We start from the raw sequence: 42,472 nt of genomic DNA on the forward strand, positions 1-42,472 counted from the left end.
CCAACGTCCGGAAAGGTCAAAAAGTCCTTATCCATGCCGCTTCAGGAGGAGTGGGTCACATCGCGGTCCAAATTGCCAAGTATTTAGGGGCCACGGTGGTCGGAACATCTTCTGCAAAAAACAGGGATTTTGTATTGGGGCTTGGGGCTGATGCACACATCGATTACCAGGGCTACGACTGGGCTGCCCACCCAAGGGAATTTGATTTTGTCCTCGATACCATCGGAGGCGACAACATAGACCTCTCTCTCGAAGTGACCAGGGAAGGCGGAAGTATCATCAGTATTCCTACTGGATTGAACGAGGAAGTCACCTCCAAGGCCGCTTCCAAAGGGGTAAAAGGCTATTTTATTCTGGTACAGTCCAATGGTGCGGATATGGAACAGGTGGCATCACTTTTGGAAAAAGAGATCCTAAAACCACATATTTTTGAAACTTATGGTTTCGATCAGATACAAGAAGCCCATTTACAGCAGGAGACCGGCAGAACAGTTGGGAAACTGATCATTACCACATAATACCGGATCCCCAGCAAGCCTGTAAGTAATCCGATGGACACGTCACTTACAAGGTTCCAGGACCAGACAAAAAAAGCTTGCCTTATACAGGGCGAGCTTTTTTCAATTTCAATGCTTCTTTTACGACTGTTCAATCTACCCATATAGATTTAATATTAACAAATTCCCGTATACCGTAACCAGAAAGTTCCCTCCCGTACCCGCTATTTTTAATACCCCCGAAAGGCAACCTGGGATCTGAAGCTACTAATTTATTCACAAAGCTACTCCCGGCTTCAAGTTGTAACGCCACTTTTTCTCCGCGTTCTTTATCTGATGTGATAACTCCCGATCCCAAGCCAAATCGGGAATTATTCGCCAGTGCAATGGCTTCACTTTCGTCCCTGGCCCGGATAACCGAAGCTACCGGACCAAAAAGTTCATTGTCAAAAGCTTCCATCCCTGGTTTTACATCTGCAAGTATTGTCGCAGGATAATAGGCTCCATTCCCTTCGGGCATTTCTCCCCCTATGACTAACCGCGCCCCTTGCGAAACGGTTGTGAGAACTTGTTGATGTAGTTCATCACGTAGATCAAATCTTGCCATAGGACCATAAAAGGTGATCTCATCCATGGGGTCTCCCATTTTGGCATTTCGCATCTTATTTGTGAAAATTTCCAAAAACTTATCGTAAACCGGTTCGGGAACAATAAAACGTTTGGCTGCTATACAGGTCTGTCCATTGTTCTGTAATCTTCCCAACATAGCAAGCTCTGCAGCAGTATCGAGGTCTGCATCATCCAGTATAATATAAGCATCACTGCCCCCGAGTTCCAATACAGTTTTTTTTAAATTGGCTCCTGCTATAGCTGCTACTGATCTTCCTGCGGGGTCGCTCCCTGTAAGGGTCACCGCCACGATATTTTTATCTTCTATAAGATCTTTAACCTTGCCGGCACTTATATTCAGATTGGTAAATACCCCTTCCGGAAATCCTGCTTTCACAAAAGCATCTTCCAGGGCAAAAGCGCTTCCCTGTACATTGGATGCATGTTTCAGCACACTGGTATTCCCTGCCATTATTGCCGGGGCTGCAAAACGGATCACCTGATAAAACGGAAAATTCCAGGGCATCACGGCTAAAATGACTCCCATCGGCTGAAAAGTAACATAACTCCTGGTTGCCTCGGTGTTTACTATCTCTTTTGCCAAAAAACTTTCTGAGTTATCAGCATAGAAGCGACATATCCAGGCACATTTTTCAATTTCCTTTCTCGCCTGTACAATGGTTTTTCCCATTTCTATCGTAGCCAGCCGAGCGTATTCTTCTTTATCGGCATCGAACAGGTCGGCAAGGGCATACATTAATTTCGAACGTTCGGCAAAGCTTGTTTGCTTCCAGGAAGTATACACTTCGCCAGCCAAAGCTGTTTTTTCTTTAGCTTCTAAAATATCTATCCTTTCGTATACGTTTTCAGTTTCCCCGTTAGCAGGGTTAATCGTTATGGCTTTACTCATAATCTAATTTTTAAGTTGACTGGAATATTTTTTTATCAATAAGTTCAAAATCTTATGGCTAAGAGAATAGTCAATAGCTAAATCTATAAGATGAACTCCTTTGGAATTCATTACTTTTTCTAAGGTTTGATTAAATTCGTCTATCGAAGCCGGGCGGTAGCCTTTCGCTCCAAAACTTTCAGCATATCTAACAAAGTCAGGGTTACCGTATTCCAAACCATATTTCTCAAATCCTAAATCCTCCTGCTTCCATTGAATCATGCCATATGCATTATCATTTAAAATAATCACTACCAAATCTAACTTCAGGCGTATGGCGGTCTCCAATTCTTGGGAATTCATCATAAATCCTCCGTCCCCGTTTATGGATATTACCTTTTTATCCGGATTTAGTTTTTTTGCAATCATAGCCGATGGTAAACCTGCTCCCATTGTTGCCAATGCATTATCGAGAATTAAGCTATTTTGTAAATAAGCCGGGAAATTTCTGGAAAACCATATTTTATACATTCCATTGTCCAGGGCAACTATACCATCATCTGGAAGAATATCCCTTACAATCTTTACCAAACGCTGTGGTAAAATGGGAAAGCGATTGTCCTTTTCATATTTTGTCAGACGGCTGGTAACATTCTTTTTTATATTGAGAAAGAAATCAATGTTCCAGCTATTGGCCAAGGGTTTTAGCTTAACAGTCAATTGAGAAACACTATGGGCTATATCTCCGATTACATTTAACTGAGGGAAGTAGACTTCATCTATCTCTGCGGGAAAAAAGTTGAGGTGAATTACTTTGCGTTTGTCTTCAGCATGCATGAAAAAAGGAGGTTTTTCAATGGTGTCGTGCCCAACGTTAATAATAAGGTCTGCTTCCTTAATTGCCTCGTGTAAAAAGTCGTGATCAGATAAAGCGGCGGTACCCAGATATAAAGGATGACGTTCGTCGATAATTCCTTTTCCCATTTGGGTATTAAAAAAAGGAATACCTATGGAATCGACAAAACTTGTAAGAGCGATACACGCCCTCTTTCTATTGGCTCCGGCACCTATAAGCAGCATTGGTTTCCCGGCTTTCGCAATCATATCTGCAGCCTTTTGAATAGTCTTTTCCCTGGCATAGGGAATGTTGTAATCCACCACTTCAAACATCCTGTGATTTTCCACTTCCTCTACTGCAATGTCCTCTGGAAGCTCAATATGAACCGCTCCGGGTCTTTCTTCCTGGGCTAATCGAAATGCTTCCCTAACCATAGAAGGAATATGTGCACTTTGTGTAACCTGTTTGGTATATTTGATAATTGGTTTCATCATTTTAGTGACATCCAGAATCTGGAACTTTCCCTGCTTACTTTTTTTTATCGGCTTTTGCCCGGTAATCATTACCAGGGGCATTGCTCCCAATTGGGCAAAAGCTGCAGGGGTCACTAAATTAGTAGCACCGGGGCCCAAAGTAGAAAAACAAACCCCGGGTTTACCAGTTAACCTTCCATAAGTTGCGGCCATAAAACCGGCACTCTGCTCGTGCCTGGTAAGAACGAATTCAATTTTTTCTGATTTCCTGACAGATTCCAAGAAGTCTAAATTTTCCTCTCCCGGAAGCCCAAATATATATTCAACGCCTTCATTTTCCAAAGCTTTAATAAATAAGTCTGATGCCTTCATAGTGTTTCAATGATTAATTGATGGTTGATGTAGCGGATGTGTAAAAAATTGTTCTTACCAAAAGTGAGCTTTTCCTGTTCCTTTAATTTTAAAGTTAATAATAGAGTCAGTTTTCGAATAATGTACATTACCTTACGTTAGAGATCAAGCATTTAATATTCCACTTCTATTGCAATTTTACCATAGAAATTATCATCGCCAGCTTTGGTTTCCGATATCGGAAAGCTGGATAATGAAAAAATGTCCAAATTTTATTCTTCGATTTCTTTAAATATTTTATTCGGTAAACAAGGCTTCTCGCAATACGGCCGAAGCCTGGGTCAGTGCTTCCTGTACCCCTGGAATATCTGACAGGGGGTTCAACATTCCGAAATCGTGTATCATTCCCTTGTACACGGTAATCGTAGTAGGAACACCGGCCTCATCCAATTTGCGGCCGTAGGCCACTCCTTCATCATAAAGGATGTCGTTTTCGGCCACCTGGATCAAGGCGGGGGGCAAACCTTGCAAGTCTTCAAGAGTGGCATTGACCGGGGAAACATATTTTTGCATACGTTCCTCGGGATTGGGGAGATACATGTCCCACATCCATTCCATAATTGGAGTGGTCAGGAACCGTCCCTGCGCATACTTCTTGTAGGATGGACGGCTGGTATCGGAATCCACCAGTGGCCATAACAATAGTTGGAACGCCAGTTTTGGGCCCTTGTTTTCCTTCGCCGTTAAGGCGACCACCGTAGACATGTTTCCACCCACACTGTTTCCGGCAACGGCCAACCGGGAACCATCTACTCCTATTTCTTTGCCGTGTTCGGCAACCCATTGAGTTGCAGCATAAGCTTGATTAACAGCCACGGGAAATTGTGCATCAGGTGTCGGGGTGTAATCCGGAAAGACAGCCACAGCGCCGCTTTTGACCACCAGGTCTCTGACCAAGCGTTTATGGGTCGGGTAATCGCCCAGCACCCATCCTCCACCATGAAAGAACATAAATACGGGCAGGTTGTCCTTGGCACCTTTGGGTTTTACGATATGAATAGTGATGGTCTGCCCATCCTGGGTTATTTCTCTTTCCGACTCTTCGATATCGCTATAGTCATAGGATACCGAATTCTGAGCATCCACAAGCACCTGACGGGCATCCTCAGGAGATAATTCTTCCAGTGGCGGTCCGTCACTACTGTTCAGAACCGCCAGGAATGCACGGGTATCTTTTGAAATGTTCGGGTCTTTCTCCCCGGGAATAGTCTGTGCCATAAGATCTGAATTTAAATGGGTTAAAATGAAAAAAATCGATATTACTGTCAATCTCATCTGTTTCATAGGTTTTCTTTTTTTGGTTTATTTATATTGCTGTTATTCGATTGTTTTAATAACCTCTTGACCTTATCTACATAACACCAGGCAAATTTCGACCAGGGTTTGGGTAAGATAGAAGTGACCACAGGATGGCCTGTCGCTTCAAAATGTTTTTGTGCATGCCGGTTTGGGGAAGCGTTGCAGCACAAAACAGTTCCGCATGTCTGGCAGAGTCGCAGGTGGTTCCATGTACTCCCTGTCTTTACACATTCTTCACACACTTTTGTCCGGGTGGTCTTGAATTGATCCCCGGCCAAATGCTCACAGTATGTATTCTTATCTTCCATACCTATAGCTGTTCTGATTGTTGATTTTTAAGGTCCGCCAAAAACTGATGGACCTGGCTAATAGCCATAGAGCCTTCACCCACTGCCGAGGCCACCCTTTTTACAGAACCTTTTCTGACGTCACCGACAGCAAAAAAGCCCGGTATGCTCGACTCCAGAGATTGTGGTTTTCGCTGCTCGAAGATGGAACATTTGGTAAGCGCGGCTTCGATTACATCCTGGCCTGTATGAATAAAGCCCTTATCGTCCATGGCAACAATGTTATTCAACCACCCGGTACATGGTTTTGCCCCTATAAAGGTGAACAGATTGGATATACCTATGATTTGTTCACTGCCTTCCGTATCCAGTACCAGGGACTCTAAGTGATGCGTTCCATGGAGTTGGACTACGTTACTGTTCTTTTGCACGATAATATTAGGAGTGGCGTAGATTCGCTGTACGAGATAGTCACTCATCTTGGATCCGAGATCATTGCCCCGAATAATTACGTGTACTTCCCGGGCATGATCTGCCAGAAACAAAGCGGCCTGCCCTGCCGAGTTTCCGCCGCCTACCACACCGACCAGCTCGTCTTTACAGGCTGAGGCATTCATTCCGGTAGCCGAATAGAAAACCCCGCTGCCTTCAAATTTATCAAGACCTGGGACAGGCAGGCTTCTGTATTCCGCCCCTGTGGCGGCGATAACAGATTTTGCTTTGATATTCCTGTCGTTGGAAGCGCATAAGGTAAAGTAAGACCCGTTGTATGCTATCTTCTCCGCCTGGTGCGGAATGGATATGTGGCAACCGAATTTCTGTGCCTGTATATAGGCCTTATTGGCGAGGTCTGTTCCGGAAATTCCGGCTGGAAAACCCAGATAATTTTCTATTTTCGAACTTTTTCCTGCCTGCCCTCCGGGAGAATTACCATCTATAGTTACTACATGTAACCCTTCTGATGCCGCATAAACACTTGCGGCCAGCCCTGACGGACCTGCCCCGACGACGAGCACATCGTATATTTCGTCTCCGAATTCTGTGAGTACACCTGTTTGCCTGGCGAGTTCGGCCACCGTCGGTTTCCTGAATAGTTCTCCGGTAATATTTATCAGAATAGGCAGATCCTCCTGGGTCAGGCAGAAGTTTTCCAGCAGTTGCTGAGCTTCTTCAGATATATCCGTGTTCAGAAAGGTATGCCAGATATGATTTTTCTCCATAAAATCGCGCAGGCCATAGGTTTCTTTGGAATTTTCGGAACCGAGAACTTTTATGCCCCCTACGAATTCTCTGAGCATGGTTTCCTGTCTTTGGACAAAGGCCTTTAGGAGAACGTCGCTAATATCGCTATACCTGGCAATTATTCCTTTTAATATTTCCGGTTTTATACGTAATACCGTAGCCCCCTGAGAAGCATAACCGTTAAAAGGAATCCCCCTGCCGGACAACATACTGTTATCTCCGGTAAATTCATGAATACCATGGGTTACAACCTGGTCTTTGTTATGCTCATCTTTCACACGTATTTCCCCGTCCAGGACAACGTAAAAATCGTAATCGCTGTCGCCGACTTTAAAAATTGTGGTCTCCTCCTCAAAGGTGATAATATCCCCGAATTCTTGGAGCGTATAGATCTGTTTCTGGGTTAGTACTGGAAATCTCGGATCAGTCATTTTTATAATCTTATTTAATTTGGAATCATAGTTTCGTATCGCAGAACTCTGATCTTCATGGTATGTTTTTAAATATGTATTGCGGAGAGTGGGGATTAGAATATACACTCAGACCTCCAGAAAACTTTCCCGGTCATTTTTTAAAAGCGTTTTAATACGCTGCGTATCTCCCACAAGCCATAAAATATCATCTGCTAACAAGATTTCGGAAGAAACAGGATTAAATATCCGTTCACCGCTCCTCTCAATACCGACAACATGGCTACGTAAATCTTTCCTTATTCGCGAATTTTTTATCGTTTTTCCGGAATGAGCATTGGCTCCGGTAATTTGTAGTTTAACAAGTTGGATATCATCGATATTAATATCTTCTTCACTGTCCTCCTGCAGATTTACCTGGTCGAATAGCTGTTTTAACCGTATTATCTGTTCGTCCGTACCCAGTATGCCTACTTTATCAAAGGGTAATATCCGTTCTTTCCCGTCCGGCAAATGAATAGTTTTGTCGCTTCTGCGTATATAGACGATGTTTATGCCAAATTTCTCTTTCCAGTTGAGTTCATACAAGGTCATCCCGGCAAATGAAATGGTATCTGCTGCTTCCAGTTCTGTTACATAGGCATTCCACTCTTGTAATTGCTTTTTAGCTACCTCGTTTTTATGATGAAGCTCTATACCCGCTTTATTCCTGATATATTCAAGCCGTTCCCTTTCATTAAGATTGGAAATGAACCGCTGCTCGATGCGCTGGTAAACTTTCTGGACCCTACCCGAGAAAAACCAGAGCAAAGCCACGATTACGGGAATAGCAATGATAAGTGCATATCTTGTTGTTGTGATCTGATCGATAAAAAACCCTATCAGAAATACTCCGAGGAGATAGCGCATGGCGTGGAGTGAAAGCCCCGCTATCGAATAATTGACTTGATAGGCATTAACGTTATTGCCTTCTCCGTCCAGGTGAATTTTTTTGATTAGAATAGCCCATAAAAAAGGGGAAGCAAGTAATGCCGCAGTACTGATAAGGATTATATTGCGCCAGAGTACACTGTCTATCTGCGTATTTAAAAATGGTATTACCGCATACTTGAATATCAGGGATATGGCCATAAGCAATATACTGTTTACAAGAAGTATCCTGCCGTATTGGCGCAACATTTTTCGCCACAGGGGATTGTCCTTGATTTTCTGTGTTTCTGTGGTGTACTCCTCCAAACGTGCAATCCACTTTTCCGGAAAAATTTTGATCAGACCATTATAAATGGGTTCAGAAAATTTTATAAAGTACGGTGTGGTGAAGGTCGTTATCGCCGATACGCCCACGGCAACAGGAAATAGAAATTCGGAAATTACTCCCAATGACAGTCCCAAAGCGGCCACTATAAAAGCAAACTCCCCGATCTGGGCCATACTGGCACCAATTTGTACCGCCTGTTTAAGAGGCTGTCCGGAAGCCAGAGCCCCCAATGCGCTAAAGAAAAATTTCCCGGTCACGGTAAGTACGGTAACAAAAAAGATGGGAACGGCATAAGTGTACATGGCCTGAGGGTCGATCATCATCCCTACGGAAACAAAAAAGATGGTTCCAAAAAGCTGTTTTATGGGTTGTGTAAGATGTTCGATCTTTTCTGCCAATACGGTTTCTGCTATTAAAGATCCCATGACAAACGCTCCCAACTCTGCAGAAAACCCAACCTGCGTAGCAAACAATACCATCCCGAAACAAAGCCCTATGGAAAGAATAAGTACCGTTTCTTCGTCCATCCACTTTTGGGTCTTGTGTATAAACAGAGGAAGCAAATAGATCCCTACCAGAAACCAGAGTGCCAGAAAGAAGCCGAGTTTAAGAACGACAAAAAGAATTTCAAGCCCCTGGAAATTTTGAGCTACGGCAACCGTAGAGAGTAGTACCATAAGAAGGATTACGATAATATCTTCTACGACCAATACCCCAAAAACCACCTTGGCAAATTGCCTGGTCTTGAGCCCCAGTTCATCAAAAGCGCGTAAAATAATGGTCGTTGAAGAACTTGCAAGCATCCCTGCAAGAAACAAGCTGTCCATCGGGTTCCAGCCCAACATGTATCCCGTAAGATACCCCCCCAGACCGACAAAGATAATTTCTGTAACTGCCGTGATGGATGCCGGGCCGCCTACCTTTATCAGCTTTTTAAAACTGAACTCCAATCCCAGACTGAACAATAACATGATAACACCGATCTCGGCAAAAGTCTCAATGTTGTCATGATCTGCAATAGTTGGCAGGTAGTGAAAATGCGGTCCTACCAAAAACCCGGCTATGATATATCCCAAAACCAGGGGTTGCCTGATTCGCTTGAATAGAATCGTAACTAATGCACCCACCAGGAGAATTAGTGCTATATCTTGTATTAATTCGGGTAAATGAGCCATGGTTGTTATATGCTGTTTTTTTATGGATTGAATAATTATGGGTATCAATCGGTTATTGGTGCCTTGAACACCCGGGAAATAGACTATTTAATGTTACGGGTTTTTAGAAATCTGAAAACAGATACTTTATGCCTATGATTCCCGATAGCTCAGCGCTCCGGAGGGGCAATGATCTATCTGATGCTTTATAGCTTCCTTCGAGGCGTGCTCCGGAGTTATCCAGGGCTTTGCTTTTGGGTCATAAACCTTGGGCAGGGTTTTGACACAGACACCGGCGTGAATGCATTTTTTGGGATTCCACAGCACCGTTAAATCCTCTTTCTGATATTCTTTGACAGTTTCCATAAGTGTGTTGTTTTATGATTTTAATACATCCCTGATCTCTTCTGTTTTACCAAATACGGCAGCCGCAAAAGGACACAGGGGAATGATTTTTATATTTTTACTTCTTGCCATTTCTACAATTTTGTACAGCATCTGTTTGCCTACCCCTTTGCCGTTATATGCCGGTTCTACATCGGTATGATCTATGATGATCAATTCGGGCCCGGCAATGGAATAGGTCATCATCCCTGCCCGCTTTTCATTATCCCGCGCCATGGCATATCCTTTGGCGTCGCTTTGTTTTAGTTGTATTTCCACAGTCTATGGTTTTAAGATTGTATTCAGAGATCCGTACAAACCCAGCTGTTTCCCGCCTGATGGAAAGCCACGGAATTTGTTTGCCGGTTCTGTTCCGCTTTTTATTTTTCTTTGATGAATTGCAGGAATGCCGTCAGTTTTACCGTGTCACTCACCACAATGCTTCCGGCTTCGGTAATGGCACTCCATGCCAGGTTAAAATCCTTCCTGTTGATACTTCCCGATATTTCAAAACCGGCTTTGGTTTGCCCGTAAAGATCCACGGCAATGCCATTGAAATCGACATTCAGGCGGATTTCCCGGGTAACATCCCTGATCGTCAGCTTGCCCGCCATTGTATTTCCGTCAAAAGATCCGGAGATAAACAATATTTCGGGAAATAATGCCGCACTGAAAAAATCGTCCGATCGCAGATGCTTGTCCCTGTCCCTGTTATTGGTATTGACGGAAGCTGCTTTCGCCGTGAATTGAAAAGCTGCTCCTATGAAATCCTCACGATCCGTCTCAGCCGTAGCAGTGAAATCCCCAAAGTGACCGCTCACCGTAGAAATCATCATGTGTTTTACTTTAAAGCTGATTTCGGAGTGAGCAGTATCAATATTCCATTTTGTTTTTTGCACTATACTCATTATACCATTATTAATAATTACTATTTATTATGATCAGGAAGCTGTCATCGATTGTATCCGCAATATGGTTAACTATGAACTAATTCCATGCCACAAACCTATTCAACTGATTAGCAATAAAATAAAAGGTAAAAAACAAAAATTATCATTCTAACTATTGATACATTTCGAAAATATCAGAATTTCAAGAATATTTATAAGATGGATATCTCGCTCATCAGACCGTATTTTATCTGTGAAATTTTTAGAGATCATAAAGTAATTATCAAATGAAACACGTTAAACATTCGTGAATGGTTAAAAGTCTCCTTGCCGTCATGTGCAGGCTCTACATCGATATGATCTATCACGATCAATTCGGGATCGGCAAAAGGAATAGACTATTAGTCCTACCCTTTCCTCATTGCATATCCTTTGGCACGGTTTAATTCTATTTCAAGAATTGTTATTCTTTTTTTATCAATGGGGTTAGAACAGGGTATAAAACCTCAAAACAAGTGCTGTCTTTTTGATCTTTTTAAAACCTGAATTCTGTTGTCAATACAAAATGATAAAGTGTATCCGGCAGGCTACTCTCTTTTAAAAAAGCACCCGGGAATACAATATTGGACTCCAGTTGTATGTTTATAAAACTGCTGGGTTCAAACGAGATATTGGCTCCCATTTGATGGGCTATAAACCTTTTGTTGTTTGTACTCGGATAATCCAGGGTCATGGGTGCGCCATATACACCGTCTTCTGTCGAATAGCGCCAAAAGACGTCATAATCTATTTCTGCCTGCCATTTGTTGAAGGTTGTGTTTATATAGGGATGAACATCGATGAGGTTGGAAGGGCCAAACCGGGCAACCCGCCCGAAATATGCTCCTCTGGGGTACAAAGCATCAAAGGTGTTCATTTTGTTGTCTGTAGCATCCCTGTCACCGCTTATCGCTTCCGTCTTTATGCCTAATCCGAAATCTCTTCCCATTATAGTAGTTTGTCTTTCTATATGCAGGGAAAGCGTCCATGCGGAAATATGCTGGTCCCCGAATGTCCCGAACTGGTACACCGCTTCATTGTTATAGGTCAGCTTTTTATAGTTGCCAAAGTGCCTGATTCCGACAGATGTTCTTCGCTCATTTTCTGTCCCGCTGTTATATAGGGCATTATCATCTTTCTGATAGAAGATATATACATCCACACCGGTCGTTCCAGAAAGTTGTGTTGTCGTGTATATACCGGAAAAGGTTTCGTCAAACTTTAAATAATCATTGTCGAATACACCGGAAAAAGGTTGTACGGGAACCGAGAAAAATCCCTTTACCTTAAAATTCCGGTTTTGATAGTTTAGCTCTGTAAAATCAAATGATCTCCTAACATTAGGACCTTCCCGGATATCGACCAGCCTTCCCGAGCCCAGGCGCATGTTGTGCCTACCCGCGGCAATATCCCAGCTTGATGTGAATTGGTATTTGACAAACAACTGGTTTATATAAAGCTCGTCTTTGTCTACCGGACTAATATCATCTTTATTTGTTGGCAAACTACTGCCCAGTTCTGTAAATAGTTCAAAATTCCTGCCTGCTTTTAAATGGGCATGCGCTAAAAATCTATTTAAATACCAGCTATTATCCTGGCTTGCATAGCGGTCAAATTCACCATTAATAAATGATTCTGTTTGAAATCGCCAACTCCCCCCGAAGGAAAGTGTAGTATGGTGTGATATGTCAACAATTTTTAAATTTTGATACAGGGTTTTATCCTCTATAGAATCTATTGATCTCAAATTATCTTGCTGGCGTAAAAGGGCAAACTCCTGACCATACATGGAACAATGAAAAGCAATCAACAATATCATACAATTTTTAAGTCTCATAACTAAACCCAGGTTGGCAATACTACTCACGAATTGAAGGAAAGATTGCAATAATCTTTAGCCGATTTTTTACATATTGATTTTAAGACAATTACCCCCCTGATTATTCTTTTGTAAATTGCAGGTCAATACTCAATTTTACAGTATCACTTACCGCAATACTACCTGTTTCCGTTATGACACTCCAAGACAGGTTGAAATCCTTTCTGTTAATGGCACCGGACATTTCAAAACCAGCTTAGGTTTGCCCATAAGGGCCCACGGCCATTCTATTGAAATCAACATCCAAGTCAATTTCCTTGGTGGTATCCCTAATTGTTAAATCTCCTACCAAAGTGCTTCCGTCAAATGATTTGGACTTAAATATGATCTCAGGATTGGGGTCTGCATCGAAAAAATCATCTGATTTCAAGTGTTTATCCCTATCACCATTTTTTGTGTTGATAGAACCGGTTTTTGCCGTGAAGTGAAAATCCGCATCAATGAAGTCCTTATTACCGGTCTCGGTTGTTGTATTAAAATCTTCAAAGTGACCGGCTACTGTAGAAATCATCATGTGCTTCACTTTTAGCAGATTTCAGAATGTACAGTGTCAATTATCCATCTTGTTTTTTCTGTTGTACTCATGCTTTTTACGATCTAAAAATCAGTACTCATTTATTTGCTTTGATAACCTCCGTAATATTTTACCGGGGACCAGTCGGGGATTACTTCCGGTAGTTTTGGGTTCATATTTTGATATTCACCTGAAGCAAATACTACGTTGCCTCCCACTATGGTTAAAACTGATTTTAAATTATTGATTTCTTTTTCCGGAACGGTGAAGTAATCACCGGATAATAGTGCTAAGTCTGCATACATACCGTTTTCTAAAGTCCCTTTAACGGTTTCTTCATCGGAAATCCAGGCACTGCCTTTGGTGTATAAATGCAAAGCTTCTTCTCTTGACAATTGGTTAGCCGGTTCGGATAGTTGAAGATCTCCTACGGTTTTACCTGTAATCAACCAATATAATGCGGGCCATGGATTGTAGCTTGCCACCCGTGTACCATCGGTTCCGGCTCCTACAGGAAGCCCCATATCCATCATTTTGCGAACGGGTGGTGCCTGTTTTGCCTTATCGGCTCCATAACGTTCAACGAAGTACTCCCCGGCATAGGCCATACGCGCCTGAATGGCAATCCCTCCGTTTAAAGTCTTTATTCGTTGCAGATCTTCTTCCTTTACTGTTTCTGCATGGTCAAACAACCACCTTTTGGACGCCAATTTTCCATTGGTTTCCTCGTTCACCTCTTCGATCACATCCAACATGTTAGCTATGGTTTCTCCGTAAGTAGCGTGTATCCTGAATGGCCAGCCGTTATCTACATGAAGCCGTATGATTCTTTTGAGATCTTCCCGCCAGGTAGGTCTGTCTTCCAGCATAGGCTGAGGGGCCAGAAAATTTTCAAAATCACCGGCGCTCCAGGCCAGAAATTCTCCGCCGCCTTCCAGCTCATATCCGTGGTCCAGATGTATCTCCCCATTATGTCCAACCTCATTGTTGGCTATCCATTCCTGAAATTCTGCGTATTCCTCACCCTTGTTTTGCGGGAACAGATAATAGGAAAGACGAATGGGCATTTCACCCGCTTCAGCCAGAAGTTTTGTACCCGCATAGTCCTTTGGAAATTTATGGCCTCCCCCACCGGCATCGATACCGCTGGTAATCCCAAAGCTGTTTAGTTCCCGGTAGAATTGTCTGGTAGAGTTTACCATTTCTTCCTCTGATAAAGAAGGTAATGCCCCGATGCGGGCATATAAGATCCCCGGATTGGGTTCTGCCAAAAGCACACCGGTCAATTTACCGTCGGCGCCTTTTTCAAAACTACTGCCTTCCGGGGCCTTCGTATTTTCGTCAATCGCCAAAGCATCGAGTCCCGCCTGATTGAGCCAAGCCCTGCTGTACAAAAAAAGCACATAAGCAGGTACATCTCCGGTAGCCTCGTTGATCTCCTGTGGGGTCGGAAAACGCTTTTCTTCGAATTGAAAAGGGCTCCACCCGCCTATTACCCGGACCCATTGTCCTTTAGGGGTTCTCTCTGCCTGTTCTTTTAACATCCGTAAGGCTTTCTTCAGGGACTTCACACCATCCCAACGGAGTTCGGCATTAAAAAAACGCCCGCCTCTTGTCAGGTGCAGATGCGAATCGTTGAGACCGGGGATTATGGTTTTGCCATGGGCATCAATGATTTTGGTCCCTTCGTTTTTCAGCTTTAAGATCTCTTCATTAGCTCCCGTCTCCAATACTTTTCCATCCTTTATAGCAATAGCTTCTGTAATTGTTCTGTCCGTATCCATAACAGCAACTTTTGCATTATGAACAATCAGGTCGGCAAACGCGATGTTTTTGCTCTCCTTTTCTTTACAGGAGACAAATGCCAGGACAATAGTTAAAACTAATATAAATCGTTTCATCATTACTGTGAATAAGAACGCTCTGCTCCATGGAAGCAGAGCGTTTTGTATGGATTAATGTTTAAGCATTTCTCTTGCGTACTGCACCCCTATGCCATAAGCGCCCCCGTATTTAACAACGAGGTCATTTACCGGCTTATAGGTTTCCTGCCTGGCCCAATCGCGTTGTAATTCCAACAGGTATTGCAGGGAGGTAATGGGTTTTGCACCGGCCTGAACCATACGCGTTACCGCCTGGTCATGCGCTTCTTTGGAAACGTCTCCGGAGGCATCGGTTATCACATACACATCATAACCTTCACTAATGGCAGATAAAACAGGTCCTACAATGCAGACACTGGTCCACAAACCGGCCATAACGATTTTCTTTTTCCCTTTACCGGTAATCGCTTTATGCGCATTTTTATCCTCCCAGGTATTCATCGTAGTTCTATCTACGTAACCGGAAGTTGATTCGGGATAAAATTCCTGGATTTCAGGAAAGACAGGACCGCTGAATGATTTTTCTGCAACCGTAGTAACAACCGTCGGAATTTTAAAGATTTTAGAAGCTCCTGCCACGAGCCCTGTGTTGTTCCTTAATTCCGTCGTAGAAATACTATGTGTGGCAAATGCCATTTGCCCTTCATGATCTATCAATAGTAAAGAATGGTTTGTCGGATTTAATAATTCCGGACTGGGTTCTTGTGCAAATCCTAACAAACCGGAGATTCCGAATGCAATAAATAAAATTGTCTTTTTCATTGTTGATTTAATTTGTGTCATTGTTGACGGTTATACATACTTTGATTCTTATTTACATCCGCATAGGAACTTCCATTAGGAGTAGCTCGGTGTCGGAATCAGCTTTTATCGCCAATTCCCGTACATCCCAGACCCCAAGTCCGTCCCTGTGGTTCATGGATTGGTTGTTTACGGTAACATTACCGCTAAGGACAAATACATAGACCCCGTTGTTTTCCGGGTTCTTCAGGCTATAGGAGAGCTCTCTTCCCTTTTCGAGGCGGGTCATATTAAACCAGGCATCCTGGTGTATCCAAACCCCTGCGTCATCCGGGTTGGGTGATAATACCTGCTGAAAACGGTTGTTGCGGTCTTCTGCCTTTAACGTTATCTGATCGTAACGGGGGGTGACATTCTGCTTGTTCGGAAAGACCCAGATCTGAAGGAACTTCACCTCTTTGTCCTTGTTTTTGTTATACTCGGAATGTGTTATCCCGGTTCCGGCACTTAACACCTGGATGTCCCCGGATTTTATAACGGCTACATTCCCCATGCTATCCTTATGTTCCAGATCACCTTCGAGGGGAATGGAAATGATTTCCATATTTTGATGCGGATGGGTACCGAAACCCATCCCGGCAGAAACCCTGTCATCATTTAATACGCGGAGCACCCCGAAGTGCATACGCTCCGGGTCGTGGTAACTGGCAAAACTAAAGGTGTGCCGGGAGTGTAACCAGCCGTGATTGGCGTCTCCTCTTGTTTCTGCTTTGTGAAGTACAGTGTGCATAGTTTTAAATTCGTTATTTGATATATGATTATAGCTGTTTCTTTCGCTCTATCCCGATCTATGTTTTACCGGGATTTATTTACTCCCCGCGGGAATTGCGCTATTTGTAATGGTTTGCGCCAAAAACGCTTTATGTGTCATTTTCCTTTTTAGTCGTGAACTGTTGGTACCTCCATTGTTTTTTCTGAAATATTTGCGATCCGGAATTTGTATGACGGATTGGATTCTTAATAGACTAATTTTATGCCATAATTATAACAACCTGAATAACAATATATTGAAAACAAGCTGCGTGTTTTTTATTTCCTTTTTTTAGTACTATTCTCTTATATTAGAATTTTAAGGGGTTTTCAGTTTATTACAGGATTTATTCAGCGGTGAAGAGACTGATTACCCTTTATCCGTTCGATAACCCCGGAACATTGCGTTGGGTTCTTTATGCATCTTTATGGTACATCAGAAACATCTATTTTGCCCTTAAAAACTTTTTTAAAACATACCAAAAGGAGCGGCTTTAACGGCATGCCCTGCAATCTCCAATGTTTTATAGGATTGGAATTCAACAATTTGTGTTTTTGAAATATTATCTTTAACTTAAGGGTTCGTCTAAACTTTATCCTTTGGTTCCTGTATGTGTATATCCGGATTTCCGGTATGGGTTGGCGTACAACAGATGCTTTTGCACTACAGCGGTCCCGGATAGATTGAAATATAAAGTATCAGAATTATTTTGTTTTCCCCAACTCTTGAACGATGACAATTATCAGGCTTCGGACTTAAGAAAAACCTGATATATATTTACGGTGATTTATTTAATTTCGCCAGAAATGCCATTTTTAAAGTTCATGAGAGTTATACTATTCATCTTATTCATATTTGCTGCCTGCAATAAAGAACAGTACCACACTGCTGAAAATGTTGCGGGTGATACTTCGATTAGCCCCTGGAATCATGATACTACACTACCGGCGGATAGTCTTAGGATTTCTACCGTGGAAAAGGTTAGTCAAATGGAAGCAGAAGCAAACAGGTTACTGCAATCAGGAAAACGTTTGTTGCAGGAGAATAAGGCAGAAAAAAATTACGCTGAAATCATAAGCCTTTTAAACAGATCTTTACACATTTATACAGAATTGGGTGATAAGAACAGGCAGGCTGATGTGCTAAACTATTTGTCGGAATGCTATCTTAATGAAGATAAATTGATAACGGCAGATAACCATTTGCAGAAGGCATTACTATTATTCAAATCTACGGGGCATGAACATATACACGAGACCTACCACCTATTACAACTGGTACATAACATCCGGGGTAACCTGGAAAAAAGCCTGCATTATTCTCTTGAGAATGTTAAAAGCATGGTACAGACCAAAGACACTGTTCACGCCGGGCTGTATTATCATTTTGTAGGAGAAAACTACAGTGCTTTGGGCGATCGTCAAAAAAGCCTGGAATGGTATGATAAAGCGTTAAACATAAAAAACAGCCTGGATACAAAATTATTGTATCACATTGTGAATGTGACCAGTAAAGAATTACTTCTTCTGAATAAAAACCAGGAGGCCCTGGATTTAATCCTGGAGGTAGCTCCATTTGAGAAATCTTCAGGTATAGCGGAGCTGGAAGAAGCCAAGGGGTATGCGTATAGTGCATTGGGTAAACAGGATATGGCAAACAGGCATTTTGCCGAGATGTTGAGGTTATATGACAACGAATCCAGAAGCCATGAATTAATTCGAAAAAAATCGTTGGCGTATCTTAAGCTGGGTAGTTACTATGTAGACCGGGAACAGTATAGCAAAGCTAAAGGTTATTTGTTGCATTCTTTCCCGTTTTCCAGTGTATCCAATATGGCCAAGGCAAACCTGATGTTATTTAAAGCAGACTCGGCTACAGGCAATTACAGAGATGCCATATCATACTACCAGACTTATAAAAAACTTAACGATTCTATCTTTAATACGGAGAAAAGCAGACAGATACAAGAAATAAAAATCCGGTATGAAACGGTTAAGAAAGAAAATAAGATCAGCGATCTGCAAAATGAAAACGTAGTTAAAAGCATGGAACTGGACCGGGCTAACCTGATAAAAAAATTAATCTTGGGAGGGCTTGTTCTCCTTTTTACCGCCAGCCTTTTTCTGTATAAAGGGCATGTGGATAAAAAGCGGATTAATAGGGTGTTATTAAGCCAAAAGGAGGAAATTGCACAGCAGAATAATACGCTACAGGAACTTTTGTCTGAAAAAGAATGGTTGATTAAGGAAATCCATCATCGGGTGAAGAACAATCTGCAAATAGTAATGAGTTTACTTAATACCCAATCCAGGTATATTAAAAACCCTGAAATATATGCTGCTATAAAAAAGAGCCAGTCCCGTTTATTTGCAATTTCCCTGATCCATCAAAAACTATATAAGTCGGACAATTCCAATTTAATAGATATAAATTCGTACATAGAAAATCTGCTTCGGTATTTAAGGGAAAGTCTGGATGAAGGTTCACACATTAAATATGAACTGGATGTAGACCGGATCATGCTTCAGGAAGACCAGGCCATTCCCGTAGGTTTAATTTTAAATGAAGCCATCACCAATGCAATCAAATATGCTTTTCCGGAACAGGACAAAGGGGTAATTAAAGTCACTATGAAGAGTGAAAAAGATTATTATGTATTAAGCATACAGGATAATGGGACAGGAATACAGAAGGATCATTCGAAGGATGTTCTTCCTTCTATGGGAATGACCTTAATAAAAGGGCTAAGCAAACAATTAAACGGATCTTTGAAGATTGAAAATAATAATGGTACTTTAATCCGGGTTATGTTCAGGCACATCACCATTTCGGATATATACGCTCAACACACTTAATATCAAGAAGATGAAGAAACACATTCTTATTGTAGAAGATGAATTTATCGTAGCCAATGATTTGTCTTGCTATCTTGAAGAGCAGAACTTTGTTGTTTCAGGTATCGCTTCTACTGTTGAGGAAGCACTTCTGTTTATAGATAAACAGCCCCCCTATATCGTATTGCTGGATATTCATTTAAAGGGAAAATTGTCCGGTATTGATCTGGCTAAAAGGCTTCAACAGTTGAACATCCCTTTTATTTATCTTTCTGCTTACTCCAACAAACTGATCCTGGAGCAGGCGAAAAAGACAAATCCTTATGGTTTCCTGGTAAAACCTTTCAGGGAGAAAGACTTATACATTGCTTTGGAAATTGCCACATACCATATAGAGCATCATGCGGATACCAACACCCAGTCGGAACAACAGCTTTTTGAAAAATTAAGCAGTATTCCGACGGGTGATAAAGGAGAAGAATGTTTTGAAGAAATAGCAAAGGTCTTACAGCCGGGTATTCCTTTTGATTTCCTGTTCTGTAATTTGGTCCGTGATACATATACGTTGAGATTGGGAATCCACAGGGTCGGAATCAGGAAATACCAGATCATAGGAGTCAACGAGTTTTCCAATATCCTGGGATTGTCCATCAGTGAGGTAGAAGGGATTATTGCGGAAAGAAGCCTGCTAAAAGTGCAGGGCATATACGAGGATACGGAATTTGACCGGTTGAAGGACCTTTCCCGGTTCGAAAAAATGGTGAGCACCCCGTTCAAACTACAATCCTGTATGGCCCTTAGCATAGATCAGGGACATGAAAAAAGGCTTAGTTTTTCATTTTATGCCAAGCATAAGGGAGTATTTAACAGGACGAGAGCAGATCTTATACAAAGCCTGGGTATTGTTTTTTCTGATATATTAGAAAATAAGGTCGGTCTGAAAAAATCTGGTGGCACTTCGGTAAAAGGACATGCTACAAGTCATAAAAACACGGGAACGTTTAAAGAGATTATAGGGAAAAGTCCGAAACTTTTAAATGTTTTACACGACATTGAGCGTGTAGCCCCTATGAAAACTTCGGTTTTGATTATGGGAGAGAGTGGTACGGGAAAGGAATTATTTGCCAAATGCATTCACCGGCTTTCACCACGTTCCGAAGCTCCGTTTGTGGTTATCAATTGTGGTGCCATCCCTGAAAACCTTATAGAATCGACCTTATTCGGACATGTAAAGGGAGCTTTTACCGGGGCTTCAACCCATAGTACAGGAAAATTTGAACAGGCCAACGGGGGAACCATATTTTTAGATGAAATAGGTGAAATGCCCCTTGAAATGCAGGTACGGCTCTTGAGGGTACTACAGGAGAATGAAATAGAACGCATCGGGGATACCAAGACCATACCCCTGGATGTAAGGGTCATTGCAGCAACAAATAAAAACCTCGAACACGAGGTTGAAACGGGTAATTTCCGATTGGACCTGTATTACAGGTTACATGTTTTTCCTGTTTACGCTCCCCCGTTACGAGAGCGTAAGGAGGATATACCTCTTCTTGCCCAATATTTTTTAGATAAATATATGAGCCTGACAGGGAAATTCTTTGAAGGTTTATCTGAAAAAACTCTGGAAGCACTTTTGCGATACGATTTTCCGGGAAATATCCGGGAACTGGAGAATTTAATGGAACGGGCGGTGATCGTAGAAAACGGTAAAACATTGACTCCTGGTAACTGGATTCCTGAAAATGAATTAATTACCTCTAATAACGACTTTAAAACATTCGAAACCAAACAGAAAGAATATATTGTAGAAGTTCTCGATCATACCAACTGGCGCGTAAGCGGCCCTAAAGGCGCCGCAAAAATTTTGGGGATGAAAGAAAAAACACTTTTTGCCAAAATAAAGCGTTTGGGCATTGAGAAACGGGTAGGTTTAAAGTCGTAAGACGATTGTGGCTTTTCTAAAAAAATCAGATCATTCCCATTAATCATAAAATCTCTGAATACCATTATGAGCGTGTAAATTAAACGCTGTCCGATACCAGAGTTTCCAAAACATTTACCTGCAGCAAGGATCATTCAAATGAAAATGGTATTAAACCACAGCCAAAGCCCCCCCGTCAACCTGGTATACGGCCCCGGTAATGTACTTTGCTTCCGGTGAAACAAGGAATTTAACCATATCGGCTATTTCTTCGGGTTCGGCAGCTCTTCCCAAAGGAATATATCCTACTTTATCCATCAAAGATTTCATGGCTTCTTCCTCTGTGACAGGAGAAGATTCCACCATTTTATGAATATATTTTTCCATTTGTGGGGTTTTAACCAGACCCGGAGAAACGGTGTTGACCCGGATCCCCTTACTACCCACTTCCGTTGCCAGGGCTTTGCCATAGGCATTCAGTGCTGCTTTCGCTGCAGAGTAAGCCATAGTCGTATCCCAAATGGGTTGTTTTGCCGGGTTCATGGAAATATTAATAATCACGCCATTCTCCTGTTCGATCATAAACGGCAGCAATGCCCTATTGATGCGAACTGCTGCCATCAGATTCAACTGTAATTCATTGTCCCAATCCTTATCGGAAAGGACACTATATCCCCCTTTTGGGGTCAGGTTGGCCCCGGCATTATTGACTATGATATCAATCTTACCATAAGTATCGATGATTTCCTTTGCTATAATTCCCGCACTTTCTGCCTGTGCCAAATCTGCCGGAATAAAATAATGTTTATTAATGTTATCCTTTGGTTTTGTGCGTGCGACCACAATTACTTCTACCCCACAATTGCCCAATTTATCTGCAATGGCTTTTCCTATACCTTTCGTTCCGCCTGTTACCAAAGCAACTTTTCCTTTTAATGATTGATTCATAAGCTTATAATTTTAATCTGAGTTGCAATATTAGGGACATTACTTTACTTTTGAAAGAAGTTACACTTTTGTAAAGTAATGATCAATAGTAAAGCTTTGTTGAACATCAAATCATTATGGACGAAAAAAAAATAAAGAAAAATGAGGGACCTTGTTCCCTCATCGAAATTTTAAAAGTTATCGGCGGAAAATGGTCCATATCCATTATTTACGTTTTGATTTCCGGGACAAAGCGCTTTAGCGAAATAGAACGAAGCATTCCCAATATCAACACCAGAATGTTGGCCAAAGAATTAAAGAACCTGGCAGATCACGAAATTGTGATAAGAAAGGTCTATGCCACGGTGCCTCCTACGGTAGAATATAACCTGACCACGAAAGGTAAAAAACTGGAGCCCGTTATCAATGAAATCTATAAATGGGGCCTTGAGTACGTTTATTAAAGCAAACTAAAAATTACAATTATGAAACTATGAAAAGTTCTACACGTGCCCCAATATCTGCATTCCTGAAAATAAGGAGCCTGTAGAGGTTTAATATTTTTGATTTCCTAATAAAAACACCTGAAATGTTTCAAAACATAGTGATCGGAGTCTATTGTATAACAGATGAAATTTTAAATAAATGAACCTCAGAGAACATATCAAATTGTGTTCAATAACCTAAACTGTATTTAGACAAACTCTTAATTCTACTCTGATCAATAATGAGCGATAACACTCCATACACGTAATTTTCGAAACATGTAAGGAGAGGTAAAAGAGATGTTTTGGAGCTAAATTACATATGAAAAGAAAATAGTGTAAAAGGTATTCATTTCATAAAATTTCGTTAAACACAGCATAGGTATTTAGGTAATTCCCTAAATTTGTGCCATGGAATTATTAGAGATCATAAAGTCATTATCAAACGAAACGCGTTTAAACATCCTGGAATGGTTAAAGGACCCCTTTGCCCATTTTCCGGAAGAGGAACTGAGCCAGGACACCCCGGAGTTGGGTGTATGTGTGTCCGATATTGCCAAAAAGGCCGGAATGTCCGTTCCTACTGTTTCCGATTATTTAAAGACCATGTCATCGGCGAATATTCTGATCGCTACACGAAAGGGGCAGTGGACTTATTATAAAAGAAACGAAAAATCCATTCAGGATCTGGCAACGCATATTAAAGATAAACTATAAATTTTTTTCGTTTAACTTTTAGGCTTTTGCCTAATTATACAAATATATAAATATGAAAGCAGCAGTGTTAAAAGAGTTCGGCTCTATTGAAAATTTTGAAATCGCAGATATCCCTACGCCCAAACCCGGATTCCAGGAAGTTTTGGTCAAGGTCTATGCTACTTCTGTAAACCCTTTGGATTACCAGGTACGCCGGGGGGATTATAAAAATGAACTGGAACTCCCCGTTATTACAGGTCACGATATCTCCGGTGAGATCGTAGCGCTCGGACCCGGGGTAAAAAACTTTAAGGTCGGTGATGAAGTGTATTATACCCCGGAGATCTTTAATGGCCCCGGGAGTTACGTTCAATACCACGTTGCCCACGAGTCCATCATGGGTTTAAAACCAAAAAACCTGAGCCACCTGGAAGCAGCAACACTTCCCTTGGCCGCAGGAACAGCCTGGGAGATGTTAGTTTCCAGGGCACAACTCAAAATCAACCAATCCATCCTGGTTCATGGCGGCGCCGGTGGTGTAGGGATACCGACCATTCAAATCGCCAAGGCTATGGGAGCTATTGTGTATACCACAGCGAGAAAAGCCCATCATGAATTTCTCCTGGAACTGGGTGCTGACCATGTCATCGATTATGAAAATGAAGACTACCTTCAGGTGATCGATCAATTGACAAACCATAAAGGCGTAGATGTTATCATTGATACTATCGGTGGTAACACCCTTTCCGATAGCGGAAAGATCCTCAGCCAGCTGGGGCAGGTAGTGACATTGGTGGACATAGAGAAACCTCAGAACCTTATTGAGGCCTGGGGGAAAAATGCGACCTATCACTTTGTCTTTACCCGGCAGAATAGAAATAAACTGGATGAATTAACCAAACTGGTAGAAAGCAACAAGCTAAAACCGGTTTTAAATAAGGTATTTCCGTTGTCGGAGATTGGTAAGGCCCATAGCTTATTGGAATACAGAACAGGTGATAAAAACTTCTATGGCAAAATAGGTATAGAAGTTGAAAAAGAAGCATAACAAGTTTTTCAAGACATAACAATGACCTCCTCGAGCCATGATAGGTACTTAAAAAAACAGGAGGTCAGATGTTTACCTTGATATCTCAAATAAAAAAATATAACAATGAAACACCCATGACAAAGTTTTCTTTAACACAAACAAGCATGAATATGGGTGTTCCATGTGACCGTTGAAAAACAAATAAAAATATACACATGAAAGCAATTGTATTACAGGCACCGGGAGGTGTAGAAAACTTAGTCATTCAGGATATGGACAAACCGGCCATTAAGTCCGGGGAAGTATTAATACAGGTCAAAGCGATAAGCATCAATCCTGTCGATATAAAAACCCGTAATGGAAAAGGAATATATGGACGGATAAAGGATGAAAATCCTCTTGTTTTGGGATGGGATATCTCGGGTGCGGTTGTTGAAAGCCACGATACTAAATTTCAAATTGGCGACGAGGTATTCGGGATGGTTAACTTTCCCGGTCATGGAAGAGCGTATGCGGAATACGTAGCAGCCCCGGCATCGCAACTGGCCCTTAAACCTCAGAACATTACCCATGAAGAGGCAGCCGCAGCAACTCTGGTTGCCCTGACCGCCTGGCAGGCCCTGGTCACAAACGCCAACGTCCGGAAAGGTCAGAAAGTCCTGATCCATGCGGCCTCAGGTGGCGTTGGCCACATGGCGGTCCAGATTGCCAAATATTCAGGGGCTACCGTGGTCGGAACATCCTCTTCGAAAAACAGGGATTTTGTATTGGGCCTCGGAGCTGATGCACACATTGATTACCACGACTATGACTGGACCGCTCACCCCAGGGAATTTGATTTTGTCCTCGATACTATCGGGGGCGACAACATCGATCACTCTCTTGAAGTGACCAGGGAAGGCGGAAGTATCATCAGTATTCCTACCAGCCTGAATGAGGAAGTCACCTCAAAGGCTGCTTCCAAAGGGGTAAAAGGCTATTTTATCCTGGTGCAATCCGATGGTGGGGATATGGAAAAAATAGCGGCTCTTTTGGAAAAAGGAATCCTAAAACCACATATTTACAAAATATACGGTTTTGATCAGATAAAAGAAGCCCATTTACAGCAGGAGACCGGCAGAACCGTTGGAAAACTGGTCATAACCACATAACACAGGAACTGTCAGAAGGTGAAAAATATCTGATTTCTCAAGGTTTTGTTTTAGCAGTATCTTCATTACCCGATAATCTGCTTTCGATGGTTTAATCCCCAATCGGCTATGGTAAGGGTGAGTGGTTTTAAAGTTTCGCCGTACTCGGTAAGTTGATATTGCACCGTAATGGGTTGCGTACTTAAAACCTCCCGGGTAATGAGTTGATTCATTTCAAGTTCCTTGAGTTCCCGGCTGAGCATTTTTCCGGAAATACCTTCCACCTCCCTCAGCAATTCGGAGTAGCGCATAGGGTAAAAGCTTAAGCACGAAATAATGGATATTTTCCATTTGCCACCAATGACATCTAAGGTATCATGTATGGCCCTGATATTGTGCTTACACACTTTATTAATTCCTTTTGTCGTTTTGCTTTGCTTTTCCATGTGCCAAAATTTAGTAGTGGTTACCCAAATGTCACTATTACTTTTTGTCACAAAGGTACTTATTGTCACTAATGCGATATAATTTTGCCATATAAAATTTATAAGATATGGATTTAATACAGGATTTAAACTGGAGGTACGCTACAAAAAGTTATAGTAACCAAAGAATAAGCAACGAAAAATTAGATTTTATCCTGGAAGCCATTAATCTATCGGCTTCCTCCGTAGGATTGCAACCATACCGTATATTCGCCATTGATAATGCGGAACTGAAATCAACATTGGGAGCTAATTCCTTTAACAAACAAATAGCGCAATCATCGCACCTTCTGGTATTTGCAGCATATAACAAAGTTACAACCCAACATGTTCGTGACCTGGTAGAATTAACCGCGGAAAAACAAGGTGTCACAGAAGAATCATTGGACGGGTTATTCACTGCTGCAAACACCTATTTCACAAGCAGAAGCGACGAAGATAATAAGCTTTGGGCAGAAAGACAGACCTATATTGCCTTGGGAACAGCACTAATAGCAGCGGCAAATGCCAAAGTAGATGCCACACCAATGGAAGGTTTCGATGCACAGTTGTTTGATGAATTATTAGGCCTGAATGAAAAAGATTTACATAGCATTGTAATACTTTCCCTGGGGTATCGCGATAACGCCAATGATTACTTAGCCCATTTGCCTAAAGTGAGAATACCTATAGATGAGATGGTAACAAAGATTGGTTAAACATACGGACAAGAGGCTGTCTTCTGCAAGTGAAGACAGTCCCTTTTTTGTCCGGGTAATTGCCTGATAAAAACATCAAGCGCATCATCAAAAGGTTGAAAAACTTTATAGACGTCCTTTTGCATATTCCAAACAGATAAAGAACTCGTCTTGAGTTATTATAATTTTTTAATCACAAATACTTACTTTTAATCACGGTCATTTTTTCTCTCATCATTTCGTTGATTGTATAGGAAATTCCCCCCATACCAATTCCGGACGTATCTCTGCCGCCAAAAGGCATCCAATCGACTCTGAACGCCGTATGGTCGTTGACCATTACCGCAGTAGCATTAAGTTTTTTAACGGTATCCATAGCGATGTCTATATTTTTTGTAAATACCGCAGCCTGGAAATGAACATCCAACGCATTGGCCCTATTGATAGCTTCATCTCTGTCCGTATAAGTATAAATACAAACCACCGGTCCGAAAATTTCATTGGTCGAAACTTTTGATTTTTCTGATGGATTGAGCAAAACAGTAGGTTGATAAAGGGTTTCGGAAATCCGTTTTCCACCTGTAAGCAATTGAGCTCCTTCGACAATCGCTTCATTGACCCATTCCGCTACACGGTCTACTTCTTTGGGTAAAATCAAAGGACCAACATCTGTCGCTGCATCCGCAGGGTCTCCAACGGTTAATTGATTAGCCTCCGTTACAAATTTTTTAATAAAGTTTTCGATAATCCCTTCATGCACATAAACCCTTTGTACCGAAACACAAACTTGCCCGGCATGATAAAACCCGCCTTTTACCAAATCGGGAATCATTTCTCCAAAATCAGCGTCCTGTTCTACAATGACAGGTGCTGCACCGCCGTGTTCCAAAGCACTTCTTGTACCGGGCGACAATTTGCTATGCAAATACCAACCTACCTTAGCCGAGCCTATAAAGGAGAAAAAATGAATCCGGGAATCGGTTACCAATGCTTCGGCCAGATCTCTTTCACAAAGCACCACTTGTATCCAACCTTCCGGAGCACCGGCATCTTTAAAAATTTCTGCCAGGGCTATACCGGACATGGGGGTTGTTAAAGCCGGTTTGAACATAACCGGGCAACCAGCCGCAAATGCGGTAGCAATCTGGTGTACGGCTAAGTTCAACGGATGATTAAAGGCACTGATTGCGGCTACAATACCAATCGGTTCTTTGGTGGTAAAAGCCAATCGGCTTTGAGCAGATTCGGTCAACGCCATTGGAATTTGTTCACCCTTGATTTGCGAAATATGCTCAGCCGCTAATTTCACACCTTTAATGGCTCTTAAAACTTCTGCTTTCGAATCTTGGTAAGGTTTTCCTCCTTCACTTAGCGCCAAATGTATCAGTTCTCCTACTCTGTCACTCATGAGTGAAGCAGTTTTTTCCAATATCTCCATTCGTTTATAAGCAGGAATCCAAAGCGACTGGTTTTCAAAAAGATGCTGAGCCGTTTGAATGGATTTTTCAAGCTCGTTCCTGTCCATTAAATTCAATTCTTTAATGACGCTCAAGTCGTAAGGCGACACTATTTTTACGGTGTTCTGCATAATACCTGTTTTTATTTTTGTTGCTCAAATTCTAACTTAGAAATAGCTTCTTTGATAGGAGTTTCACCATCGTGCATCGTGATGACTTTTTTGAATGCAGCTTGATTTTCCAATACTTCAACCAATGTCGTTACTACATTTTCAATGGCGTTTCCTCCCGGATTTTCTACGTTGACTTTTATCATTCCCGAACCCTTTTTTTCTTCCAGGGTGCCTGGCTGCAAAATCGTATAGTTTAAGGCTGTACTAAGCAACCATTGATCTGCATAATGTTTGGCAATGTTGTAATCGGTTAAGGGCTGCAAAAAGCTTTCGTTCCATCTGTTGGGCTGCAAGGCAAAAACGGAGCTTAGCATGATATATCGCTTAACCTTCAATTTCTCGGCGGCTTGCATCGTTTTGACGGCTCCGTGTAAATCAACCTGTAATAAATTTTTCCCTCTTGAACCCGACACAAAATAAATAGCTTCCGTATCATCAGGAATCATTTCTTCTATTTCTTTTACACTGCTTAATACATCTAAATTGATCTGTGAAAAATTGGGGGAATCTACCAAAAGTTCCGCTTTCCTGGAAGTTCCTATCACCGTATGATTTTGGTTAAGTAATGCATTTACCAGCCGTTGACCTACTCGTCCTGTTGCACCTATGACTACTATTTTCATTTTGTTGTTTTTTATTACAATAACTTTATTTCGAATATTATTTTAAAAGTCCAATAGTGAACTGATTACCACTTCTCTGTTTTCCAATAGCGGTATTATTTTTCCAACGACTACATCTTGAAAATGCGCGGAATTTCTATGAAATTCCAATGCTTCCTGATTCGTGTACTCTTCAAAAAGCATCAGGATATTTTCGTTATCATTGCCTTGATATACTTCATATTTCAGGTTGCCTTCTTCGGCAGAACTTTTTGCAACAGCTTCTTTTAAAAGTGATATAACGGCTTCTAAATTGCCTTGCTTTACCTGCCATTTGGCAAAGGTTGTGATTGTTTTATTGTTCATGACTTTTAAATTTTAATGGAAACAATTCCTCTCTTGATTGTTCGAGAGGAACTGTCTCTAATGTATTATTATTCAGTTAATAAAGCGACTACTTTTTCGCCTACACTTTTTGCCGAAGCGGGATTTTGGCCGGTAACAATTCGTCCGTCCTGAATGCTTTGATCCTGCCAAGGTTCTGCCTCATGAAATATGGCACCCTGTGCTACCAATGCTGCCTGCAAATCGAAAGGAACATCGGCTCTGGCATAGTTGTCTTCTTCTTTTGTGGTAAATGATGAAATGTTTTTACCCGCAACAAGATAAGAGCCATCGCTCAATTTAGCGTTAAGGAAGGCTACAGGGCCATGACACACAGCACTGATTACGGCACCACGTTCGTAGGCGTCAACAATCACCTTTTTCAACAATTCGTTTTCGGGCATGTCTACCATAGGTGCTAATCCTCCCGGAACAAAAACAGCATCATATACACTGGTATCCATATCTTCCAACCTGGCAGCTTTTTGCATTAAATCCCATCCATCACCTGTTAAAAATTTAAGGTTGTCGGGATCACCGGCTAATCCTAATGCATCTAAGTAAGGTGTATCTCCGGTTAAAGAAGCGAAGTCTATGTGAAAACCAGCTTTATCAAACTCGGCATAAGGGTGCGCTACTTCCGGTAAAAAAACACCTGTTCTCCTGTTGTTGGGTCCAATTGCATTGGCGTTGGACGCAATAATTAAAACTTTTTTGCTCATGTTTTCCAAATTTTTAATTGTTATTTTCTTTATTGCTTTTGATAGATCAAAGGTACGATGAGGCACTCCCCTTTAGGAAGGAGGCAACGCACAAAAAAAGTGTGACCGAAGTCACACTTGTAATATTAAAAACTTGAAATAATTACCTGGAATACAGTCTGCTCAAGGTTTCGCGGCTTACACCAAGGTATTCGGCAATGAGCTTTTTGGGTATACCCTGGAGTAGGTCCGGATAGAGCTTTACGAAAGCCTCATAGCGTTCCTGAGGTGTACTGGAAAGTAATAGTTTGATTCGTTCCTGCAATGCTACATATCCGTTTGTGAGTTTTACCCGGTAAAAATGTTCCATTTTATGCAATTCAGCAGAAAGTTTTTCTCTCGTCTCCAACGTGGAAACCAATACTTCTCCCGCTTCTATACATTCAATAAAAACCGTAGCTTTCTTTTCCTGGAAAAATGCCTGATAATCACTCATCCACCAGTTTTCTTTTGCAAATTGAATGATGTATTCCCTGCCCTGTTCATCTAAAAAGAAAACTTTATAAAGCCCGGATAAAACAACAAATTCGTTCTTCACGTCATCCCCTTCGTGTAATAAATATTGATTTTTTAATACGCGCTTTTTGGTAAAGTGGGTTTGGATATATTCAAATTCCTCATTGGTTAAAGAAGTGATGTGTTCGATATGTTGCCGAAGTCTTTCCATAATATTTCAGAGAGGTTATATTTTATAATGAGGGGCTTGTTTCAGAAATCTATTTCGTGGCGTGTGACGTTTAGAAAATGGATTTTTTGGCCCGGGTTAATTTCTATCTTAATCTGATAGTGATTTGATCACCTCTTTACGATTGGACAGTCCGAATTCAATTAATGTATTCAGGACAGTCCAGATTTCCCCGGCATGCTCCGTCAGCATATAGTACGTTATATCCTGTGTGGGTGTATGTTCCAGTTTTTTCTTGATCAGTTGATGAGCTTCCAGGGTCGTAAGTTCTGAACTTAGCACTTTAGGCGAGATACCTTCAGATACTTCAAAAAAATCCTTAAACCTCAATTTCTCATAATAATGTAAATTTAAAAGAATACAGAAACGCCATTTACCGTTTAATAAATCCAGGGTATCTCTCAAGGCCAAAAATCTTTGTTTTAAGATTTCCTCATTTTCCGTACAGGGTTTTATTTTTTTTTCCATCTTACTTTCCTGGAGGTTACTAAACACAAATTTACTGAATACTAAAAGTAATTTTGCTTAAAATAATTTTAAAATGGAGCGAATCTTAGTTACAGGTGCAACCGGAAAACAAGGTAGTGCCGCAGTATATGAATTACTAAAAAATAATTTCGAGGTTTTTGCGCTGACCAGAAATCCGCAATCTTCGGAAGCCCATAATTTAGAAAAGGCAGGCGCCATTTTGGTAAAGGGCGATTTAGAAAATATCGAAGCTTTAAGCGACCTGTTTAAAAAAGTAAACGGGCTTTACCTGGTCCTCCCCCCCGTATGGGTTTCCAGCAAAGAAACGGATGAGAAAGAAGCGGAACTCGGAATACAGACTATCAAATTAGCAGAAGAACAAGGCATCAAATTTGTTCTTTATTCATCGGTTCTCGGTTCGGATAAGCAGGCTCTATTCAGGCCAAAATTTAAGTTTACCATCGAAAAATATTTGTTAGAAAGTAATTTACAAGGCGCCGTACTACGACCCGCCACTTTTATGGAAAATCTGTTTTTACCAAGTTTCGGACTGGGAGAAGGCAAGTTTATCAACCCCTTACCCGGAGACAGGGCAATCCCCTGGATAACTACAAATGACATTGGTACATTTGCACGAATAATATTTCAGAATTATAAGGCGTTCAACGGTAAAACCGTTGATTTCGGAGGGGAACTTTATACCCCGAAACAAGTCTTAAAACTATTGGAAGAGAAGTTGAAGCAACCCATCGATTTTGTACAGGTACCGTTAGAAGCGCTTTATCAACAAAGCGAAACTTTTGCAAAATTGGTTGAAATGATCGACAAGGAAGGCTATGATCCCATCGATTACGAATTTATAGCTGCCTGGATGCCAAAGCTGACAGGCTTTGAACAGTGGATGGATGAAACAGGTATTGAAAAAATAAAGGAATTACGTTCTGTAGACCATTAAAATGGGGTTATTATTTAGGTGTCTTATCTATCTTCCTGAAAAGGCGTCAGAATTTTAGTTGTGCACTGGCAAATCCGAATGTTATATTTTTACCGGGGGAGACTTCCCTGAGGTATTCCCCGGTATTGAACCAGCTTAACCCCGTAAGCAGAGAGAGATGCTTGTTGGCTTTATAGAAAAAAACACCGGAGATCTGACTCCCTATATAACGGGAAGAAGCGTCATTATGCTCAAAAAACGGCACCATATTGGGGCGATAAATCCCCTCACCCCTGCTATATCTCCATAAAAAAGCATAATCACAGGAAAGTGTTATTTTTTCACTAAAACGGAGTTTCAAATCGGGGTGTATATCCATTAAGTTGCTCGGCGCCAATGGTGCGGCCATGCCAAAGTAGGCCCCGGGGCCAAACATGGTGTTCAGGGTTTGTTGTGTTTTATCCGTATTGTCTTTGTCGCCACTGATAAGATCGGCTTTGAGCCCGATTTCCGGAGTATATTTTATTGAAGTAAAACGATACGAAGTAGCCAAAGCAATACTCCAGGCCGATATTCTCCTGCTGCCTATCGATCCGAACTGATAGCCTCCTTCCAGGTCATACCACCATGTACCACGGTTTTTAAAGACCCGGGACGCGATGGTATATCTTTTCTCCGTACCGGCACCGTCATAGAACAGCGCATTCTTGTTATAAAAGCCCAGGAAATAGAAATTGAAATGCATTTCTTCTTTTGCTGTGGCAATATCTGAAAATGCTCCAAAAAGCCGTAAATCGGGAGAAGAAGCATCATCAAAAATACCGGTTTTATCCACTACGGCATGCAAATAGAAAATATCGGTTTTTATATTACCCTCACTAAAAAGTACTTTAATCCCGTCAAATGAACGGCGGGTGTTGGGAGCATCTCTTAAAGAAATTAAGCGTGTAGAGCCATAGCTTACTTCCTGCCTCCCCAGGCGGAATGTGATAGGAGTTTCCTGGAATGGCTTATAATCCATAAAAAGTTGATGAAGTTTTAACGGGTTTTCTTCTACAGGGACAAGCACTTCCCTGCTATTTGCCAGGGCGCTCTGCAATTCGCCGTAAACACGAATCTTTTCAGAAAGGTGCAGGTCTGCGTGAAACAACCATCGGGTCAGCATAAAACCATCGTTATCCTGTGTATCCGGATTCCAGTTCTCATTATCCATAATCAGGTATTGTGTCTTGAAATCACCGCCAAAACTGACATACGCATTTTTACCGATCTTTTTATATTTCAATCGATGATACCAATTCCTTACGGTATCTTTTTCGAGTCCGGAGTAATCTTCGTTATACCGCATTTGTTGAAATTCGGGAATTTGCTGGGCGGTTACGAGGAAGGAGTTACATAAAAGTGCTATGAGCAAAAAGCGCATTATTGATTTTTTTTTGCTTTATGAAAGCATGTAAAACCTCCGTGCTTCCCCGGAGGTTTTACATTTTTATTATTTTGATTTTTTAATAAGCGGAATAACCTTTGTGCCAATCAGTTCAATGGATTGCATCAATTGTCTATGAGTTAATCCGGCATTATCCATCTGAAAAGTAAACCGGTCAATTCCGCCCAGCGCTTCACTGTGCCGTAATAATTTTTCGGCAACTTCTTCCGGGCCGCCAACCACCAACACCCCTTTAGGCGCAATTAAGGCTTCGAAGCCGGCTTTCGTTACCGGGGGCCAGCCACGCTCCTTACCTGCTTTGGTCCATAGTTCGGCATAACCCGGATAGTAGTCTGCAACGGCCTGCTCACTGGTCTGTGCCACATAGCCCGGTGAGTGTAACCCCACTTTTAACTGCCCGGGCGAAAACCCTGCCTGGGCCCCTGCTTCGCGGTACAGGTCTATCAGGGGGCGAAAGCGTTCCGTTTCCCCGCCGATGACAGCTACCATTAAGGGAAGTCCCAAAGAACCTGCCCGTATAAAGGAAGCCGGTGTGCCACCTACACCCAGCCATACCGGGAGCTTTTCCTGAAAGGCTCTCGGGTAAACAGGCTGGTTATTTAAAGCCGGTCTGAATTTTCCTGACCATGTTACATATTCCTGCTCTCGTATCTGGAGAAATAATTCCAGTTTTTCCACAAAAAGCGCATCATAATCCTTAAGGTCATACCCGAAGAGAGGGTACGCTTCGATGGCCGAACCACGGCCTACAACCAGTTCTGCCCTTCCTTTTGAAATGAGATCAAGCGTTGCAAAATTCTGATATACCCGTACGGGATCATCCGTACTTAAAACCTTAACGGCGCTCCCCAGGATGATATTTTCGGTCCTGGCAGCCGCAGCAGAAAGAATTACCGCCGGCGCCGAATCCAGAAATTCTTTTTTATGATGCTCCCCGATACCAAAAACATCAAGGCCTGCCTCATCGGCAATGACTATCCGGTCCAGTAACTGTTCCATGGCATCTGCACTGCCGAGATTGCTGCCATACATGGCCGATGCAAAACTATCGATTCCTATTTCCATTTTTTTCTGATTTTAGTTAAACACATATTGCTCAGGAAAGCGCATTCGGCGGAGGTCCCCCTGCAGGTTTGCTTTTATCTTCAGGTAAGGGTACATATTCCTCACTATCCATTGGAGGTAAATCAATGCGCCCTTGTTTCCAATCTTCCTTTGCCTGTTCAATCCTGTCTTTTCTGCTGGAAACAAAGTTCCACCAGATATACCGGTCCCCCAGGTGTTCGCCACCAAGCATCATCAAAGTAGTCGGTTCTTTGGCTATGATCAACGGATCAACGCCTTTGGTAAACACCAATAACTGTCCCGGTTTGTACGTAACTCCATTTACTTCAACACGCCCCCGAACAAGGTATGCCCCGCGTTCACTATGTCCTTTAGGCAACCCAAAACGAATGCCTGGCCGTAGCACAACATGCACATAAAATAAGGGAGAATGTGTTTTTACGTTACTTTTCAAACCATAGGCATCTCCTGCAATCAGGCGCATCCAAACACCTGTATCGGTAAAAATGGGCAATTGTTCCGATTTGTAGTTCTCAAAGGAAGGATCGCTTTCTTCATCCTTTTCAGGAAGCGCCACCCATGTCTGTATCATTTCCAGCTCGCCACCAGCCAGCATGGCCGGGTCTTCAAAACGTTCACTATGCGTAATCCCTTTGCCGGCAGTCATCCAGTTGACCTCCCCGGGTTTTATAACCTGTTCTACACCCAGACTATCCCTGTGGGTCACATTCCCACTAAACAAATAACTGACGGTAGACAGACCGATATGCGGATGTGGTAATACATCAAGACTACTGTCCGAGGCTACCGGTATATTCACAGGGCCTCCATGATCCATAAAAATAAAAGGGCCTATCATCCTCCTAAGCCTGTAAGGCAGGATCCGCTTAACGGTGAAACCTGCTGAAAGTTCGGCCTGCCTGGCTTCTATAACAATATCTAACATAAGCAATAAATTATCGACAATGAGAAATCATATACATACGCTATACTGGTAATCCTGGAATTATGGTGCCCGGTTTCCCTTAATCTTCTAAAGGGTTTACGGTTCCTTTCATTGTATAAAAACTTCCGTCGGGCAAGGTTGCATTGCTGTAAATAATCCCGTTCTCATGGTCTTCCACATGGGTTACCGTTGCCCCGGATTTTTCTTTCCATGCCACCATGTATACCTGTGGCCGAATTTCTGCTATGGTAGTTTTCACACTTTCCGAATACCCGTTCTTGGTTAAACCGCCTCCTTCTATAACTGTAAAAACCATAGTTTCATCCGTTTCAAAAAAGAGTTCGGTTTTCAAAACGCCTACATCCATGATATACCTGTTACCCGTTAGGTTGTTTTTCATTTTTAAATCTGTTTAGAACAATAGTTTTATTAGTTTTAAGTGGCGAAAGTGCCGTAGCATTGTCATTACCACCTATATATTTTTGACAGATCGGCATGCGCTGCCAAGCTTAGCTTCGGTATATTATTATGGACTTCAACATTAAATTCGGGAATGGTTTTTACACCCTCGAAATCAATGGGTTGTCCTGCTATCATATAACGTGCTATCTGTTCTTCCAGCTCCTTTTTGTCCAGATAGGCAGCACCTGCGTTAATAAAATCATCTACGGTTAACACCTCATCCTTCTTTTTTGCCTTTCTAAGCTCATACAGGTCAAGCAACATGTTCCTAAGGGTGAATTTCCCATCCGAAGCCAGCCTGATCTGGTTATCGAGGTAAAAAGCGTAGATGCATCCCCGCCTGTAAGGAAGGACACCGTAGTTGGCATAATCTGTCCAGTAATTTGTGGCAATGGAATCGTTATGCACATCTTTGATCGCACTCTCGTAATGCTTTTTGAAGTTCTCTTCATTAAAGTAATGCAGAAAGTCCTCCTCCCCGTATATTTTACTGTTTGCCAGATTAATGATTGTAGCATAATCGTTAAACCCTTCACCAAACCATTGATGGTCAAAACTATTTTCTCCTATAATGATTTTGATTCCAATCCAGGTGTGCGATGTTTCGTGTGCTGTAACGTACTTGTCCCTTGTACCAAATTTTCTTCCCAGCTTCATGACGAAGCCGTTTCTCATCCCAAACCCACCCCCGCCTATTTCTTTCTGGTTGTTTTGCAGCGCCGTAACAGCCAAATAATAGAACGGGAATTCGGTGTCGTTCCAGAACCTGTGGATGCTTTGGAAATAGCTTTCAAAAAAAGGGCTGAGACGCTCCTGCAAGTCATTTCCATAGTTGTCTTCCTTAGTGGTTACAGCATAGTAAGGGATTCCCAGAACGTCGTATTCCTGCACGCCAATATTATCACCCATCACGAAGTACACTTTTTGTGAGAGGTTGTCGTAATAGTCTATAAGCTTTTTTGACGGATCAGTTTGAGATGGCTCGACCGAATTGAAATAGGTTAAATTTTCCGGATATCTGCGCCAGCTGAACGACACCAAAGGATTACTTTGGTCGGTTATAGCCAAGTCAAATTGCATGTTTACCAAGGTCAATATTCCTTTGCTAATTACCGGCCTGAACAGTTCGGTTAGAGATATGGTAGTTGGTTTATCTACGGGAAGTGAACCCTCTATCTCATACGTGATCCTATGGTTCTTTGCCCCATTGTGGTAAATGGTTATCCGCCTGTCCGCTTCGTCTATCCTGACCACTTCAGGCCGGGTAACACGAATATTCCGGATAACTTTAAATATATCATTCTGCCCTCCAAAACCCGGGTCTCCGAATATAAATACGGTACTGTCTTTTTGAGATGCAGCATACGTGAGTTCAACCGCCAATATAGCTGAATCTCCATCCCAGCCGAGCACGTAATCCATAAAAGGTTTTTGCTGCGCATAAGAATGAATACCAAGAGTTAATAGAAGGACTAATATTATACCGTTTTTTTTCATTTCCCTAAGCCTGTGCTGTTTATTAATGGGTTATTACAAAAAAGAAGTCATGGCATTTCCATTAGCGGATTTTGAGACCGGGACTTCTTCCTGTACCACATCCCAGTGTTCTGCTATTTTTCCGTCTTCTATTCTAAAGATATCAACAACAATAACCGGTTTAGGTCCCCAGCCATTTGTCAGACTATGGGTAATGACGATATCGTTTTCTTCCACGATAATACCCGGTTGCCATTTGAAGTCTGCATCTAAAACAGTTAGCAGGTTTCTAAGTCCTTCATGACCGCTTATCATCGACGGGTTGTGTTGCTGATAGGATTCATGCCAGTACCGCTCAATGGCTGTGTTGTCCTTTTCGTGGAACAATTCATTCATTGCTTTTAGAACGAGTTCTTTATTTGTCATTTTTCCTTGTTTTTCCGTTTACACTAAAGTTGCATTTAAAGTAATCTCCAATTTAAGAGCGTTACTTACAGGACAGGTTTCTTCCGCAGATTTTGCCATTTTTTGAAATTCTTCTTCCGTAATTCCGGTAATTTTTGCAGTCAGAACCAAGTCAGATTTTGTGATAACACCATTATCTAATGTGATCGTTGAGGTCGTGGTCAGTTCCTCCGGCTGATAGCCTGCCGTGGTGAGATCTGCACTTAATTTCATAGTAAAACAGCCCGCATGTGCTGCTGCCATAAGCTCTTCCGGATTGGTTCCTGTTCCGTTTTCAAAACGGGAAACAAAAGTATAAGGCGTTTGTTTTAAAACTCCGCTCTGTGAGCTAAGGTGTCCTTTACCTTCTTTGATTGTGCCGTTCCATACGGCTGTTGCTTGTTTTTTCATTAGTTTATTAGTTTTTAGTTCTTAGTTGGTAGTTTGCGACTTCGGACTCCCGACTTTCTGCCATCCCGTCGTTTACAAACTAACGATGGTTATAATTTTATTTGATAATTAAACTGGCACTGCATATCTGGTGTATACAGCATTATAAAGTATGATTTTCAGACTGGTTTTAGTTCTTTGCATTATAATACCCCCCGAAATATTTTACAGGCGACCATTCCGGAAGTGTTCCAGGCAATTCCGGAGACAGTTCGCTGTAGTCCTCTGCTCCGAAAACCACTCTTCCGTCAACTACTGTTAATACGGAGGAGATCGTTTTTATTTCTTCATCAGGAATAGTGAAATAATCTTTGTCCAGCAACGTAAAATCGGCGAAATACCCCGGAACGATTTTACCTGTTTCGCCCTCCTGATCTTCAAACCAGGTGGGGCCGACCGTAACCAGCTTCAAGGCTTCCTCCCTGGTGAGCCGGTTATCTTTCGCCAGTATTTCGGACCCCGAAACCGATTTCCCGGTCGTCATCCAGCTCATACCGATCCACGGGTTATAGGATGAAGCCCTAAAGGCATCCGTAGTGATCGCAAGTGGAATTCCGCTGTCTACCAATTGTCGTAATCTCGGGGTTTGTTGTGCTTTCTCTACACTGTATGTTTTTATAAATCCATCCCCATGCATGGCCATCTTCATATCCAGAGCTATCCCACCGCCCAGTTTTTTTACCCTGGCGATATTATCAGCGGAAATCGTTTCGGCGTGTTCTATACTCCAGCGCAAGCCATCCAAAGGTGTTTCTTCATTTATAGCTTCTAAGGCGTTCAGGAATGGTGTGATATTTTCGTTATAACTAATGTGCAAACGAAAGGGGATCCCTTTCCCTACAAGTTTTGTGATGTCTTCTTTTATATATTGCTGCATTAATTCTTCATCTATAATAACCGCAGGCCTGTCAAAATTCTCATGATCGTGTATTTCCAATCTGAGTATCTCACCTGTTCCTTCATATTCATGACCATGTGCCAGGGTTGGATGCATATTTTCTCCCGGGCTTATAGGAGATTTTCTTGTTACGGTATTAATCTGTGCGTCTACCAAACTGGGACTACTTGTGTCACCAAATTGAAGATCAATGAATGGCATTCTTATGTTTAACCGATTTTCTTTTGCCAGCTGTTGTATAGGGGTATGACCATGCGGATAACCATAAATGCTTGCTGCGTCTACGGCTGTAGTAACTCCGAAACGGTTCATATGGTGTATAGCATTGGCAATGGAGCTTATTTGCTCTTCTTCTGAAGGTTGTGGAACCATTAATTCCAGAGCCGCAAAAGTAAATGTATAGGAATGTACAATACCTGTGTACTTTCCGTTTTTGTCCTTTTCAAAAATGGTTCCCGGAGAATCTGGGAATTTATCCGTTCCTACTCCGAAAGCTTCCATGGCCAGATCATTTAAATAAGCACGGTTGTATGCATACTGAACAATGACAGGTCTGTCCGGAACTGCTTTCCTGATCTCCTCGATGGTTGGCAAGCGGTTTTCTTCAAACTGGTATGGCGACCAGCCTCCGATCACTTTCACCCATTGCCCTTCAGGAGTTCGTTTTGCCTGCACCCTCAACATGTCCAATGCCTGCTTTAGTGTGGGCACACCTTCCCATCTCACATTGTAGTTGAAGCTCCTTTCGTTCAGTATATGCGTATGGGCATCGTTGATTCCCGGTATCAGCCGTCTTGCACCGGCATCGATAAGCCTGGTGTTGTTATCTTTGAGCTCTAATATCTCTTCATCGGTACCTACAGCATAGATTCTCCCTCTTTTTACAGCCAGTGCGGAAGCCCCGGGCCTGGTCAGGCTTCCGGTACTGATTTTTGCATTAAATACAATCATATCGGCTCCGGTAAATTGTTTATTGGATTGCGCCCTGCTGTTAAAACCGCAGATCATCACAATCACAAGGACGATTAGTTTTTTCATAAGATGTCAATGTTACGTCAAGCTTGTTTTTTGATAATTTATTTTGCCATACTTTCCGGCATAAAAATCCCGGTAAGCATCCGCTATCTCAGTCCGGCTGTTCATCACAAACGGGCCTTCGGCCACAATGGGCTCGTTGTAGGGCGCTCCCCCGAATACAATCACATCTATGGCGCCATCAAGTTTGTTCTCCATAGTAATTTCACCTTTATCCCTGTCAAATTCCACGAATTCCCCGGCTTCGAATTCCGTACCGTTAACCACGGCGTTTTTTGTGGGCAAAAAGGCGGCTACCTCTGTGTTTTCCTCGATGGATATCGTAAAACCCTTTCGGGCCTCCAGGTGGATATGATATATGAATTGGGTAGAATAATCCGGTATGGCCGAATGCAGATCTTCATATCCGCCCACGATCACCTTGATCCAGCCTCCATCATCAGGTAATACTTTTCGAGGGACCTCACTGGCCTGGATTGCCAGATATTCCGGCTTTTCGGCCTTGTTCTTCGCAGGAAGGTTAATCCAGAACTGAAAAGCATGAGTATGATGGGTTCCGGCCTGAGAATCGACATTCAACGTCTCGTCATGGATAATTCCATTACCGGCTTTCATCCATTGGATACCTCCGGAATAGACCCTGGCATAATTCCCGGCACTGTCAAAATGTTCGTCTTCACCTGCTATAATATAACTCAGTGTGGCGATTCCCCGATGCGGATGTGCTCCTGTACCGCTGTCCATAACCGCAGGCTGATGCCGGGGCACGATATGGTCCAGAAAGACAAAGGGCCCGACGGCATCCGCATACCTGTTGGGCAATATCCTGTTGATCGTCAAATCTCCTATATCGGCCCGGTGTCCCGGTGTTGAAAAACTGGTTCTCTTTTTCATAGTTTATTTTTGTTTAATCCAGGAACACATAAAGTGCCTGTATTTTTTGGTTTCGGAAAACAGCAATATCCATTCCCGTTTGCACCGGAGGCTTTCCTGCAGGGCCTATGCCCCAGATCAACCGTCCGATATCATTATTGATAACCACGGGTTTTAACAGATGAAAGACAAAATCTTCCGGCATTTGCTTTAAAACCCCGGTGACACTATTATTAGTAGCTTCATGTCCATAGGTCTGATGCCCCACATGAAAGAGACCACTATCACTGGCATATAGTTTTTCAATGGCTTTCAGCCGAATGGCACTGTCTCTTTCGTTCCAAACTCTTTTCAGATTTTCCTCCATAACGGAAGCAAGTACTGTATCTCCCATAGCAATTATTCTGGTGAAAGAACAACCGGCCCCGGGATAGATCGGGACCGGTAATATCTCTTGTTAGTTTTCCTCCTGTACAGGTGTAGCCAAAAGTTGTAACTCCCATGCCAGGGCAATACCGCTCGCCCCTCCATGATCAAAGAGGACATCAGAGAGTTGGCTTGCTGTTTCCGTACGGGCCCAGTCACGTTGCCATTCAGAGACCACGGCAATCCAATTGATGGGCACAATGCCCACTTGAGTCATTCGACGTACGGCCATATCATGTGCTTCGACGGATGTGGATCCACTGGCATCGGTGACCACAAAGACGTCATAACCCTCACCCACTGCCTGAATGGCGGGCATGGCCACACATATTTCCGTCCATAGCCCTGCTATGATCAACTGCTTGCGTCCACTTTCTTTTACGATATCCGTGACCTTGGGATCCTCCCAGGTATTGATAAAGGTCCTGTTGATGGGCTTTTGTTCAGGGAATACATCCTGTAGTCCTTTCATGATATACCCTCCGCGTTCTTCGATCACTGTAGTAAGAATAGTGGGTACGTTAAATACTTTTGCAGCTTTGGCAAAACCGACCACATTATTGATGACCATGGTCGGTTCATGGCTGTTCAGGTTGGTAAACTGATACGGTTGATGATCGATTAATACCAGGATGCTATCTTCCGGTCGAAGAAGTCCTTCAAGTCCGCTTTTCGGTGTTTTGTTCATAATGTCTGAATTTTTAAATGTTTTTTCACTAGTGTCCCATTAAAATTGGGACGTTGTTAAAAATTAAATAAACTTGGCCCATTTGGTCCAAATCGTTCTTTG

General features: G+C 42.2%; 41 protein-coding genes and 1 pseudogene (1 of these 42 running past the window's edge). 9 read left to right on the forward strand and 33 right to left on the reverse strand.

Annotated features, from left to right (window positions below):
* Positions 1 to 518, forward strand: the 3' portion of a protein-coding gene (locus tag DN748_RS11360; protein WP_112371943.1) for an NADP-dependent oxidoreductase. Its footprint begins 418 nt before the window's first position; only the last 518 of its 936 coding nucleotides appear in the window; its start codon lies off the left edge, out of view; it ends in the stop codon at positions 516 to 518.
* A gap of 130 nt (positions 519 to 648) precedes the next feature.
* Here DN748_RS11360 and DN748_RS11365 read toward each other — a convergent pair whose 3' ends face one another.
* The 14 genes and pseudogenes from DN748_RS11365 to DN748_RS11430 all read right to left on the reverse strand — a co-directional run bounded on the left by DN748_RS11365 (position 649) and on the right by DN748_RS11430 (position 16,487).
* Positions 649 to 2,016, reverse strand: coding sequence for an NAD-dependent succinate-semialdehyde dehydrogenase (locus tag DN748_RS11365; protein WP_112371944.1), 1,368 nt, complete (start codon positions 2,014 to 2,016; stop codon positions 649 to 651).
* Positions 2,017 to 2,019: 3 nt separating this feature from the next.
* Entirely contained in the window at positions 2,020 to 3,678 is a 1,659-nt protein-coding gene (locus DN748_RS11370) for an acetolactate synthase large subunit (RefSeq protein WP_112371945.1), read from the reverse strand.
* A 276-nt stretch (positions 3,679 to 3,954) separates the two neighbouring features.
* Entirely contained in the window at positions 3,955 to 4,935 is a 981-nt protein-coding gene (locus DN748_RS11375; protein ID WP_112371994.1) for an alpha/beta hydrolase, read from the reverse strand.
* 62 nt (positions 4,936 to 4,997) lie between these two features.
* Positions 4,998 to 5,324: a UBP-type zinc finger domain-containing protein gene (locus DN748_RS11380; RefSeq protein ID WP_112371946.1), complete on the reverse strand. Its 327-nt coding sequence runs from the start codon at positions 5,322 to 5,324 to the stop codon at positions 4,998 to 5,000.
* Between the two features lie 2 nt (positions 5,325 to 5,326).
* Positions 5,327 to 6,976, reverse strand: coding sequence for an FAD-dependent oxidoreductase (locus tag DN748_RS11385; protein ID WP_112371947.1), 1,650 nt, complete (start codon positions 6,974 to 6,976; stop codon positions 5,327 to 5,329).
* Positions 6,977 to 7,084: 108 nt separating this feature from the next.
* Positions 7,085 to 9,388 carry a cation:proton antiporter gene (locus DN748_RS11390; RefSeq protein ID WP_112371948.1) on the reverse strand — a complete coding sequence of 768 codons (2,304 nt, stop codon included), beginning with the start codon at positions 9,386 to 9,388 and terminating at the stop codon, positions 7,085 to 7,087.
* Positions 9,389 to 9,520: 132 nt separating this feature from the next.
* Positions 9,521 to 9,733: a (4Fe-4S)-binding protein gene (locus DN748_RS11395; protein WP_072317500.1), complete on the reverse strand. Its 213-nt coding sequence runs from the start codon at positions 9,731 to 9,733 to the stop codon at positions 9,521 to 9,523.
* Between the two features lie 12 nt (positions 9,734 to 9,745).
* Positions 9,746 to 10,030, reverse strand: a complete 285-nt coding sequence (locus DN748_RS11400; RefSeq protein WP_112371949.1) for a GNAT family N-acetyltransferase — start codon at positions 10,028 to 10,030, stop codon at positions 9,746 to 9,748.
* 101 nt (positions 10,031 to 10,131) lie between these two features.
* Positions 10,132 to 10,659, reverse strand: a complete 528-nt coding sequence (locus tag DN748_RS11405; protein WP_112371950.1) for a YceI family protein — start codon at positions 10,657 to 10,659, stop codon at positions 10,132 to 10,134.
* Between the two features lie 517 nt (positions 10,660 to 11,176).
* Positions 11,177 to 12,547, reverse strand: coding sequence for an alginate export family protein (locus tag DN748_RS11410; RefSeq protein WP_146746601.1), 1,371 nt, complete (start codon positions 12,545 to 12,547; stop codon positions 11,177 to 11,179).
* 73 nt (positions 12,548 to 12,620) lie between these two features.
* A pseudogene (locus DN748_RS19405) lies at positions 12,621 to 13,073 on the reverse strand (YceI family protein).
* Between the two features lie 101 nt (positions 13,074 to 13,174).
* Positions 13,175 to 14,857: an amidohydrolase gene (locus DN748_RS11420; protein WP_236636846.1), complete on the reverse strand. Its 1,683-nt coding sequence runs from the start codon at positions 14,855 to 14,857 to the stop codon at positions 13,175 to 13,177.
* 171 nt (positions 14,858 to 15,028) lie between these two features.
* A complete protein-coding gene (locus DN748_RS11425; RefSeq protein ID WP_112371953.1) occupies positions 15,029 to 15,718 on the reverse strand; it encodes a hydrolase in 690 nt (229 codons plus the stop codon).
* 52 nt (positions 15,719 to 15,770) lie between these two features.
* Positions 15,771 to 16,487: a pirin family protein gene (locus DN748_RS11430; RefSeq protein ID WP_112371954.1), complete on the reverse strand. Its 717-nt coding sequence runs from the start codon at positions 16,485 to 16,487 to the stop codon at positions 15,771 to 15,773.
* An 845-nt stretch (positions 16,488 to 17,332) separates the two neighbouring features.
* Here DN748_RS11430 and DN748_RS11435 point away from each other — a divergent pair.
* Both DN748_RS11435 and DN748_RS11440 read left to right on the forward strand, forming a co-directional pair.
* On the forward strand, positions 17,333 to 19,363 hold the full coding sequence (locus DN748_RS11435) for a sensor histidine kinase (protein WP_161554544.1): 2,031 nt from the start codon (positions 17,333 to 17,335) through the stop codon (positions 19,361 to 19,363).
* Between the two features lie 10 nt (positions 19,364 to 19,373).
* Positions 19,374 to 21,287, forward strand: coding sequence for a sigma 54-interacting transcriptional regulator (locus DN748_RS11440; RefSeq protein WP_112371956.1), 1,914 nt, complete (start codon positions 19,374 to 19,376; stop codon positions 21,285 to 21,287).
* Positions 21,288 to 21,437: 150 nt separating this feature from the next.
* Here the strand turns inward: DN748_RS11440 and DN748_RS11445 are convergent, their stop codons facing one another.
* Positions 21,438 to 22,214, reverse strand: coding sequence for an SDR family oxidoreductase (locus tag DN748_RS11445; protein ID WP_112371957.1), 777 nt, complete (start codon positions 22,212 to 22,214; stop codon positions 21,438 to 21,440).
* Between the two features lie 116 nt (positions 22,215 to 22,330).
* Between DN748_RS11445 and DN748_RS11450 the strand changes: the two genes are divergently transcribed.
* The 4 genes from DN748_RS11450 (at position 22,331) to DN748_RS11465 (ending at position 25,555) form a co-directional block, all read left to right on the forward strand.
* Entirely contained in the window at positions 22,331 to 22,657 is a 327-nt protein-coding gene (locus DN748_RS11450; protein ID WP_112371958.1) for a winged helix-turn-helix transcriptional regulator, read from the forward strand.
* A gap of 432 nt (positions 22,658 to 23,089) precedes the next feature.
* Positions 23,090 to 23,395: an ArsR/SmtB family transcription factor gene (locus DN748_RS11455; RefSeq protein WP_112371959.1), complete on the forward strand. Its 306-nt coding sequence runs from the start codon at positions 23,090 to 23,092 to the stop codon at positions 23,393 to 23,395.
* A gap of 52 nt (positions 23,396 to 23,447) precedes the next feature.
* On the forward strand, positions 23,448 to 24,422 hold the full coding sequence (locus DN748_RS11460; RefSeq protein ID WP_112371960.1) for a zinc-dependent alcohol dehydrogenase family protein: 975 nt from the start codon (positions 23,448 to 23,450) through the stop codon (positions 24,420 to 24,422).
* 197 nt (positions 24,423 to 24,619) lie between these two features.
* Positions 24,620 to 25,555: an NADP-dependent oxidoreductase gene (locus DN748_RS11465; RefSeq protein WP_112371961.1), complete on the forward strand. Its 936-nt coding sequence runs from the start codon at positions 24,620 to 24,622 to the stop codon at positions 25,553 to 25,555.
* Positions 25,556 to 25,620: 65 nt separating this feature from the next.
* Here DN748_RS11465 and DN748_RS11470 read toward each other — a convergent pair whose 3' ends face one another.
* Complete coding sequence (locus DN748_RS11470) at positions 25,621 to 25,980, reverse strand: winged helix-turn-helix transcriptional regulator (RefSeq protein WP_112371995.1); 360 nt, start codon at positions 25,978 to 25,980, stop codon at positions 25,621 to 25,623.
* A gap of 107 nt (positions 25,981 to 26,087) precedes the next feature.
* Here DN748_RS11470 and DN748_RS11475 point away from each other — a divergent pair, with 107 nt between their 5' ends.
* Positions 26,088 to 26,717 (forward strand): nitroreductase family protein, encoded by a 630-nt coding sequence (locus DN748_RS11475; protein WP_112371962.1) that lies wholly within the window; start codon positions 26,088 to 26,090, stop codon positions 26,715 to 26,717.
* A gap of 172 nt (positions 26,718 to 26,889) precedes the next feature.
* Here the strand turns inward: DN748_RS11475 and DN748_RS11480 are convergent, their stop codons facing one another.
* The 6 genes from DN748_RS11480 to DN748_RS11505 form a co-directional block, all read right to left on the reverse strand.
* Positions 26,890 to 28,284 carry an aldehyde dehydrogenase family protein gene (locus tag DN748_RS11480; protein ID WP_112371963.1) on the reverse strand — a complete coding sequence of 465 codons (1,395 nt, stop codon included), beginning with the start codon at positions 28,282 to 28,284 and terminating at the stop codon, positions 26,890 to 26,892.
* Positions 28,285 to 28,295: 11 nt separating this feature from the next.
* Positions 28,296 to 28,949 (reverse strand): NAD(P)H-binding protein, encoded by a 654-nt coding sequence (locus DN748_RS11485; RefSeq protein WP_112371964.1) that lies wholly within the window; start codon positions 28,947 to 28,949, stop codon positions 28,296 to 28,298.
* Between the two features lie 42 nt (positions 28,950 to 28,991).
* A complete protein-coding gene (locus DN748_RS11490) occupies positions 28,992 to 29,294 on the reverse strand; it encodes a putative quinol monooxygenase (protein ID WP_112371965.1) in 303 nt (100 codons plus the stop codon).
* Positions 29,295 to 29,362: 68 nt separating this feature from the next.
* Entirely contained in the window at positions 29,363 to 30,034 is a 672-nt protein-coding gene (locus tag DN748_RS11495; RefSeq protein WP_112371966.1) for a type 1 glutamine amidotransferase domain-containing protein, read from the reverse strand.
* 142 nt (positions 30,035 to 30,176) lie between these two features.
* Positions 30,177 to 30,740 (reverse strand): Crp/Fnr family transcriptional regulator, encoded by a 564-nt coding sequence (locus DN748_RS11500; protein WP_112371967.1) that lies wholly within the window; start codon positions 30,738 to 30,740, stop codon positions 30,177 to 30,179.
* Positions 30,741 to 30,848: 108 nt separating this feature from the next.
* A complete protein-coding gene (locus DN748_RS11505; RefSeq protein ID WP_112371996.1) occupies positions 30,849 to 31,226 on the reverse strand; it encodes a winged helix-turn-helix transcriptional regulator in 378 nt (125 codons plus the stop codon).
* A gap of 73 nt (positions 31,227 to 31,299) precedes the next feature.
* Here DN748_RS11505 and DN748_RS11510 point away from each other — a divergent pair, with 73 nt between their 5' ends.
* Positions 31,300 to 32,181 carry an NmrA family NAD(P)-binding protein gene (locus DN748_RS11510; RefSeq protein WP_112371968.1) on the forward strand — a complete coding sequence of 294 codons (882 nt, stop codon included), beginning with the start codon at positions 31,300 to 31,302 and terminating at the stop codon, positions 32,179 to 32,181.
* Between the two features lie 46 nt (positions 32,182 to 32,227).
* Here DN748_RS11510 and DN748_RS11515 read toward each other — a convergent pair whose 3' ends face one another.
* The 11 genes from DN748_RS11515 to DN748_RS11565 all read right to left on the reverse strand — a co-directional run bounded on the left by DN748_RS11515 (position 32,228) and on the right by DN748_RS11565 (position 42,370).
* Positions 32,228 to 33,583, reverse strand: a complete 1,356-nt coding sequence (locus DN748_RS11515; protein WP_112371969.1) for an alginate export family protein — start codon at positions 33,581 to 33,583, stop codon at positions 32,228 to 32,230.
* Positions 33,584 to 33,652: 69 nt separating this feature from the next.
* Positions 33,653 to 34,672: an LLM class flavin-dependent oxidoreductase gene (locus DN748_RS11520; RefSeq protein ID WP_112371970.1), complete on the reverse strand. Its 1,020-nt coding sequence runs from the start codon at positions 34,670 to 34,672 to the stop codon at positions 33,653 to 33,655.
* A 31-nt stretch (positions 34,673 to 34,703) separates the two neighbouring features.
* On the reverse strand, positions 34,704 to 35,618 hold the full coding sequence (locus DN748_RS11525; protein WP_112371971.1) for a pirin family protein: 915 nt from the start codon (positions 35,616 to 35,618) through the stop codon (positions 34,704 to 34,706).
* Positions 35,619 to 35,697: 79 nt separating this feature from the next.
* Positions 35,698 to 36,018: a MoaF-related domain-containing protein gene (locus tag DN748_RS11530; protein ID WP_072317523.1), complete on the reverse strand. Its 321-nt coding sequence runs from the start codon at positions 36,016 to 36,018 to the stop codon at positions 35,698 to 35,700.
* 65 nt (positions 36,019 to 36,083) lie between these two features.
* Positions 36,084 to 37,502 (reverse strand): gluzincin family metallopeptidase, encoded by a 1,419-nt coding sequence (locus tag DN748_RS11535; RefSeq protein WP_072317524.1) that lies wholly within the window; start codon positions 37,500 to 37,502, stop codon positions 36,084 to 36,086.
* Positions 37,503 to 37,610: 108 nt separating this feature from the next.
* Positions 37,611 to 37,982: a nuclear transport factor 2 family protein gene (locus tag DN748_RS11540; RefSeq protein ID WP_072317525.1), complete on the reverse strand. Its 372-nt coding sequence runs from the start codon at positions 37,980 to 37,982 to the stop codon at positions 37,611 to 37,613.
* Positions 37,983 to 38,000: 18 nt separating this feature from the next.
* Entirely contained in the window at positions 38,001 to 38,411 is a 411-nt protein-coding gene (locus DN748_RS11545; protein WP_072317526.1) for an OsmC family peroxiredoxin, read from the reverse strand.
* 169 nt (positions 38,412 to 38,580) lie between these two features.
* On the reverse strand, positions 38,581 to 40,386 hold the full coding sequence (locus tag DN748_RS11550; RefSeq protein WP_112371972.1) for an amidohydrolase: 1,806 nt from the start codon (positions 40,384 to 40,386) through the stop codon (positions 38,581 to 38,583).
* Between the two features lie 12 nt (positions 40,387 to 40,398).
* Positions 40,399 to 41,277, reverse strand: a complete 879-nt coding sequence (locus DN748_RS11555) for a pirin family protein (RefSeq protein WP_112371973.1) — start codon at positions 41,275 to 41,277, stop codon at positions 40,399 to 40,401.
* Positions 41,278 to 41,290: 13 nt separating this feature from the next.
* Complete coding sequence (locus tag DN748_RS11560; protein ID WP_112371974.1) at positions 41,291 to 41,650, reverse strand: nuclear transport factor 2 family protein; 360 nt, start codon at positions 41,648 to 41,650, stop codon at positions 41,291 to 41,293.
* A 63-nt stretch (positions 41,651 to 41,713) separates the two neighbouring features.
* Positions 41,714 to 42,370: a hydrolase gene (locus DN748_RS11565; protein ID WP_112371975.1), complete on the reverse strand. Its 657-nt coding sequence runs from the start codon at positions 42,368 to 42,370 to the stop codon at positions 41,714 to 41,716.
* Positions 42,371 to 42,472: the final 102 nt, after the last annotated feature.

Origin of the sequence: Sinomicrobium soli (assembly GCF_003285545.1) — a bacterium.
Lineage (GTDB): Bacteria > Bacteroidota > Bacteroidia > Flavobacteriales > Flavobacteriaceae > Sinomicrobium.

What these genes read in the sequence shown, in the direction of transcription:
- DN748_RS11365 (WP_112371944.1), bottom strand. Translation starts at nt 2,016, where the DNA reads ATGAGTAAAGCCATAACGATTAACCCTGCTAACGGGGAAACTGAAAAC.
- DN748_RS11370 (WP_112371945.1), bottom strand. Translation starts at nt 3,678, where the DNA reads ATGAAGGCATCAGACTTATTTATTAAAGCTTTGGAAAATGAAGGCGTT.
- DN748_RS11375 (WP_112371994.1), bottom strand. Translation starts at nt 4,935, where the DNA reads ATGGCACAGACTATTCCCGGGGAGAAAGACCCGAACATTTCAAAAGAT.
- DN748_RS11380 (WP_112371946.1), bottom strand. Translation starts at nt 5,324, where the DNA reads ATGGAAGATAAGAATACATACTGTGAGCATTTGGCCGGGGATCAATTC.
- DN748_RS11385 (WP_112371947.1), bottom strand. Translation starts at nt 6,976, where the DNA reads ATGACTGATCCGAGATTTCCAGTACTAACCCAGAAACAGATCTATACG.
- DN748_RS11390 (WP_112371948.1), bottom strand. Translation starts at nt 9,388, where the DNA reads ATGGCTCATTTACCCGAATTAATACAAGATATAGCACTAATTCTCCTG.
- DN748_RS11395 (WP_072317500.1), bottom strand. Translation starts at nt 9,733, where the DNA reads ATGGAAACTGTCAAAGAATATCAGAAAGAGGATTTAACGGTGCTGTGG.
- DN748_RS11405 (WP_112371950.1), bottom strand. Translation starts at nt 10,659, where the DNA reads ATGAGTATAGTGCAAAAAACAAAATGGAATATTGATACTGCTCACTCC.
- DN748_RS11420 (WP_236636846.1), bottom strand. Translation starts at nt 14,857, where the DNA reads ATGGATACGGACAGAACAATTACAGAAGCTATTGCTATAAAGGATGGA.
- DN748_RS11425 (WP_112371953.1), bottom strand. Translation starts at nt 15,718, where the DNA reads ATGAAAAAGACAATTTTATTTATTGCATTCGGAATCTCCGGTTTGTTA.
- DN748_RS11430 (WP_112371954.1), bottom strand. Translation starts at nt 16,487, where the DNA reads ATGCACACTGTACTTCACAAAGCAGAAACAAGAGGAGACGCCAATCAC.
- DN748_RS11435 (WP_161554544.1), top strand. Translation starts at nt 17,333, where the DNA reads ATGAGAGTTATACTATTCATCTTATTCATATTTGCTGCCTGCAATAAA.
- DN748_RS11440 (WP_112371956.1), top strand. Translation starts at nt 19,374, where the DNA reads ATGAAGAAACACATTCTTATTGTAGAAGATGAATTTATCGTAGCCAAT.
- DN748_RS11445 (WP_112371957.1), bottom strand. Translation starts at nt 22,214, where the DNA reads ATGAATCAATCATTAAAAGGAAAAGTTGCTTTGGTAACAGGCGGAACG.
- DN748_RS11450 (WP_112371958.1), top strand. Translation starts at nt 22,331, where the DNA reads ATGGACGAAAAAAAAATAAAGAAAAATGAGGGACCTTGTTCCCTCATC.
- DN748_RS11455 (WP_112371959.1), top strand. Translation starts at nt 23,090, where the DNA reads ATGGAATTATTAGAGATCATAAAGTCATTATCAAACGAAACGCGTTTA.
- DN748_RS11460 (WP_112371960.1), top strand. Translation starts at nt 23,448, where the DNA reads ATGAAAGCAGCAGTGTTAAAAGAGTTCGGCTCTATTGAAAATTTTGAA.
- DN748_RS11465 (WP_112371961.1), top strand. Translation starts at nt 24,620, where the DNA reads ATGAAAGCAATTGTATTACAGGCACCGGGAGGTGTAGAAAACTTAGTC.
- DN748_RS11470 (WP_112371995.1), bottom strand. Translation starts at nt 25,980, where the DNA reads ATGGAAAAGCAAAGCAAAACGACAAAAGGAATTAATAAAGTGTGTAAG.
- DN748_RS11475 (WP_112371962.1), top strand. Translation starts at nt 26,088, where the DNA reads ATGGATTTAATACAGGATTTAAACTGGAGGTACGCTACAAAAAGTTAT.
- DN748_RS11480 (WP_112371963.1), bottom strand. Translation starts at nt 28,284, where the DNA reads ATGCAGAACACCGTAAAAATAGTGTCGCCTTACGACTTGAGCGTCATT.
- DN748_RS11485 (WP_112371964.1), bottom strand. Translation starts at nt 28,949, where the DNA reads ATGAAAATAGTAGTCATAGGTGCAACAGGACGAGTAGGTCAACGGCTG.
- DN748_RS11490 (WP_112371965.1), bottom strand. Translation starts at nt 29,294, where the DNA reads ATGAACAATAAAACAATCACAACCTTTGCCAAATGGCAGGTAAAGCAA.
- DN748_RS11495 (WP_112371966.1), bottom strand. Translation starts at nt 30,034, where the DNA reads ATGAGCAAAAAAGTTTTAATTATTGCGTCCAACGCCAATGCAATTGGA.
- DN748_RS11500 (WP_112371967.1), bottom strand. Translation starts at nt 30,740, where the DNA reads ATGGAAAGACTTCGGCAACATATCGAACACATCACTTCTTTAACCAAT.
- DN748_RS11505 (WP_112371996.1), bottom strand. Translation starts at nt 31,226, where the DNA reads ATGGAAAAAAAAATAAAACCCTGTACGGAAAATGAGGAAATCTTAAAA.
- DN748_RS11510 (WP_112371968.1), top strand. Translation starts at nt 31,300, where the DNA reads ATGGAGCGAATCTTAGTTACAGGTGCAACCGGAAAACAAGGTAGTGCC.
- DN748_RS11515 (WP_112371969.1), bottom strand. Translation starts at nt 33,583, where the DNA reads ATGCGCTTTTTGCTCATAGCACTTTTATGTAACTCCTTCCTCGTAACC.
- DN748_RS11520 (WP_112371970.1), bottom strand. Translation starts at nt 34,672, where the DNA reads ATGGAAATAGGAATCGATAGTTTTGCATCGGCCATGTATGGCAGCAAT.
- DN748_RS11525 (WP_112371971.1), bottom strand. Translation starts at nt 35,618, where the DNA reads ATGTTAGATATTGTTATAGAAGCCAGGCAGGCCGAACTTTCAGCAGGT.
- DN748_RS11530 (WP_072317523.1), bottom strand. Translation starts at nt 36,018, where the DNA reads ATGAAAAACAACCTAACGGGTAACAGGTATATCATGGATGTAGGCGTT.
- DN748_RS11535 (WP_072317524.1), bottom strand. Translation starts at nt 37,502, where the DNA reads ATGGATTACGTGCTCGGCTGGGATGGAGATTCAGCTATATTGGCGGTT.
- DN748_RS11540 (WP_072317525.1), bottom strand. Translation starts at nt 37,982, where the DNA reads ATGACAAATAAAGAACTCGTTCTAAAAGCAATGAATGAATTGTTCCAC.
- DN748_RS11545 (WP_072317526.1), bottom strand. Translation starts at nt 38,411, where the DNA reads ATGAAAAAACAAGCAACAGCCGTATGGAACGGCACAATCAAAGAAGGT.
- DN748_RS11550 (WP_112371972.1), bottom strand. Translation starts at nt 40,386, where the DNA reads ATGAAAAAACTAATCGTCCTTGTGATTGTGATGATCTGCGGTTTTAAC.
- DN748_RS11555 (WP_112371973.1), bottom strand. Translation starts at nt 41,277, where the DNA reads ATGAAAAAGAGAACCAGTTTTTCAACACCGGGACACCGGGCCGATATA.
- DN748_RS11560 (WP_112371974.1), bottom strand. Translation starts at nt 41,650, where the DNA reads ATGGGAGATACAGTACTTGCTTCCGTTATGGAGGAAAATCTGAAAAGA.
- DN748_RS11565 (WP_112371975.1), bottom strand. Translation starts at nt 42,370, where the DNA reads ATGAACAAAACACCGAAAAGCGGACTTGAAGGACTTCTTCGACCGGAA.